This is a genomic window from Pullulanibacillus camelliae (assembly GCF_014642655.1).
Lineage (GTDB): Bacteria > Bacillota > Bacilli > Bacillales > Sporolactobacillaceae > Pullulanibacillus > Pullulanibacillus camelliae.
In genome coordinates this window covers 346,030-403,700 of sequence record NZ_BMIR01000001.1, presented here as the reverse complement: position 1 = coordinate 403,700, position 57,671 = coordinate 346,030, and the positions used below count along the sequence as shown (strand labels likewise).

Genomic DNA, 57,671 nt, shown 5'->3' with positions numbered 1-57,671 from the left:
TTGAGGATGTTTAAAGGGAAAGCAGGTAAAAGTTTTATCCAAGTCCTTGTTATGATGATTGGATTTTGGTTAACACAAAACATTGTCACATTGGTTCTGCCTACAACAGTACTAAGGGATATCCTTGGATTAGGAAGCTTTCAAGTCACATTGACCTTATTGATTAGTTATGTTGTGCTTTTCGGAAGTTATATCGTTTCTGGTGTTATTTCGCAAAAGATTGGTCGCCGCACATTTTTCTTAATTTTAGGTCCATCCATTGCCATTGTTGGTGCTGGGTTGTTGTATATCCTAATTAACGGAAAGTCATTACCCTTAGCTTTGATCATATTAATTGTGTGTGTATTTTCTGCGATTGTAACGGCACCTTGGGGGGCCATTGTTACCTATATTAATGAACGCTTTGCCACCGAGGTACGCGCTTCAGGATTTGGTTTAGGGTTTAGTGCCTCTGTCATTATTCCATCGTTCTATGCCTTCTACATGAACTGGTTGGGTGTATTCATGCCTTATGAAACAACGATTATTGCACTATTAATCATTGGGGGAATCATTGGTGCCATCGGAGCCTACTTTGGGCCTGAAACTAAGGATGTGGACTTTACCCATGTTGAATAAGGTTAGTTTGATGAGTAAATATCAGTTAGATTATCAAACCCATTAAACAAGAAGAATAAATGGACAGAATTGTGAAGAAGAGAATCATCTTTTAATCCTTTATTTTGCAGGATTTCTAGAAAAGGAGGAATCAACTATGATTTCACAAACCGAACAGTTTTATTTTGGATCATTTATCGATGGGAAAGAAGTAAAATCAGAGGACCGGGTTCTTGAAGTACTCAATCCTTACAACAATCAATTGGTTGGAAGGATATCATGTGCTACAAAGGAGAACGCAGAGCAAGCGATCACCGCTGCTCATCGAGTTTTTCATGAATCAATGAAAAGGATGGCTGCTCATCGTCGGTCAGATATCTTGCGAAGGACAGCAGATCTATTAGAGAAACGAAATGAGGAGTTTGCCAATCTATTAGTCCAGGAGACGGGAAAACCTATCAGAGAGGCAAGGGTTGAAGTAGATCGCTCGATACAAATTCTTCGATTCGCTTCAGAAGGAGCTAAGCAAATTCATGGTGAGGAAATTCAGTTGGATAGTGCACACGGTGGAGAAAATCATATAGCTATTACAAGAAGGTATCCGATTGGTGTTGTGGTGGCAATCACACCCTTTAATTTACCTCTAAGTTTGGTCTTACACAAATTGGCACCGGCAATTGCTGCTGGAAATACAATTGTATTAAAACCTGCTGAAAAAACACCACTTTGTTCTGTTTTACTTTATAAATTATTTGAAGAGGCGGGACTTCCTAAAGGAGCATTAAACATTGTAATGGGACCAGGGCAGGACCTGGTTGAGCCCTTGATTAAAGATTCGCGGATAAAGAGAGTCACATTCACTGGAAGCGGCCCTGTTGGATGGAAGCTTAAGGAGTTGGCGGGACGCAAAAATGTAACGTTAGAATTAGGTTCAAATGCCCCTAATATCGTGTTTAATGATGCTGATTTAGACACAGCTGCAGCATCTTTGGTCCAAGGTGGAGTTGTAACTTCCGGCCAGGCCTGTATTTCCGTGCAAAGAATATATGTACAAAAGCATGTCTATCCGGCACTGCTTGAAAAACTAGTTCAAGGTGTTAAGGAGTTGCGGGTCGGCAATCCAATGGATGAGGCAACTGATGTTGGACCTATGATTACGGAGGCTGCAGCAGTCCGTGCTGAAGAATGGATTAATGAAGCAGTTCAAAATGGAGCAATGATTGTAGCGGGTGGTCAGCGCCATGGCAATTTATTAGAGCCTACTGTGCTTACAAATGTTACTCGTGAAATGAAGGTCGTTTGCAAGGAGATTTTCGCCCCCGTATTTAGTGTCATTCCTTTCGATACAGAAGAAGAAGTGATTAAGCAGGCAAATGATTCTGATTTGGGGATACATGCTGGGATATTTACAAAGGATATTAATCGCGCCTTCCGTGTTGCAGAGGCTTTGGAAATGGGCGGTGTTTGGATTAATGAAGCCTCCATCCGTCGCTATGATCATATTCCTTATGGAGGAGTCAAACAAAGTGGTATTGGAAAAGAGGGCGTATCCTATGCCATTGAAGAAATGACTGAAACTAAATTTATCGGAGTTAAACTGTTATAGGGTTTTGGTTCTTTCATTAACTTTGGCACCGGCACATGTTTCGAACTTTGCTGGTGCCTTAAATCCTTGAACAAAAGGAATGCAGGGGAGTTTTAAGATTTTTACATTAGAAATAGTATGGTTTTATATTGGTTTAATCTATTAAATTATAAAATAAAGGGTGGATACGATGAAGGAAACACCACAATATGAGGTTTATGCCATAAAGTATTCAACGCGTGAGGCGGTAGCCAGTGAACATTTTTATGGACATGCAGATCCTCATGAAAATTATTCAATGCCCATGGATTATTATATTTGGCTCATCAAGGCAGGAACACAGGCAATTGTGGTCGATACCGGATTCTCTGAAAACGTGGCAAAAGAAAGAAAGCGAACATTTTTACGCTGCCCGACCAGTGTTTTGAAGAAACTCGAGGTGGATCCCGCTTCTGTTCCACTAGTTATTATTACACACATGCACTATGACCATTTAGGTAATTTAGATAAATTTCCAAATTCGACTTTTGTGGTACAGGAGTCAGAAATGGCTTTTTGGACTGGAAAATATGCGTCCAAACCTCATTTTCTTCATCACATTACCCCTGAAGATGTCGTTTACCTTGTTCAGGAAAATTTTAAAGGAAAGGTGCAGTTCGTAAACGGCAGTGAAGAGATCATGCCGGGAATAACTGTGCATAGAACAGGCGGCCACTCAGCAGGTTTGCAAATTGTGGAAGTTAAAACTGAAAAGGGGAATGTTGTCCTGGCTTCTGATGTTACCCATTATTATAAAAACATAAACGAAGATCGACCTTTTTGGCTCGTTACAAACCTCCCAGAGATGTACGAGGGCTTTGATTTGGTTAAATCGTTGGCAGATACATCTGAACTTATTATTCCGGGACATGATCCAGCAGTGATGAACTTATTCCCTGCAGCTGGGGAGGGGCTAGAAGGGATCGCTGTTCGTATTGCCTGAAGCTGAGAACTTCTTGAAGCTATGTCCTTCCATCATCGGATTACTTTAAGAATACGTAATTACGTAATATAGTACAGTGTTTAAAATGGCCGTGTCTTAGTATTTTAACCAAAGTCCTCAAAGCCTATATCATAAGCAAGCTTTAATAGAGTTATGATTTAAAAGGTTTTCTTAGATATAAAAGAGCTCCCCCAGTTAAACAGATTTATTTTACTGTCTATCCTTAGGGGAGCCTATCACTTTCTAATCGTTTGAAGCTAATATTTATCCTTCATTTATGGCAAATGCCCTGCGCAGAGCGTCTACAGTGCTTTGTTTTCCAGTGAGTACTAAAGTGTCCCCGAGAGCGAGTTTTGTATCACCATGTGGAATTAAAGGATTGTTGTCTCTGATGATGCGGATGATGATCGCGTCACTTATGATATCGATGTCGCGTAATTGCTTGTGGTGATAAGCCTTATTTGTGAGTTCAATTTGATACAACCCTTCCTCCTTTGTAGTAAAAAGGTTGGCAATGCTTGGGGACTCAATCATGGCCTTCATCATGGCTCGAGTAGAGAAAAATGACGATACGACGTTGATCCCATGGTATTTTAATTCCTCAGTTTGCTTGGGTGACTCGACCCGGGCAATGATATGTTCCACTTCACGCTGTTTGGCGCATTCAGCAATAGTGACATTTTGATTTTCATCTCCCGTTGATGCCACAAGAATATCGGCATCAAAAACACCCTCACGATCCAAGGTATCCACTGAAAAGTCCTTGACATGTTGGATTCGATTGGTTTTCTCTTGCTTTGATTGAATATTGTCATCCTGAGTGTGGTAAACCGTCACGGCATAGTCTTGCTGATCTAATTCCGCTACTAAGGGTAATGTGAGTTGATTGGCGCCTAATATCGTTAGCGTTTTTCTTTTTCTGTCCAAAGTATTAAACGGGAATACCTTTCTAAATAAAATCGGCGAAATGATACAGGTAATGACAGCGAGCAGGATAAGTGATGACGCTGTTTTACTGGAAACGACATGAATTCTTTCTCCAACTTTTGCGGCGGCGACCACAAGGGAGAGAGTCGAAGTGACCAAAAATCCAGATCCAAGTACCGTACGCCAGTCATACCATCTTTTTAACACTAAAATGGGAACCAGTTTTGATACCAGTAAAGCGAAAAAGAGTAAAGGGATTAGGATTAACACTTTTGGCTCTTGAAACAGCTCACGAATATTCAAATCAACGCCAACCATGACGAAGAAAATCGGGATCAGAAAGCCATAACCAAACGAGTCTAATTGTTTGACCATTTCCTTGTTGGGTGAGAGCAGGGACACCAATACGCCTGCCAAAAAGGCTCCGAGAATGTTTTCTGCTCCAACGGTCTCTGATAAACCAACAAGTAGTATGATAAGAGCAAAAACAGCGCGCATCCCAATCTGCACCGTTCCGGTCGATAAAGATGCAAACAAGGACAAATCCCGAAAGAACTTGCCAATAAAATAAAGGATAATACCTGCTCCGAAAAGAATCAGGAGGAGCCATAAATTTCCACCTTCCTCATGGAGTGAAGCAAAGAGGGCCAAGAGAATCATGGTAACTAAATCGGCAATAACAGTAATGATGAGAATGGTTTGACCAATGCCGCTTTTCATAACGTTGGATTCCTTTAAGGTAGGAACGACAACACCTAGTGAAATAGTTGAAATGACCAGCGTCATGAAAAAAGCATTCATAGCTAAATGACCCCATACAAGGAAGAGAGAAATAATATAAGAAACGCCTAAAATTAAAGCGAAAATAATTAATGAAATGAGAAAGCGGTTCGGCTCCCGTTTGCCATTTGGAAGCATCTCTTTTTTAGAATTTGAAAACACACTGAAGTCAATTTCTACACCGCTTAAAAACATTAAGAAAATGAAGCCTAGGGTTGATAGAATATTAATCCAGTCACCAGAATGAATGAGATTAAAGCCACTATGACCGATAATTAAGCCGACGATAATTTCTGCGACGACAACAGGAATGATGGTCAAGCGTAATTTTTTTAGTATGATCGGAGTCAAAAACGCAGCAATAATAACGATCACTAACGAGCTAAATGAAGTATGTCCTGACATGGAAGTCTCCTTTACAATAATTTTAGAAAAAAGCTTTCACTTAGGATTCCCTTGGAAAGCAGATAGCATCCGTTTATAGAGGAAGCAATCAATTTAAGTAAGTATATAAGAAATGAAGTAGTTTGCCAATTAAAATACATTTAAAAATATATGACATTCCATCACTCAAAAGATTTTAATTTGGTGACAAAAAGAGATCTTTTATGCGTTTTGACTGACGGAGATAGGATTGGGCATTTGACCGTTTCAGGCGATAGTGCAGACACATAGTCTGTAGTGAAATAAAAATAAGGGGGGAATATGATGAGCTACGGATATGGCGGAGGGTACGGTTTTGCGTTGATTGTCGTCTTGTTCATCCTCTTGATAATTGTTGGTACAGCTTACGTCTATTAATATTAAGTGTAAAACTTCATAAAATGACTCGCCTCCTAATATTTAGGTGCCCTCGTGGCACCTTTTTATACTATCAGAATGTATACCTTCGCTGCCGCGCATAAAGGAAGAGAGTATAAGGTGGGCTTTGACTTTCGCCACCTGAGGCTTGCGGGCACCCTAAGTGTGTGATGTGCAAAAATCACATCAGGAGTACCAGCGAAGGGATGCAAGCCAAGTTTTCTAAAGGGATCAGAAAGTATAAAATTTCTGGTCATGAGGACGGTGCGGATTTCCACTTCAGGCCGCTCACTTTCGCGGGGAGTGGTAAGCCTCCTCACGCCTTCGCGCTGTTAAGGTTTTACCGATCTCCCACTTCCCGCAGGAGTCTAGTCTCTGCATCATGAGTCAGCGGCGGCCGAGGAACACACGATTTTAGAGTGTTCCGAATCTTGCGCTCCCATCCACTTAATCAGGCAATGAAGCCTCCTTCATATTGAATGATGCTCTATACTAAAGACAAGGACCGGGCACACGCTTTTCACCGGGTTGTTCTTATGCGTAAGCTTACAAATCAAGGCGTGAACGCAACACAAATGTGCAAGTCCTTTTCTTTACTTAATTTTACTAAAGTCTTCTCAAAAACAAGGCTAGCTTGTTTAATACCTCTTTCATATAAAAAGAACCGGACGTGGTTTACCGCCCGGTTACAAAAAGCTTCTCTAGACATAGTATCAGATTGCTTTTAACCATTATTTACTGTGCTTTCATGGAAACTGCAACATTTAAAGCGGTAAAGGGGTCACTCGCTGTGACTTCATAATTGACCTTGTGATTTTGCCACTGAATGGTGGTCTTAGGTGCATTGTTCCATGTAGAGATGCTAATGACACCAATATCCTTCGGAGGATTGAGCATATGGTCCTCTAAATAGGAGACGACATCCTTTGCCAACCCTTTGGCATCGCTATACTGCTTCATTTGATAATTGGGGTCATTCGGGCTGTCAATCCGTAGACACCAACGCCCCTCATTCCACATAACATAGAAATGTCCAGCGCCTGCATCTGACTCCCCTTTTATACCATGCCCAAGATCCACGTTTGTTTCTTTTACCTTGGTGTAATTTTCAATATGGCTTTGTGCATTAGCCGCACTGTCATACTCTGTTCCCGTCACAGTAGCTATCGTGTTATCTCCTGTTGGTTTCAGTGTGTTAATCGCTGACGGCTGATCGGCTTTCAAAAAGTTGACCCGGTAATACCACGTCTCAGAGTGTGCTGCTGCTGTTAAACTGTTTCCCTTGGATATAGGCACATGAGTTGGCAAAAAGACAGGAGTTTGCGTAGATAAGGCGGCATTGACTTGGTTAATAACCTCCTTAGTGGTTGTCGGTGCTTGATTATTCGATGATTGTGTAGCTGAAGGCGTATGATTCGGGCTAGTCTTATCACTTTGTTCTGAAGATGAGCTCTTAGAATGGTCTCCATGGCTGTCTGTATTATTTTTAGAGGTACTGGATTGATCGTCATCAGACTGAACCCCTGAAGGGGTGTTATTGTGAGGTGCTTCACTATGTCCACAGCCGGCTAACGGGATTAGGGTGAGCAATAAAGAAATGCCCAGAATGAAATATGTCTTCATGTTTTCCCTCCTCTTCATAGGCTTATTAAAGTAATGTTCCACTATGATAAATAAATAAACATCGCTCCACTCTTTATATGCAGCGCCACTTCATCGCGTGTGTCCATTTATTACATCATTTTTTTTATAGAAAAATTCAATAAAAACCTTGTCCTTCCGCAGTTTTAGGCATATAAACTTTGCCCCATTAATAAAATGTTACAAAACTCAAAAAGAAATGAGTTTAGACAGACAATCAGGTTGGGAGCATTAAGACCTTGTGTTGTCACCTTGTAAATAAGAATGTCTTAAATTTTTGGGAGGCGAGTGGTGTGCACGATTACATCAAAGAGCGAACTATCAAGATAGGCAGGCATATCGTGGAGACGAAAAAGACGGTCCGTGTGATTGCGAAGGAATTTGGAGTGTCGAAGAGTACCGTCCATAAAGATCTTACTGAACGACTCCCCATCATTAATCCGGAATTGGCAAATGAAGTAAAAGATGTCCTTGACTTTCATAAGTCAATCAGGCATTTGAGGGGTGGAGAGGCGACACGAATAAAATATAGAAAGGACACAGAGGAGACGGTAGAGAAGGTCGGTCAATAATCAATCACACCCACTCTTTTTCTGATCCCGCTTTCCCTTGATTCATCATCAAATGAGTACAAAATATGCCAAAAAATGATATTTTACGATTTTCCTATAAAAAACATCTCCCTAATCGCCATATTTATGGTAGAATGTTAAGATGATTAATAGTCGAAAATGGACGAATTATGAGTACAGGATATAGGGAGGATATGGAATGTTTTCAAGGGACATTGGGATAGATCTTGGTACGGCCAATGTTTTAATATACGTTAAAGGTCGTGGGATTGTTTTAAACGAACCATCTGTTGTAGCAGTTGATACCAAAACTGGGAAGGCTTTGGCTGTTGGGGAAGAAGCACGACGAATGGTTGGACGGACACCGGGAAACATCGTAGCGATTCGCCCATTGCGTGATGGGGTCATTGCTGATTTTGAAATTACCGAAGTCATGCTGAAGCATTTTATAAACAAAATCAAGGTAAAAGGGTTTATGAGTAAGCCCCGTATCTTGATATGTACGCCAACCAATATTACCTCTGTGGAACAAAAGGCTATTCGTGAAGCAGCAGAAAAGAGCGGTGGGAAGCAGGTTTATCTTGAAGAAGAACCAAAAGTCGCTGCCATTGGTGCAGGGATGGATATTTTCCAACCGAGTGGAAATATGGTAATCGATATTGGCGGTGGCACAACCGATATTGCTGTGCTTTCAATGGGGGATATCGTCACCGCCACATCATCGAGAATTGCTGGGGACACCTTTGACTACGAGATTTTAAATTACATTAAACGTCAATATAAAATGCTTATCGGTGAGCGCACAGCAGAGGATATTAAAATCGGAGTGGCAACAGCATTCCCAGATTCAAGGGATGAAGAAATTTCAATTCGTGGACGGGATATGGTTTCGAGTCTTCCCAAGACACTGACGATTACTTCCAATGAGATTCAGAAAGCTCTACAAGAACCTGTTGAAACGATTATACAGGCAGCTAAGAATGTTCTAGAACGGACGCCACCAGAGCTTTCAGCGGATATTATTGACCGTGGCATCATCTTAACAGGTGGCGGCGCATTGCTGCACGGTATTGATCAGTTATTGGCGGAACAACTTAAGGTTCCTGTAGTCATTGCTGAGGATCCAATGACATGTGTAGCTGAAGGCACTGGACGCATGCTTGAACATTTGGACAAGCTCCCCAGAAAAAAATTAGGCTAATCTTAATTTTTCATAGTAAGAAGGAGAGAGTACGATGCTAAGAGGATATTATACAGCTGCCAGTGGCATGTTAGCACAAATGCAGCGACAACAGGTGATAACCAATAATCTGGCCAATGTGAATACGCCGGGCTATAAAGCTGATCAGTCAAGTCTGCATTCTTTCAAGAACATGTTAATCCAGCGATTAGATCCTTCTGATCCATCGAATACTTCTCTTGGTGAGCTTTCAACGGGTGTTTATTTACAAGAAGACATTCCAGATTTCTCCTTAGGTTCTGTTTCACAAACAAAGAAGTCGACGGATTTTGCTCTTGTCCCAACACAAGTACCAACCAACCCAAATACTGGGCAGGCCGGTACGCTATTCTTTACTGTACAACAGGCCGATGGCTCCGTCGCTTATACTCGGAATGGGCAATTTGCTGTTGATCCACGGGGACGCTTGGAAACGGCGAACGGCGATCTAGTTATGGGTGCAAATGGACAACCTATTACAGTGGCGTCAGAGGATTTCAAAGTGGCAGCTGATGGCAGAATTTATGAGAATAATAGGGTCACTGGACGGATAGATGTTGCTTATGCCGCTGATCCGAACCAAATGGTAAAGCTAGGCAATGACCTTTACAAAGCAGGGACAAATGGCGATAGGCTTCCTTCCGCACTGGGAAATCAGCAAATCGGTTTTAATATCAAGCAAGGTTTTATTGAAGGCTCGAATGTTTCTCCTGAACAGTCTATGACAGATTTAATGGGGGCTTATCGAACATTTCAAGCCAATCAGCAAGTGTTAAAGGCCTATGACCAAAGCATGCAATTAGTTGCCAATAAAGTAGGTCAAGTCGAATAAAATTGGCGTTAAAAGGAGGGTGATGAGTATGGAAAGAGCAACGATTACTGCAGCTGTAACGATGTCTCAAATTCAAAAGGGTCTTGATGTGATTGCTAACAATATCTCTAATATATCAACGACAGGCTTTAAAGGGAGCAATCCTTCCTTCTCTAGCTTGCTTGTACAGTCTATGGACAGGCAACCAGACAAAGATCAAAATCTTGGTCGGCTATCACCACTTGGAATACGAGAAGGGACAGGATCACGACTAGCGCAAACGCAGTTGGATACTTCAGAGGGTTCCATTGAAGCGACCGATCGTATGTTGGATCTTGCTTTAGAAGAGCCTAACCAATATTTTACGATCACAACCTTTGACGATAATGGTAATGCACATCAAGCACTAACTCGAAATGGAACTTTTTACTTGCAAGAGGACGCTAATAATAAGAATCTATTAAACCTTGTGACAGCGAATGGCTCTTTTGTTCAAAACAGTAATGGAGAGCATATTCAAGTCCCAGCGAATATAAAAAATGTAAATTTTGAAACGAATGGCCAGATTGTTGGTGAAACGGATCAAGGGCAACAGGTGAATCTTGGGCGCATTAATGTCGTTACCATTACTCATCCTCAGCTCCTGCAATCCAGTGGTGACAGTACCTACACCTTGCCTAATCTGAATGCACTCGGAATCAACCGCAATGATGTGATCCAGCAAACACCGGCAAATGCGGTCAGCGTTAAGCAAGGGGCGCTTGAAGGCTCAAATGTGGATTTGGCTGATCAAATGACACAATTAACAAACTTACAACGTTCTTATCAATTCAATGCACGAGCGATAACCATTTCCGATGAAATGTCAGGACTTATTAATTCAATTCGGTCATAGTGTTAAGGATGAACGAGTCATTTCTCATAGCGTTATGATTTTCTTAATGATGAATAATAGGTGGGTATAAGCAAGAGAGACAGGGGATGGGTGCTGTGCTCTCTCGCTTTATAATGACCGTCCAATCCTGCATGGATTGGATATAAGTGATGATGGGGTGAGCTGCTATTCAGCTTGTTTTTACTTCTCCAAGGATAGGGCGGATAAGCTTCTACAATCACTTTAAACATGGAAAAAGGTACACCATTTTTCTAAAAGGCTCTTTAATAAAAGATAATGGAGTAGGTCTATGAGTAAAGCAAGGGAATCAGAAGAAATGAATAAAAAGCGCTCTGAGGATCAGGCTATGAAGGAGGAAGTCACTAGCTTACACCAAGAAAGTGACTTGGACGGAAAGTCGGCAGCTGCCTCATCGGAAAAACCGTTTGATCCAAAAGAGCAGGTACATAACAGTCAAGAACAGACCGCTTCTCCAACCGCTGCTTCAGAGACTTCGCATGATCCTGCGGAAAGTGAGTCTCCCGCTGAACAAGAACAGCTTGAAGGCGGGCAACAGTCTGAGAATATGGATGCCATGGTATTGGCTTCACCAGTAGATAGTGGAGGAAATGCAGAGGAAGAATCTTCTCAGATCCAAACGGCAGATGAAGCTTCCTCAGAGTTGAAGCCATCCGATGAAGAAGCTGCTGAAGTGAAAGAGGCTTCGGAAGCGACAAGAGAGGCCTATCGAAAAGCGGCCAAAGAAGAAAGACAACAATTGAAAGTGCGTCTCATTCCAATTTGGCTACGTCTTGTCTTATTGGTCGTTCTCTCTGTTATCGCACTCTGCGTAGGTGCGATGATCGGTTATGGCGTCATTGGTAAAGGAAATCCTTTAGATGTCTTCCATTTTGAAACCTGGAAGCATATTAGGGATATCGTCACTAAGGGAACCTAGTCATTTAAGTGTTAAACATGAGTATTATCCATTAGAAAGGCGGAGAACAATGCTTTCCATTAATGAAATTAAAGAAATCCTCCCTCATCGTTATCCTTTTCTACTCGTTGATCGTATACTAGAACTAGAAACAGGAAAGCGTGCAGTGGGTATAAAAAATGTTACAGCTAACGAAGAGTTTTTCAATGGACACTTTCCAGACTACCCTGTTATGCCGGGGGTTCTTATCGTTGAAGCTCTCGCACAGGTCGGTGGGATTACCGTGCTAACAAAGGAAGAAAACAAAGGCAGGTTAGCCTTTTTTACTGGTATTGATAACTGTCGTATGCGCCGTCAAGTTAAGCCTGGCGATCAGCTCCGACTTGAAGTGGAGCTTACCCGTTATCGCAGCAGCATGGGCAAAGGTCATGGCATTGCAACAGTGGATGGAGAAATTGCTTGTGAAGCGGATTTTATGTTCGCTCTGTCCGCTAAAGAAGAATAATTAAAAATGTAAAGTCAAGAGTGTGAAGCTGAGCTTCATGCTCTTTTTATTTTGGTCAACCCAGCCCTTATAGAAAAGTCTTCTGATCACGAGGGGAAGACAACAAAATGGGGACAGATTAAGGTGTGATCGCTGCAAAGGAAAGATTGAGGGAACAAAAGAGGCATTTATTTTATAAATAGCGCCTTCAAAATAGCTGATAAGCCCGTAATTTAACCGAACGCCTGGGCTTCTACTTTTTTTATCCCTAAACCATTTCGATCAAAGGATGAATAGGCCTTTGTAGCGACTGGAGCTCCAAATGGATAACAGGCTAGGAGATTAAAAGAGTAAGAATGAACAGGAAAGTAAGTGCATAACATCGAATCGTGCAGTGGTTTTTCTTATACTCTGAGGATTTATAACCTTTCACTAATTTTCTAAGAGAGTGGGTAGATATTCAAGTTACCTCGTATGGGATGGATTATACGTGCATCGGGCATGCTCGCGAAGCTATAGAGGCAAGTTTCCTTCTTATTACCTAGAATTTGTCCACAGGTCATAGGAATAACTTAGGGACTTATCCATAACCTATCCACGAAACTATGCACTATATCCACAGGTTCTGTGGGTAATTTGTAGTTTATTAACAAAAGAGTGGAGGATAAACGATATTCCCAGTTATTTTTTTACTATAGGAAGGATTAAGCCTTCGCTAGTCCGAGTTAAGAGGATGGGATCGCATAATTAAAACCTTGCCTTTCATCGCCTGAAACTAGTGTGCGGTACGCCCTTAATGTGTGTTTAAAAATCACATCAGGAGTATAAAGCGAAGGCGAATAAGAGCAAACCAGGTTTTTCTATGCTTTACCAGTTAATTTATTTTTTTAGAATGATTTATGCACAGGCTTTAGGAAATCAGTGACGTCTCCTTCGTCACATTTTAAGCTGGGCGGAATATGTTACATTAGTGGGCTGTTCGCCTATAAGAATTACAGCACATTAGAGAGAGGTGTAGCGAATGTGTGGCATAACTGGTTGGATAGATTGGCGTCGGGACCTTCGACAAGAAGCCTCCACAATTACGGCAATGGCACAAACCCTTAATAAACGTGGACCTGATGATCATAATATATTTACATCGCCGAACGTAGCTTTCGGCCATGCTCGACTCGTCGTTGTTGACCCTGAGGGTGGAAAACAGCCCATGTCAAAAACGCATGAAGAACGGACATATACAATGGTTTATAATGGGGAATTGTATAATACAGATGACATTCGCCGTGAACTTTTCAAATATGGTCATTGTTTTAATGGACATTCAGATACTGAGGTTCTACTCACTGCCTATATTCAGTGGGGGCCAGAGTGCCTTAGCCGTTTAAACGGAATATTTGCCTTTGCGATTTGGGATGAACAGCAACAACAGATATTTGCAGCCCGTGATCGGCTTGGCGTGAAGCCTTTCTTTTACAGCCATAAGGAAGGCGAATTGCTGTTTGGTTCTGAACAGAAGGCACTCTTAGCACATCCTGATATTCGTCCACTTGTTGATCGTGAAGGCTTGGCTGAGGTCTTTGGACTGGGACCTTCTAGAACGCCCGGACACGGCGTATATAAAGATATTAGTGAGCTTAAGCCTGCTCACGCGATGTTATTCACACGATCCGGCTTGAAAATTTGGCGGTATTGGAATGTAAAAAGTCAAGAACACACTGATTCTGAAGAAGAAACGATTGAAAAGCTTCGTGGTTTATTCGAAGACACCGTCCGCCGGCAGCTTGTATCAGATGTTCCAGTGGCGACCTTCTTGTCAGGAGGATTAGACTCTAGTGCAATCACAGCCGTGGCCGCAAGAGAATACGCAAAAAATAATAAGGGACCGCTGCAAACTTATTCCATTGATTATGAGGATAATGATCAATACTTCGAATCGAGTAAATTCACTCCTGATGCTGATGGACCCTGGATTAAAAAGGTGGCTGATGTTCTAAAAACCAACCATCAGAATTTAATTATTGACCAACATTCACTTGTGAAATATTTAACAGACTCTGTTCATGCGCGTGATCTTCCGGGATATTCCGATATTGATTCGTCCATGTTATGGTTCTGTGAAGGGATTAAAAAAGGAGCAACCGTGGCTTTATCTGGAGAATGTGCAGATGAGATTTTCGGAGGGTATCCATGGTTCCATAGCCCAGAAACCTCAGCGAAGGAGGGCTTCCCTTGGATGCGTTCTACCGACGCTAGACAGCAGCTTCTTTCGGAAGAATGGAGAAAGAAGCTCAAGCTTAGGGAGTATACACTTAGTCGCTTTCAAGAAACCGTTGATGAAACACCTGCGCTTCCTAGAGAATCAGATGTCGATGCGAAACGTCGTCAGTTATTTTATCTGAATATGCATTGGTTTATGGCGGCATTGCTGGAGCGCAAAGACAGAATGAGCATGGCTGCAAGCTTAGAGGTACGGGTGCCTTATGCAGACCACCGCATTGTGGAATATGTGTGGAACATTCCGTGGGATATGAAGATGATGGATGGTAGAGAGAAGGGTATATTTCGTCGAGCATTAAAAGGCTTGCTTCCAGAAGATGTCCTTTACCGCAAAAAGAGCCCTTATCCAAAGACCTTTCATCCTGAATATACTCGAGCCGTGGTCGCTGAATTTTCCAATATTCTCAATGACCGCCAATCACCAATTAAAGAGCTGTTAGATATAAAACAACTAAAAAGTATTCTTGAGACAGAAGGCCAATCTTTTGATGTTCCCTGGTATGGTCAATTGATGCAAGGCCCACAACTCATCGCGCATCTCATTGAAATCAATACATGGCTAAAGGACTATAAAGTGGAGATCATTGATTATTAATAGAAAACAACACGCTCAGTACGTAAGAGCGTGTTGTTTTTTGCATAGTTAAACAAACGTTTAAACTAAGAAGAAAAAGGGAAAAGGAGTAAAGAGGTGCACACTGGGGAATAGCATCTTTACATAGGAATTGTGACTGCTCCCTTATGCGCTTAGTTCTTGATAATGTCTTTTGCATATTACAGCATGAATGCATGCGAGCCTGCATAAATCCAGTAGCAAGGCATAAAAAGCACATTAGTTTAGTCCAAAAGGATGTAAGCTCTTCTTTATGCTCCATCGCAACCAGCTTTCATCCTTAGGATTGGCAAAAGGGCTTCGGTGCCCAGCCGTATTGACGAAAAGCAGATTTATCTAAAATTTCTAACCTTATTTACAATCTATCCACCATAACTGTGGATAGGTGATTTTTAATTTGATAAATGTAAAAGAAGAGGTTCACGATAGGCAATGACAAAAGCAGCAAAAATGGTACGTTAACGTTGAGCGCGTCACGTACCACAAAACAGAGGACGATAGGAAGAAAGGCGAATTTAATTTGCCTGATTCGAAAATGATACAAAAACATCATATGAGGAAGATATGGATAAGGCATCTTATACACAAGATAATAACAGGTTATCAACATTACCCACAGAATATTGCGCAAAAATGATGACACGCATTATTGTCTATTTATTATAGGCGCTATTCACAATTTGTCATATCATTTTGCGCTGTAGTTACTGCTTTTTGATTCTCCACAATCCATTGAATAAAATCCAATTCTTTAGGAGTGAGCTGACGATTAATTTTATCAATTACGTCTTGTTTCAACTCTTGTTCGGTAACCACTATCATTTATCCCTTCCTCGATTTGAGCTTATATACATTTATTGTATCACAAAATTTATAATTTTGGCAAAAAATATTTAAAAAATTTAAAAAATAATAGGAAGACTGCCACCTTGCAGAAATTGATTTTAAAGCATAAAATGAGATTTTGAAATGATGATTGCTTAGGAGGTTCAAGCGATGGCACCAAAGATAACGGTGATTGGCAGCATGAATATGGATTTAGTCACTGAGGTAGAACGCCCACCTAAGCCAGGAGAAACGATACGCGGACAGCGCTTTTATTTTCACCCAGGAGGCAAGGGAGCTAATCAAGCCGTTGCAGCGGCAAGATTAGGGGCAGACGTCACGATGATTGGTTGTGTAGGTGATGATATCTTTGGTGATCAACTCATTGATAACCTACGTCAGAAAAACGTTAATACGGAGCATATTCAAGTTATAAAAGGAAAAAGCTCTGGAACAGCCCAAATTACAGTTAAACATGAAAGCAACAGCATTATTGTCGTTCCCGGGGCAAATAATGAAGTCAGTGCAGCTTATGTAGCGTCTTTAGAAGCCGTCATTACACAAAGTGATGTGGTGCTTTTACAATTAGAAATTCCTTTGTCTACAGTTATGGCAGCAGCTAAGATCGCTCATGACCACGGTATTTTAGTCATTTTAAATCCTGCGCCATTTCAACGTTTATCGCCTGAATTGATTGACCTGATTGATTACTTAACACCCAACGAATTAGAGTATGATGATCTCATGAAAAATGCACGCAGCCGTGAGTTGGCTAAGAAATTAATTGTCACTAAAGGTAAAAGAGGGGCACAATACTTCGATGGGGAACGCTTGGCCACGGTGCCTACCTATAATGTGGAGGTTGTTGATACAACTGGAGCAGGGGATGCTTTTAATGGTGCGCTCGCCTACTGTTTAGCCAAGAATAAGCCCTTAGATACAGCCATTCATTTTGCTAACGCGGTTGGCGCGCTTTCGGTTAAACGCCATGGAGCTCAAGAAGGCATGCCGACCCTTGAAGAAGTTCAACTCTTCTTACGCCGAGAGGAATAACGTGTTGAGCTCGTGCCATAATTCAGGGAGTGTTTACAAGTCAGTGAAGGCGTTGTTTTTCATAGCCTTTACTCATGAATAATAATGCCGCATCTCTAGAAAGGATGCGGCTTAATACTAATTTATACAAAAAGGTTGACGATCAAGACACAGATAAATGCGGTGATCGATAGCAATGTTTCAAGAACTGTCCATGTTTTAAATGTTTCTTTTACAGTGAGGCCAAGATATTCTTTGATTAACCAGAAGCCTGCGTCGTTCACGTGTGAAAAGATTAAGGAGCCAGCCCCAGTAGCGATAACCAAGAGCTCCTTGTTCACACCTGTGGTACTCTCAACAATTGGTGCAACGATACCAGCAGCTGTAATAAGGGCAACGGTTGCAGAACCGGTCGCAATACGGACGAGTGCCGCGATGATAAAGGCTAGGATGATCGGTGATAACGAGAAATGTCCTGCAATGTGCGCAATAGCATCACCGACACCGCTATCAATAAGAATCTGCTTGAAGCCTCCACCTGAACCGATGATTAACAAGATCGCGGCAATAGGCTTAAGACAATCATCAAACAGTGGTTGAATATACTTTCTATTAATGGGTTTGATATACCCGAGTGTGAAGAAAGCAACGAGAACAGAAAGCAATAGCGCCATCATTGGATCGCCAAGGAAAGTAATAAAGTGCTCAAGGCCTTTATTGATGTGCAAGTAAGGCACAATGGTGGCAATAAGGATCAAAATAATGGGTAATAAGACGGTGAAAAAAGCAGCAAAAACAGATGGAACATCCTTTGGATCTGTCTCTGAATCTTTATCATTTGAGAAGAACGCTCCTGCAAGTCTAGGCTCACCTGATGGTTGAACACGTTTAGCAATCCATTTACCAAAAAGAGGGCCCGCAATAATAACCGATGGAATAGCAACGATCAGCGCATAAATTAAAACTTTACCGATATTCGCATGATAGATATCAATGGCAGTCATTGCACCCGGATGAGGGGGGACGATACCATGAACGATCGACAGACCAGCAATGAGTGGCAAGCCAACGAATAAGATCGATTTCTTTGTATTTCTTGATATAGAGATGACGAGTGGAATGAGCAGCACCACACCAACTTCGAAAAAGACGGGAAGACCAATGATGAAACCTGAAATCATCATCGCCCAATGCAAGCGATTTACACCTAATTTATTCGTTAAGGAGCTGGCAATCTGCAAGCCCCCACCAGACTGAGTAATCATCCCTCCAAGAATGGTCCCGAGTCCAATAATGATTGCGAGACTCGACAATGTATTGCCGACACCGGTTTCATAAGAGCTTACAATTTTAGTGAAGTTGAGGCCTGAGACAATAGCTAAGAATAAACTGCCAATTAACAAGCTAATAAAAGGATGAAGCTTTAATAGAGTGACGCCTATAATAACGATTACAATTGCGAGTAGCGTCATTAAAATTAGATACCAGTCAGACATGGTGTTTGCCTCCTTAAGTTCTTCTAGTTGCTAAAGTCACCACCGGAGCCAATGGAACATTAGCCCACAGTGGAGGAATCATATGCTGCTTAATTTTTGACTGTTGCGTGGCCGCCAAATTCATTACGAAGCGCTGCAACGACTTTTCCTGTGAATGTATCATTTTCTTGTGAACGGTAGCGCATCATTAGAGACAAAGCAATGATAGGTGCTGCAGTTTCTAATTCCAAAGCCGTTTCGACCGTCCATTTTCCTTCACCAGAGGAATTCATGACACCACGGATTTCATCAAGATGAGGATCTTTACTAAAGGCGTCCTCCATAAGCTCCATTAACCAGCTGCGGATAACCGAGCCATTATTCCAGACGCGAGCGACCTTTTCATAGTCATAATCAAACGGACTTTTTTCTAAAAGGTCAAAGCCTTCACCCATGGCTGCCATCATTCCATATTCAATACCGTTATGTATCATTTTAAGGAAATGGCCACTGCCGGCTTTTCCAGTATAGAGATAACCATTTTCGACAGCAATATCTTTAAAAATGGGTTCGATATGGTGGAAAGCAGAGGCGTCGCCACCGATCATAAAGCAAGCTCCTTCACGAGAACCACTGGTACCTCCGCTCGTACCAACATCGAAAAAGTGAATGCCTGATTTTGCAAAGTTATCATAATGCTTCAATGAATCTTTGTAATTGGAGTTACCCCCATCGATAACCATATCTCCTTTAGACAGAAGTGGCTGAAGCTCATGGATAACGAGATCGGTAATTTTTCCGGCGGGGACCATCAGCCAAATGATACGTGGTGTTGAGAGCTGTTGCACGAGTTCTTCTAATGAAGCAACGCCTTGAATACCATTCTTTTTACTTTTTTCTACGGTTTCTTGGTTCGCATCGAATGCTGTGACATGATGTCCATGATCGATCATGTTGAGGGCAAGATTATATCCCATTTTTCCAAGACCTATTAATCCAATGTTCATGTTGTGATACCTCCATCAAAATCATGTTGTTATATTTTTTTGTATCAATGAAAGTGCTTTGAAATCAGGGGTTAACTTTTCTGCCAGATTGAGAAAAATGGGCTTAAGCTCCTGATAGATATTCACTGCCTCTTCTTTCGGGTGATGGATATCACCAATTTCTACCTTCTTTTCAACGGTAGAAAAGTCGTTAATCATCCCGAGGGCCTTCATAGCCAATAAAGCTGCACCTAAGCACGATCCCTGGGGGCTGGCAGGGACAAGAATGTCCTTTTCAAAAATATCAGCCATGATTTGTCGCCACAACGGTGATTTTGTAAAACCGCCCGTGACACGAAACTCATGCGGATCCACGCCGATTTCTTGAAGCGCTGAGACCACCGCATGCATCTGGAACATGACGCCTTCCATAACGGCGCGAATCATGTGGCGCCGATCATGATTAAGGGTTAAACCAAAGAAAACACCTTTTGTATCAGCATTCCACAACGGCGCCCGTTCGCCAGTCAAATAAGGTAAGAATAATAGCCCGTCAGCTCCTGGGTGAATTTCCTTAGCCATGGCGGTTAACGCATCATAAGGGTCGCCAGATTGCTCCTGCAGGTCGGGAAAAATTTGATCACGTACCCAACGGAAAGCAACACCGCCATTATTGATCGGACCACCGACAACCCATTGCTTTTCTGTTAATGCGTAACAAAACAGTCGCCCCTTAGGATCGGTTGTCGGTTCATTCACGACCGTTCGTACAGCACCACTCGTTCCAATCGAACAAGCAACTGAACCTGGCGCTAGGGCACCTACACCTAGATTAGCTAAAACGCCATCACTTGCGCCAACACAGAAAGGGAGGTCTTCTGGAATACCAATTTGCTTGGCAATGTCCTTATTTAAGCCCTTGATAATATGTGTCGTTGCCACGGGTTCTGAAAGCTGTGAGGTTTCAATGCCAGCAAGGGAGAGGGCTTTGTTATCCCAGCTTAATGTTTCGAGATTAAATAATCCTGTAGCAGAAGCAATGGAATAATCGACGATAAATTCTCCAAAAAAGCGATAAAAAATATATTCTTTAATACCAATCCACTTGGTGGCCTTTTGATAGGTATTGGTATCATTTTCCTTAAACCACATTAACTTGACTAGTGGTGACATCGGATGAATAGGTGTGCCTGTTCGCCGATAAATGCCTTGACCTGTCACGGTATGCTTGAGCTCATCGGCTTCGGATGAGGCGCGTTGATCAGCCCACGTGATTGAACGCGTAATAGGGCTTCCATTTTTATCGAGAGCAATTAAACTATGCATGGCACTGCTGAATGAAATCGCCACCACATGTCCACTGTTAGTAGTGACTGTTTTGACAACTTCTGATAATGTTTGGACTACAGCTTGGTAGATCTCTTCTGTATTTTGCTCAGCTCTTGTCGGAATATCCGAATAAAGGGGATATTCACAAGAGGATTGGGCGAAAATGTTACCATTTTCATCAAAGGCCGCCGTTTTCGTACTCGTTGTCCCAATATCCACTCCGACAACGATTTCATTTTGGCTCATTTCTTTAACCCCTTACATTAGAGAAAATTATTTTCTTTTATAAACAAATATTATCGAAATTATTTTCCTGTGTCTATAGAAACCGTTTTAATTAATGTTTTTTAAACTTTCAAATAGTATCAAGACTTAGCAAAAAAATGTACTCATCGTATGGGGAAGCGGAAAACCATTACGACAGAGGTGTTATAAGCCAGCTAAGAAGGCACCGACTGCAAGGGGTACGAAGGGTTACCACCTCTAGTAATGTAACGAAAAGCTGTTCCTCAAAGCCAAGCGGTCCGCTTCTAAACATGCACTGCAATTGGACGATATAACGAACAAGGGAGTCCGTGTTTAATCCTTGTGTTGAAAGCTACTCCTGAGGCTATTTTTAGACTTGCGTTCAACTGTATTTAAACACTTTACCGCCTCCAACTGATTCGTGCCATATTCGTTGCTTAAATTCCATTGGGATAGAGAATGAGAATGTCATGTCCTTTGCAAGATTAAAATAAAAAATACCCTGCAAACGTGGGCAATTAAACACGTTTTAGGGCGATAGCTTCCCGAATTTTTTCGAGTCCTTCGAGCGTCTTTTCTTTTCGTTTCATTGCAATACCGACATACAAGACGTCAATGACAGCGAGTTGAATCAGACGGGAGGTGAGTGCTTCAGAACGGTAAAGCGTTTCGGTTGAATTTGTTTGTAGCACGAGATCAGCAATTTTAGTAATGGGTGATCGAGCGTGCTGCGTTAATGCTATGATGTATGCCCCCTGGGACTTTGCCGTTTCTAGAGCTTGAAGAATATCTTTATTACTGCCACTATGAGAGATACCGAAAGCCACGCTGTCAGGACCAAGCATAGTTGCTGCCATCACTTGCATATGGGAATCTTCAAAGGCCTGACACTGGAGACCTGTACGAATTAATTTATGCACGGCATCATGGGCGATGACTGCAGAGCCTCCTGTGCCATAAAATTGGATACGATCTGCGGCAGCCATGCGTGTCATTGCTGTTTCTAGTAGGTAATCATCATAGAGATGAAGCGTATCCTGTAAGCCTTGGACATGGGCATGGAAGACCTTTGTCATCAATGTTGCTGCGGGATCTTCTTCATTGATCTCTTGATAGATGTTTTCAATAGGTTTGACAACATCGCGCGCCAAAGCAATTTTAAAGCCTTGATAACCCTTGAATCCGATGCGTTTGCACAAACGAAAAATAGTAGATTCAGCAACACCGATGGCATCGGCAAGCTCTGTAATCGATTGACGAACCACGTCGTCAGGCTGGGTTAAAATGTAGGTAGCAGCTAGCTGTTCTTTTTTAGAAAGCTGAGAAACGATGGCCTTGAGTCTGATGATCGCACCTTCATGTTGTTCCAATGCCATTCCTCCTATAGCGTTAATGCCATCATATTTTCCTTATAAATAAGTTTTAGAGACATTTAGTGGTTCTACTAAACTTAAGAAAGATCTCCTCATAACTATAGTGAAATCTGTATGAAAGCGCAACATTTATCACCCGTGGTAATGAGAATAAAGGGCTATATAAATGGGGCTTTAGAATGGGATAACAAATGCTTACGCCTTAGAAATACATGAGAGGGTGGGGCGCTATTATTGGATAGAAGGGACTGCTACCTAAAGGTTGTCATTGCAGATAGCCTGCGTTACCATTGAGTTCGAAAGTTTGTCCCTGAAGCAATACCACTTATTCATATCATCATAGTTGTTTTCACCGACGCTTATTGGTATAAAAAAATCCCAGATGTATAGAACATCTGGGCCATGATGAGATCATTGTTTACAAATTAGAGGATGAACAATGATTCATTAAACTTGTCGGTCCTTGATCAATGACAGATAGGCGATACACCCTATGAAAGATGACCTAAAAAAGAATCAAATTTCAAGATGCTGTCGTCCTGTCGCTGCCATTGACGAGGAGAAGTTGAATAAAAAACACTTGCATTGTGAGATACCATCACTATAACATGGCCATCGTTACGCAAACGTTACAGAAATGATAAAAATTCGTAAACTAAAACTGTGAAATACGCATTCTACCGATAAGCTAAGCGCTTTTTTATATATATAATTTTTTTTGTAATGTTTTTCATATAAGTTTAATAGGAATTAAGAACTAAATTTTTTAGAGCTATTTTATTATTAAAAGGTGTTTGGAATTCTTAAGTCATTAGACGCCTCTAAAACGTCCTGAAAAAATGGATGAAATTACCATTCATAAGGAAGGCTCCGAAAAAAATTAGAAAGTGGTTTATCATGATTATAAAAAGTGTTCGGAAACTTCCTAGCTCAAATCAGAAGAAACTTCTATTTATTAATAGAGGGTACAGGCTGTGCGGAGCCAGTGAATGAGCGTTATCTCCTATCATCTGAACTTATGAAGTTATCGTTTTTTCAGCTTAATGCTTAACCAATCGGTGGAGAAACCATGCTTGTTGGATGCGCCGTCGCTTTAATCTGATTAATGCGCTCCTTACAATAACCGTTATAGGGTTCAACGACTTCCCCTTCAAGGAGCAATAATATCGCCTCATCATTCATGCCTGCATGATGATATGTTTCAACGACTTCCAGCATATAGTGCCCCAGCCGCTCCTCAATCCGCATTTTGAGCTGACTGATCCACGGTGCGTCAAACCCGGGTAAAAATGTGTAACGATATTGGCGGATCAACGTCATCAGTGTATCGAATTGACGCTGATAGGGAAGTCCCTCAAAGTGGTTAAGCGATTCGAGAAAATGATTAAGATCGCTATTGACCGAAGCGGCAAGCTTGATAGAATGACGGTCGGTGACCAACGCTTCAACAAGACTTTGATCAGGGTGTTGTGATAAGAGCTTCCGCAAATGATTGATCATAACTCGCAAATAGTTTTTGGCCTTCGTTGTATTCCATTCTGGCAAAAAAGCCTCGATAATATCCTCACGTGAGACCTGCTTATTGAGCGTTAAGTAAAGCAAGAGTTCCTTGGCAAAACGCTGATTCCACTTCCCGACCAGCTCAACATTACGCCATTGAATGGAAAATTTGTTAAGGACCTCTACATGTAAGGTGTTGACTTCACGCTCAACTTTACGTCCACGCTCAAAGATTGCATTCATTTTTTCGGTTAAATAGTTGTGGCTTTTGGAAAAATAGAGGCGGTCTCTTTCCTCTAAAAAGCTATGAATGTTTTCTCCTACGGTCTTAGGTGCGTCTAAAAAAGCAGCCCCCGAAGCATTTGGAATGATGCGCAAACGGCTACTTTTAATATAGCTTGCGTAGACTGCTGTATAGTTGACAGGGAAAATGGGATCAATTTCACCCCCCATAATAAGGGTGGGAACTTTAATATTCCTGAGGTCGGTTGTGAACGTTTCTGAGTCTTGAAAGGCGAGATGGATGGATTGCTTATAGAGCCATTCGTCTACTAAACGGAAGCTGCGTTCCAGAATGGCTTGATTTTCCGGTGTAAGCTTATTGACACTATTTAGAGCCATCAGCCGTGCGAACTCATGGCGTTTCTTTTCCATAAGCTGCAAGCGAAGGTCATATTCATACTTAAATAAGTCTTGCGGAAAATATAAGGCTGTGGAAATCAACGTTAAAGAGGTAAACCGATTTTCATCGGCATTGGCAGCTTTCATGGCCACCGTACCGCCAAAACCGTGCCCCACAATATTTGCGTGATCAATCTCTAGGTGATCCATGAGGTCAAACAGTTCGTTAACAAAAAAATCCCATGAGAGTTCATCTACATTCAAGCACACCCCGCTTTTATCATGACCGCATACATCATAAATGATCATGCGATAGTGATAGCGAAGCTCTTCGACTAAAGCATGCCAAATCCCACTAGAGAATCCCAAACCGTGAACGAAGATAAGCGTTTCTGGTTCCGAGATAGGTGGCTCAATGACATCATAATAGAGTTCGTAGTGCTGAGAAGGTCTTTTTAAGATAGGCATACTATCCCCCCTAGTAATAAGCTGGGCTGTGGCAATAAGATATATAATGCTAATAAGAATGAACTCAAAAAATTATAGACCCTTAGACCTATTCTTGCAACACGATTCGTGGTATACTTAAAGCGCTTGTTTGTCATCTAAAAATAAACGAAAATATTGTCGAAACCTAATTTTCCTAATGAAATCAGCTACTGATAGCATGGAAGTGCCCTTGCTTTTATTATGTAATGATTGTGTAATGACGTCTATGGTACTATAGTACTATTAAGGGTAATTGCTGTTTATGAAGCCAACTGGAGAGCAATTACGTCTAATTGCAGTCTTGTATTGAGACTGGTAAAATCAAACCCTATCATTGATAGAGTTTTTCTTTTTGAAGATGCGCAAAGCGATGGAATATGTGGAATCAGGCAGGGCTAAAGGGAAAATAATATTAAAAATTAGATAGGTGTTTAACGAAGCGAAAGTATATCCTCATGTTTGATTTTGAGGATTATATAAAAATGACTCCCTGTCGACCACTCTTTATTCGAAGGCTAAGGGTGATCTTCGACGAGGGTGTTCATGTTGAATATGCAAGACGAAAAAACAGGATCTATTACTGTATAGTACAAGGATACTGGTATCTAAATACAAATTCTAAAAGACGATCACTTTTTTAAGGTGATCGTTTTGTCGTGTTTGGCAAATACTGTTCAATAGAAAAAAACTTGATTGGGAGCTTTTCTTATAAAAAGGAGCGGCTCTTTGTAACGACTACTCGATTTAATCAAAAGGAGGATTGATTAACAGAGACTTTGCCTTTTGTGGGTCATTTATCAATGCTAATTTGTATTCTAACATCCAGTTAAGCTTTTCGATGATCTGATCGTATTCATCCTTCTTCCGTTCGACTTCACCTATCTTTTGACGGATCCACTCTATGGCTTCCTGATTGGTCGGTGAATGTGTATCACGTTCTTGAAATAATTCCTTCAGTTCAGCCAATGAACACCCTACGCTTTGAAACTTCTTTATAAGTTTTAGACGTTCGATTGCCTTTTCATTGTAGTTACGATAGTTATTTTCATCTCTTTGGAAATGCCGACTATCCAATAAACCTTCCTTTTCATAATAACGAATGGTGTAGGTTGTTAATCTTGTTTTTTCAGCTAATTCTTTTATTTTCATGTATACTCTCCTCGAAAAAAGACTTGCCTTATAGTTAACTCTATAGTTTATACTCCAATTGTTCAAGTGAATTTACAAATCAGTAACATTAGGAGGAAATGATTATGCGTGTTTTTGTAACAGGAGCAACAGGTTACATTGGTTCTGCTGTCGTCAATGAGCTTATTAACGGGGGGCATACAGTCATAGGTCTCGCACGTTCAGACCGAGGGGCTGCAGAATTAAAAAATGCAGGTGCTGAGGTGCATCATGGCAGTCTTGATGACCTAGATAGCCTTCGTAGCGGTGCAGCTCATGCGGAAGGCGTAATTCACTTAGCGTTTATCCACGATTTTTCGAACTTTGCTCACTCGCTTGCAACGGATTTAAGTGCCATCAAGGCTTTCGGAGAAGTGCTCGAGGGCACAGGCAAGCCATTTATAACGACGGCTCATGCAAATGGGACAGCATCAGATAATGAGGTGTTAGCTCTAGCAAAGCGGGGGGTTCAGGCATCGGTCGTTTCGCTTGCGCCATCTGTCCACGGTAATGGAGATAAGGGCTTCGTACCAGAATTGATTAAAATAGCTCGCGAAAAGGGTGTCTCTGCTTATATTGGTGATGGATCAAACCGCTGGCCGGCGATTCACCGTCTTGATGCCGCCCGCCTTTACCGCCTCGCATTGGAAAAGGCACCTGCTGGATCCCAGTTAGATGGGGTAGGAGATGAGGGGGTGCCATTTCGCAACATTGCGAGTATTATTGGTCAGCATTTAAATGTTCCATTAGAGAGCATTTCTCAAGAAAAGGCCGATGTGCATTTCGGATTTTTGGGCACAATTGCGTCTTTGGATTTTCCGAGGTCGAGCGAAACAACGCAGAAACTTTTAGGATGGCAACCGGTCCATCCAGGGCTCATCGATGATCTCGAGCAAGGTCACTACTTTAACAGTTGAACCATACCTTTGGGATAAATAGATCATTTAAGGAGTATTTGTCTCCTAACACATTTTTTGTTAAAAAAATATATCGGACAGCACAACGCTATTATGAAATAGAAGATGATAGTCCACAATCTGGCACAATTGTGGAAAGTCATTAGCTTAATTCCTCGGTAATAATAAAAAGTACAAATCATTGCCTTATGGATATACTTCGCAGCATCAATTGCCACCATCAACATTGTGCCCATCGACTTCAGTTTTTTCCTTGAATGTTGTTCAATAGTCAATAAGCCATCATTTTCATCTCCTTGTGATGAGGGGTTGGTAATTGGAAGTTCTGTGATAGGTACTTCTATTTTACTATGAAAATGGTGGTCTTTTTTATGGTGTTTTTATCTATTTACTACACTAGGTACCTATACTGATCGACCTTATGCTTCTTTAATCCCGTAGAGAGGCCGAAACGTTTTAGTATCTTTCTTTATGATTTCCAATTTTCATTATAAAATCCCATTTCCGGTAACTCGATAGATTTAAGCTGTTTAAGTGCGCTTATGACAAGCGGGACGTAGACAATAATAAAGATAATGTTAATGAGCATTGATGAACTAGCCTGTGTTGAATCAGAACTAATGAACGTAACAGAATTAGATCCAGAAAACAATAATGCTCCTAACATCATTAAAAAATCAGATAAACCATGGACCAAGGCAATTCCCCATAAATTTTTGGTTTTCAAATAGATAGCTCCAAAAAAGAATCCGGCCATTCCGGCACTTAAAGTTTTAAGGAAAGCTTGCATCAGTCCCGTTACACTTAGATCTATTCCTGTTAAAAGCCACGACAATACTATGTGAACAAATCCGAATATAAATCCACTAATAGCAACAGCGCTAATTAATCCTTTCCTAGTTGAACCTAGTTTATCAAGAAAGGCGTGCAAAATTATTCCTCTAAAAAGCCCTTCTTCAAATAGTCCTAACAACAGATAGAAAATCATCGCTTCAATAACAAGAATAAGCCAGTTGTCTTGGACATTTTCTTTTGAAGAAATTGCACTAATTATTGTTGCTCCGGAAAGTAGAAATCCAGGTAATAAATACAAAATACTTTTCCTGAAGGTAAATGTAATTCCAGATTTTTTATACTTAATTAGCTGTATTCCGTCAATGCCTGTCATTAGTGCCAGTGTCAATAAAGTTAGCAGTATTTCTTGCCGAAGATTTTGTAATACTGAACCGTCGGTAGGAATAGTTAACAGAATAATGAAGGCAATTATCAAGGTAACAGTTGCAGTAACTAAAGGGGTTCTTTTCAATAGGTATCTTAGTTTATTCATCTTTTTCTCCTTATTAGCAAATATTTTTTTTAAAATAATATTACTGTATTATGATAAACTGTGATGTAACATTACAGTCAATCCAATAGGAGAAAATCTATGGAAAATAAAATGACTATAAATACATTTGCCGAGTTGTGTAACACTACAAAAGCAACTCTTCGTTGGTATCGCTCAAAGGGGTTACTTCAACCTGCAGAGATAGGGACTAACGGATATTCGTACTACACGATAGAACAAATTGTTGATTTTAACCTAATCCAATCTTTGAAAGGTATCGGTTACTCACTTGAACAGATAAAAAAATATATGAACACTGAAGACGTAGATGAGAGTTATATGTCTCTTGATCAACAAGTGGCCAAAATTTCACAACAAATTGATGAATTACAGCAACGAAAAGATTTTTTAACCACTTTGATCAGCAACCAAAATTCTTTATTTATTCAGTGGGGAGAAAAACCGCAGGACGGAGATTATCATATTCGTTATTGTAAAGAAGAGTCTTATATAATTATGCCTGCACCAACAACGAGTAGTATTGATTATCTGGATTCTCTTAAAAGTTTTCAACAGCTTTGTCAACAATTGGGATTAGGAAACAACATTCCTATTATTGCTTTTTTTAGTAAAGAAAGTTTGATAAAAAAAGATTTTAGAGACGGGTATAACATAGGAACGAGAGTTTATAACCCTGAAACAACAAGTGATATTTTAACTACATTAAAGCCTAATTCAGACTTAAATATCAAAATAATAACTCGAAAACCTGGTAAATACTTCACCTATTTAACTACACTTTTATTAGAAAAAAGTGATGTTAAATATAAGGGAAACCCGATGATCGCTGCCCAGAAATCTGGCCTTGAAAAAGCAATTCAAAATGGTGCAAATTTGGAAATGGGTATGATGGAAACCGTAATTTTCTCCACTAGACAGAGTAGTGGGAAAACTAAATTATATCTAGAAATTTCATTGTTTTGCTCATAATTAGCTAATACTAAAAGCAGTCAATAATTGCTATTCTAAGCCCTTTTATTTCTGTCTTTTAAAAGGGAAACTAACAACAGTTCCTTTAACATTTACAGAATTAAATTAGGCTGCCTGTTGATTTAAAGTTGCATTGATACGATCACAGGCCAGTTTTGAAGCATTATAAACCAGCGTCACAAGATTAAAATGAACTCTCACACGTTTACCTGTCCGATAACGAACATTGTTAAGCTGAAAATATTCTTTGAGATAAGCATTGACTCGTTCAACGGCGGTTCGTTGCTTGAATAAGGTCTTCCAAGCTTTTGAACCACGGGCAGGTGCCGTATACCGCCTCAAGTCTGTTGTGATTTTCACTTTATAGACCTTTTGACAAAGACCGTCCTGCGCTAAAGGACACTCCACACATTCCCTTGGCCGTGTATATTTCAATGTTGCGTATTTGGCATCATAGCTGTCGTAACGATAGGAATGTTCTCTTACACAAGTTGGAGCGAAATGCTTGTCAAATCCTATAGGCTCAGGCTCATTTCGCTTATTATAGGCAATGACGGATTGGAGTCCTATTCGATGATTTTGTGCATAGATAGGCTCAAAATCGTAACCTGCATCCATCATGGCATAGTTTAGAGACGGGAGTGATAAACGCTCAGCTATCCCTTTTAATAAAGGAATGGCCGCTTTCCCATCATTCAAGTTCCCTGAAGAAAATAGGGATTGGAGAATGTATTGGGATTGGGTGCCGACAGCTAAATGAGCTTTATACCCGTACCAGAAGACATTTTTACCTTCACTATTTTTCTTGACACCCCATTGCGGGTTCTGTGGGAGAGTGGCCCGAAGTTCGTCGAGCGACACATCCAGTTGAGCTTCAATTTTTTTCTCGAAAATGGGCAGATGAGCTTCCTGCACTGTTGCTCCCTATGGGTTGGTGCTTGTTGAAGGATCGTGGATGCTTGTCGCCTATTGTGATCTGCGTCAGGACATCCGCCATTTCCGTTTGTCCCAAATGACAGAATTGAGGGAGCGCTTCGGATTCCCCATGCATTTTAAACTGAGTCAGTATACCCCACCGGACGATCGATCCCTACTCGTCCGCATTCGATTTGACCATGACATCACTGATAAGGTGAAGGAATCAAACTATCATTACATTGTGGATATGGAAGAGCATCAAGATGGATTTCACGTGATCTTGCGTGTTCGTCATTTGGATGAAGTTTTGCAATGGGTCCTTGGTTGGGGAGCAGATGCAGTTGTTTTGGAGCCTAAAGCACTCCAGAATCGGATTCGTGAGGAAGCTCAAAAAATTTTAAGACGCTACTGACATACTGGTGTCAGTAGCGTCGTTTTATAATGGAGGAAGTCAACATAAAGGAGTGAGAGGAAAAACGCAAAGGAAGTCTTGCATTAGTAGGAGGACACCGGCAATTGACATTTAGAAAGATTTATGAGGATGAATTGAGAAACAGTCAGCAGCAAGTGTGGAGGGTCCAAATGGCTTAGTTTCTCATTCAATCGGCCCCTTTAGAAAGCTCCGCTGGTTTTGACCCAAAGGGTTAGGATGAAATAGTGTATCATTGATTATAGGAAGGATGGTAGTTGTGAATTTTGCTTCTGTTCGTATCATTACTGAAGACGTCGATCGTCTTGTCAAATTCTATGAAAAGGTTACGGGGGTTTCGGCTGAACGTCCTGCACCTGTCTTTGCTGAACTTGTTTTGCCATCGTGTACTCTTGCGATTGGCCACTTACAGACGGTACCACTGTTTGGTCCTGGTTCTGCTGTGGCTGCTGACAATCGCTCTGTCATTATTGAGTTTCGCGTCAATAATATTGATGCTGAATACGAGCGCTTGAAATCATTTGTAGACGAGTGGGTAAAAGAACCGACCACGATGCCATGGGGGAACCGTGCGATGTTGTTCCGTGATCCCGACGGCAACCTCGTTAACCTCTTCGAGCCGGTCACCGAGGAGGCTATCAAACGGTTCAGTCGAAAGGATTGAAAGGGAAGTTTGAATGAGGTCTCCATTCGGGAGTGGGGCTTTCTTTCCATCATACCCTCTGGATGACGACTCGGCTTATGTGACCGATCCTGATGACAATTGGATTGCGATTGTTTCTCGGAAGAAATGAGCCCGTTGTGGGTTAAAAAAGAGTGACTTATTATGGATCAGGCCAGATTTCTTGGGTTGGCCATTTAGGGAAGTATAAATGAATCTTGTTAAACTTATTTTATGGTCGGGTGCTTTCTACTTAGGGAAGTGCGCCCGTTTTGAATGGACAAATCGATACCGAACGGCGACCTAAGGAGGAAATCAATCTCTCTAATTATGATTGCGGAGAGTAAAACGACTCATTTTTTGAGAGCTTCCTTATTAAACAGTCGCAACCCTGAGGAAATAGGTTTCTCAAGAAAAGATTGAAAACCATAAATGATTAAGGAAAAGCTCATTGATGCAATGATATGATGAATTCGATTAAACTTTACATATTTTATGAAGTTGATCTTATCAAAAAAGGTTATTATCGGAAATGCATAAATTAGATTTTGAAACAGATTGGTCAACACATATAACCAAAACCTTCCAAAGGTTAAATGAAAGATCCATAAGGTGCCCACTGAAAAAGGACCTAATATGACACTTAATATGTTATAGATCCTCGTTTTTGGACCGCCTTTTACTTTCCAAAAGTTAAAGGGAGTTCCAATAAAGACAAGTGTTGTGACTAATAATGCTGCCATTGTAGAAGCAGGCAGATACCTTTTTACTGTTTTATTTGGAATAAAATAAACAGTAAGCCATGATAAAATGAATCCTATTCGAACCAAGGGAACAATCATGAGTTTATTTCTCCTTTCCCTTTTTCTGTTATCGTTCGCAATTCCAAAAGTTTTATGCGAAAAGAACGTTCCAAGGTTCTAATTCCTTTAAGGTAGCATTTTATTGCCCTTTAATGTAGAAGTGTCGTTTCTTGAACGTTTACTTTAAGGGACATAAATTAATTAAATGCATATCGGCATTTATGTGTAGAGATATAAGATAATGGACAGTGGGATTATGATATCTGCCCTTAGGCCAGAGTGACCGAACTTATAGGCATTAAGTTGTTAAACTTTCTTTTCTAAGTTGATATTGTTTGGGTGTTGTTCCTGTCACTTTTTTAAATACCCTTGTTAGATGGCTTTGGTCGGTAAAATTCAACACGCTACTAATTTCAGATAAGGTATAATCTGAGAACGAAATGAGGGTCATCGCTTCGTCAATTTTAGCTTTATGAATATAATCGCGAATGGTCATTCCAACTTCCTTCTTAAACCTATCTGAAAGGTAGCTTGGGTGTAGGTTCACCTGATTAACAAGGTCTTTAAGTGTTATTGGTTGATACACATGTTTATGAATAAAGTTAAGGCATTTTTTTACGGGTTCAGTGTAAAACTGTTCTCGTGTTTTGTTGACTTGATCTATAAAGGTTAACATGGCCTCGTTAAGTAGCTCATCAACATTCTCTGGCTGATACGTGTCCTCGATTCTTTGAATATAAAGATCGCTAAGCGTAAAAGCGACTTCAGAATGTAAGCCTCCCTTAATAGCAAACCGTGTTGCAACAGCGATGGCTGATATGCCTAGATTTTTTTTACTCCTCAAAAAGCTTGTTTTCGATAGCATCCCCAATTCTTCTTCAGGGATATTAGCTTGCCAATATAGAAAGGCCTCTTTGTCACCTTTTTCAATAGAATTGAAGAGATGATAATCAAAAGATGGATCGTGATGAAAATGTTCTGACAGTAGATGTTGTGATAATATGGCATCTGGTTTTTCAACTTCCTTCTTTTTAGGAGACTGAACTTTTTTAAGGTGAATAGCTTCTCGATGGATACGTTTTTCATAAATCATGTAGTACAGAAGAAGACTTATCCCCGTTAACTGATCTTGATTAAGCACTGACATCCTTTGCAAGTCTTGTATAGTCCCTTGCTGATCGCGTAAATCTGAGGAATCATTCATTAAACCCTTTAATTGTTCCTCTCTAAGTTTAAATGGCAGAGTCGGACCTAGAATGAGTAACCCATTCTGTGAATCTTGGCCATTAATGGGTTGAAACAATAAAAGTCTAGAGTGGCTTGCTATGACCAGAGTAGGTTCTCTTTCCTCTTTAGATAATAGAGTTTTGAATGGTGCCATTCCTTTTTGATAATTGAACAAAGGAAGTTCAAAAATAAGGTCAAGATGGGCGTCTAAATAAGCAATGGGGATATTATGAGACTCAAAAATCACTTGACAGATGTCCCATATTTTCTGGATAGATTGAGTCATGACTATCGGGTTCCTTTCCAAAAAGAGGAGTTTTTCTAATAACTAAGAAATGTCCTAAATATACAAAAATCATAACATAAATGTTTTGGAGAAGGAGGTAAAATGATAAAAGGTTAGTCACCGCTTCCTTAGAATTTCCTGAGGAAGGGGAAGTATAGTTTTTAAGGAGGGCTCATAATGGAACGTCATCTAAAAGAACTCGTTCAGCAAATGACACTAGAGGAAAAAGCTAGTTTTTGTTCAGGATTAGATTTTTGGCATTTACAAGGTCTTGAGCGCCTTGGCATTCCGTCTGTAATGGTAACGGATGGTCCGCACGGCTTGCGCAAACAAGCGGAAGGCACTGATCATCTTGGCCTATTTAACAGTGTTCCCGCCACCTGTTTTCCGTCTGCGGCAGGACTTGCCTGTTCTTGGGATCGCGACCTCATTCAACAAGTGGGAGAAGCGCTTGGTGAAGAATGCCAGGCGGAGAATGTAGCCGTTCTGCTTGGACCTGGTGCCAATATTAAACGCTCACCTCTTTGTGGGCGAAACTTTGAATACTTTTCCGAAGATCCTTACCTTTCCTCCCAAATGGCAGCCAATCATATAAAAGGTGTTCAAAGTAAAGGTGTAGGAACTTCCTTGAAGCATTTTGCAGTGAATAACCAAGAGCATCGTCGGATGACGACAAATGCTGAGCTCTCTGAGCGGGCCCTGAGAGAAATTTATTTGGCAAGCTTTGAAGGTGCTGTAAAGGAAGCGCAACCATGGACGGTCATGAGTTCTTATAACAAAGTCAATGGCACTTTTGCTTCCGAAAATCCAAGATTGCTAAATGAAATCTTGAGAGACGAATGGGGCTTCGAAGGGTTTGTCGTTTCTGATTGGGGAGCTGTTAATGAGCGTGACGACGCACTTAAGGCAGGTCTTGATCTTGAGATGCCCGCAAGCTATGGTGGAGGAAAATCCAAGATTCTTCAAGCCATTCAAAATGGCTCACTTTCTGAAGAGACACTTGACCAAGCCGTTAGGCGAATACTCACAATTGTTTTCAGGTTTGTTGATTCAAGGGATGAGAACGTGACATTTGACAAGGAAGCTCACCATGATTTGGCACGTCAGGTTGCCAGTGAATGTATGGTTCTTTTAAAAAATGAAGACAGTATTCTTCCACTCGATAAAAAAGGGTCTGTTTCTGTAATTGGTGCATTTGCGACGCAGCCACGCTATCAAGGCGGCGGAAGTTCTCATGTGAATCCGACTAAATTGGAAAACAGCTTAGAAGAAATTGAGAAAAAATGTGCTGGAAAAGCAAATGTGCTTTATGCAAAAGGTTATGATGTGGATAGTGACCAAACCAATGAAGTTCTCCTCACTGAGGCAAAGGAAGCGGCTATTCAAACTGATGTTGCAATACTATTTCTTGGCCTTCCGGATCGTTATGAGTCAGAGGGCTATGATCGCGCGCATTTGAATATCCCAGCCAACCAGGTCGAATTGATTGAAGCCGTCTACGAAGTCCAAAAGAATATCATTGTGGTCTTAAGCAATGGAGCACCCATTGAAATGCCTTGGCTTTGTAAGGTAAAAGGCTTGCTGGAAGGATATCTAGGCGGTCAAGCACTAGGAGGAGCAGTTGCCGATCTTTTATTTGGTGATGTCAACCCAAGTGGGAAGCTCGCGGAGACCTTTCCGCAAAAACTGAGTGATAATCCATCGTATCTGTTTTTCCCAGGCGAAGGCGATCGCGTAGAGTACAAAGAAGATATTTTTGTCGGCTATCGTTATTATGACACCAAGCAAGTGGAACCACTTTTTCCATTTGGTTATGGATTAAGCTATACGAATTTTAACTATAGCAATTTAACCGTTGATAAAAGCGAAGCTCAAGAGACGGATCTTGTGACCGTTACGGTTGATGTCACTAATACTGGAACACTCGCGGGTAAAGAAGTTGTTCAACTCTATGTGAAGGATGTGCAAAGCTCTGTAGTCCGCCCGGAGAAAGAGTTGAAGGGCTTCGTAAAAGTAAGACTTGAAGCTGGTGAAACCAAAACCGTGACATTCACTCTAGATAAAAGAGCCTTTGCGTTTTATAATACAGAGCTACAAGACTGGAACGTGGAAACCGGTGAATTTAAGATATTAGTCGGAAAATCTTCACGAGATATCCTATTAAGCGAATCAATCAAGGTTGTTTCATTAAGAACACCAAAATTGAGCGTACACCGTAACACAACCGTGGGTGATATTCTAAGTGACCCAATTTTAGCCTCAGTGGCGCCTCAGGTATTGGCTAAATTAAATGAAAATACCCCTTTCGTGAGTGCAGCCGAAGACGAAGAAGGGTCCGAGATGATGGCAGCAATGATGAAGTATATGCCCCTCCGTGCTCTTGTCGGATTCAGCCAAGGTACTATTACAGAGGAACAACTGCAGGAAGCCATTGATCAGTTGAATGCTGTTTATGAAGGCGAAGGCACTACTTCCGAATAATAAAATAAATAATTTTGGGTTTATAAAGAAGAAAGCTGATTCAGTTGTTTACTTGAGTCAGCTTTTTGTATGAACAAACGATATAATAGGTTTTTAGATCACCATGATACAACGTTTATATGAAGAAGATGAGCTCTATGATTTGAAAGCAGACCCTAATGAAGTAACCATTCAAAATGATCTTTTTTGATTTAGATGATACTTTGCATGACCACTTAAGGCCGTTTGCTCAGGCGATTGAGTGTGTATTTCCTGATCTCTCTGAAACTTTTTCTTCCATAGAAGAAGTATATAAAGGCTTCCGAGCAGCAAGTGATCTTCTTTGGAAACAATACGACGCGAACGAGCTATCCTTGGGTGAACTCCGAATACAGAGAATTATCATTGCTTTAAAAGCCTTTAAATCTAACATTAACCGTGAGCAAGCTGTACAATTTCAAAACCGGTATGAAGTTCAATCAACAAATTTAAAGTTGTTCCCTGAGGTTCCCAAACTTTTAACAGATCTTAAACAAAAGGGGTATCTACTTGGGATTCTTTCAAATGGACCGACAACACATCAACTCAATAAAATAAAGGCGCTTGAATTGGACCGATTTGTACCAAGAAATTTTATCTTTATTTCGAATGCAGTTGGGATCGCCAAACCGGATCCTCACATTTTTAATCTAGTATCTAGAAAAGTGAACTGTCTACCGGAAGAAATCCTTTATATTGGTGATACTTGGGAAAACGATGTCGTCGCCTCCATTGAAGGAGGCTGGCAGGCTATTTGGTTTAACCACCGCAGGCGAGAGCCGGGCTCCGAGCATCAGCCCTTTGCTGTTGTTGAAAGTTTGTCGGAAATCGTTGACTTACTCTATTAAACGAACTTCCATAAATGTGGAAAATATTGTGTGGAGTTGTTATTCCAAGTACGCCTGTGCCTGCGCTACCCGATCTCTGTCAAAGTATCGAATAAAAAATCAAGAACATATATTCTTCTGACTGTGTATCTATGATAAAATAAAACGAGCAACTACATAGCAGGGTGGCGGCTGACACTCCCTTTAGGAAGGGGGTGTAGCTTATGACGACATCTGAAACTTTAACAATTGTAATAGCAGCTCTAACCTTAGAAGCTGTCTATACAGCAACTATTGTTGGTATTGTCGTCGCGATAATAAAAAAGAAATAGCCACCCTGCTCTCCCAAGTTAGGTGACTATTTCTTAGTACTTAAATTTGGTTAGCCGCTAACTCTGCGGCATGTAGTTGCACCAGACTGAGCGTTTGCCGCGCTCAGTCTCTTTTATTATACGATCATTATAAATGAAATATACTTAGGGTTCAATAGTGATGATTGCGACTCCTAAATTCATACATTTTTGAACGTCAAGTATCTGTCAACACTAAAGAAATCTATTAAAGGGATTATAGTTCTAATTTTGATGTCTATCCAGTAGATAAGGAAGGTCCAGAGTACGAAATGGTGCCATTTTTTCTTGATGAATCATAAAAAGGAGAACCCTCCTTTTTAATCTTTGCTATCCTAAGCTTTCAAAGACAAAAACTTTCATAAATAGAAAGTGATAACCTTCTAGACTCTTGACCATATATTATAGGGAAAGTCATTTTACCTAAAGGAGGAGTGCTCATGTTAAATGAAAGGAGTTCCTATCAAAACATTAGTGACAATTGGGAAAGAAACGGCACAGACTCATTACGTACTTCACATAATAAACGTCCAAATATCTTAGTTCTCATGGTTGATGAAGAACGCTATCCCCTGTTTATGAAAGTGAGGAAGTTAAAGAATGGAGAAAGGAAAACTTAATATTCCACGAATTAATGCGAGAAAGGGGAGTAGAGTTCAAGCGCCACTATATTGGTTCAGCGGCGTGCAGTCAAGCCGGACAACATTGTTCACGGGACAATACCCATCCTTACATGGTGTCACGCAAACAACCGGAGCAGCCAAAGGTGCCTTTGATCCCGATGTGTATTGGCTATCGGAGCACCGTTCCGACGATGGGAGATTATTTTCGAGATGCCGGGTACCAAACATTTTATAAAGGGAAATGGCATCTTCCAGACGGGGATATTCTTATTCCTGCCACTCATAATGCTTATCCAAATTATAATACGCAAAACGGCTACCCCTTACCTAAAAAGGAAAGAATTTACCGGGATGCCAATCGACTCGATGATTATGGTTTTACGGGTTGGATAGGGCCGGAACCTCATGGAACAGACCCTCGTAACAGGTTCATCGGCACGTATTGGGTTCAGCGGTCGTGATGTTATCTACAGTGAGGAAGCGGTGAAGCTCATAGAGACACTCGATAAAAGCGAATCCGGGAAAGACAACCCTTGGCTCATGGTCGCCTCTTTTGTAAATCCACACGATATTACTTTATTCGGCGAGCTCACTGAGAAAAGTCCTTGATGTCGATGAAGATGTACCAGCGATTGCGCCACCATCCACTTTGGATGAGTCACTTGTGACAAAGCCAGATTGTCAAGCGGACTATCGTAAACTCTACCCACAGGTTTTTCAACCCACACCAAACAATGACTTTTACCGACGCTTATATTACCAACTTCATAAAAATGCCGATCAACAAATGTTGAAAGTTTTCCGTGCCTTGCAACACTCGTCCTTTTATGAGAATACCATCATTCTTTTACATCAGATCATGGGGACTTAATGGGGGCACATGGGGGTTACATCAAAAATGGTATTGTGCTTATGAAGAGGTCGTACATGTCCCACTTATTTATTCATAGTCCTCAACTTTTTAATACAAAAACAAAAAAAGAGGTTAACCACTTAACGAGCCATGTCGATTTGATACCCACACTGCTTGGGCTGGCGGGCATAGATGTCAAGAGTGTGCAAAGAAATTTAGCAAAAGACCATAATGAAGTCCATCCTTTTGTGGGTGTGGAAAAGGAAGGTTCTTAAACTAAACACGTTTGGCCTCTTAGCTTTCTAATCAAAAGCAACTATGAAATGGATTCATCTAAGTAAAAAAATAGAATATCAATAAATGTTTTTTTGATGATAGATTGGCTTATAGGGTGCTGGAATATCTCCTGAAATCATGCATTTCAAATTATAAATCTGATATAATTTATTTAACTTCTTCACTTTTAAATAAATTGAAATTTGGTGAATGTGATGAATGAAAAAAACAGAATGTTTAGCGATAAATGGGATTTAAAGGAAATTTTACTATCTTATAAAGAAGAAGTAGAGGAAAGTCGTTTGCCGCAGCGGGCCTATATAATTATTCGGAAGGCCATTCGAAATTTACAGTTACAGCCAAGTGAGGCTTTTTTAGAACGTGAAATAGCGGAAATGCTAGAAATGAGTCGTACTCCTGTTCGTGAAGCATTAATCAGATTAGAGATGGATGGTTGGATTAAGCTAATTCCCAGAAAAGGGTTCAGTGTTGAACCCATCATAAGAGAAACCATTGAACAAATTTGCCAAATAGCTGAAGCGCTAGACGGAGTGGCTGCTGAGCTTGCCACGTTACATATGGACGAGGGACATCTAGAACAGCTTGAGTCATTCATTGAGAGACAAGAGAACTACATTCATGAACATAATCTTAAGGCATATGCGGATGTAGATGATCAATTTCATAATTTAATCATTAATTGTTCTCAAAATCAACGACTGAAAAGTGTAATGGATAGTCATTCTGACCAGCTATATCGTGCAAGGTTGTTTACGATTAATGATAGAAAGCTTCCTGTTCGCTCCATTAAGGAGCATCGGGCAATCGTTGCGGCGATGAGGGCGCAAGATAGTAAGGCGGCCCAAATCCTAATGCATTCACACAGACATCGTGGGGGACAGGAAATTTTAGACATTATTGAAAGTAAGTCTAAAAGGAATAAAAAAGGGTAATAAAAAAACTTGTAAGACGTTTCTTAAGGAGAAGCGTCTTTTTTATACTTTCAGAATGTATAACCTTGCTGGCGCTCTTAAAGGAAGAGTGTAAGTCGGGCTTTGACTTTCGCCATCTAAAGGCATGGCGACAACCTAAGTGTGTGATTGGTAACATCACATCAGGAGTACCCCCATAGGGTGCAACCTAAGTGTGTGAGTGGTAACATCACATCAGGCTGTGCTTAGTGAGGCTGTGATGCATAAGCCAAGTCTTCTAAGGAATGATTATAATAACGTATGCATTAATAAGGTTTTTATAAAAAAATATATAATTTAAAACAAAAATATTGATTTAATGTATGCGTTAATGTATGATTTAAATAGATTTTAAATAACAAATTGTTGGAGGGCTTAGGATGAAGATATTAGATATAAAAGAGAAGGCAGTCCCTATTAAGTCAAGCATCAGTAATGCCTACATTGATTTTTCAAAAATGACAGCCTCTGTTGTTGCTATTGTTACGGATGTATTTAAAAACGGCAAACGAGTTGTAGGATATGGTTTTAATTCAAATGGGCGTTATGCTCCGAGTGGATTACTGCGTGACCGTTTTATTCCGCGCTTATTGGAAGCGGAAACAAATGATATTTTGAATGACGAGGGTACAAATTTTGATCCTCATAAAATTTGGGATATTTTAATGACTGGTGAAAAACCCGGTGGTCATGGGGAGAGGTCAGTTGCAGTTGGAACCTTGGATATGGCGGTTTGGGATGCTGTTGCAAAAATAGAAGAAAAACCATTATATCAAGTGCTTGCAGAACGGTATCGAGATGGAAAGCCAGATGATAAAGTATTTGTTTATGCTGCGGGTGGCTATTATCAACCAGGCAAGGATCTTAAGAAGCTTCAAGAAGAAATGAAGGGTTACCTTAATTTAGGATACTCTGTTGTGAAAATGAAAATCGGCAACTCTTTAGAAGAAGACCTTAGAAGAATTGAAGCTGTACTAGAAGTAGTCCCATCAGGACAGTGCCTTGCAGTGGATGCAAACGGACGATTTGACCTGCAAACAGCTATTGCATATGCGGAAAAATTAGAACCATATAATTTATTTTGGTATGAAGAAGCTGGAGATCCATTAGATTTTGAGATTCAATCTGAGCTTTCAAAGCATTATAAAAATCCAATGGCAACAGGGGAAAATCTTTTTTCTATGCAAGATGCTCGAAATCTCATACGCTACGGGGGCATGAGAGCGGATCGCGATTATCTACAATTTGATTGTGCATTGAGTTATGGGCTTGTAGAGTATATGAGAATACTTGATATGTTAAAGGAATATGGATGGTCCTCCCGTCGTTGTATCCCACATGGTGGTCATCAAATGTCTCTTAATATTGCAGCAGGATTAGGCCTAGGTGGAAATGAATCTTATCCAGGAGTTTTTGAACCCTTTGGAGGATTTGCGGACGATATTCCTGTTGAAGATGGGTATGTTGGTTTACCTAGTGTTCCTGGAATAGGCTTTGAAACAAAAGCTCCTTTAATTAAGCTACTGCGTTCAGTTGCTGAATAAAGAATGAATGGATCGCAACATACGATTACTTTCCTTATTTATTTTATTATCCCTTTGAGTAAATGACATGAAGAATAATCATACAGACACTCATAGGGATATTTTTTATACTATTAAAATTGATAGCGTTTCGCTGACGGATAAGAGTGTAAAAGCACAGGCTTTCACTTTCTTTGCTTGAGGCCTGTGGGCCGCTAGTGTGTGATTGTTTTATAATCATATCAATACTAAGACATTTTTATGTCCAGCGGTTCCTACAAAATTTGCTCCATTGCCAATTACTCTCTTCACCTAAAGCTAGAGGCTGGAGAAAGATAAGCATGCTTTAGCATTACTGTGAGATTTGGTTACGGTGTCATATGGGGCTTTGAGAGCAGTATTCTCACCTAACGATTCTTGTTTAACTAAAGGTAAGCGATGCTTGAAGAAGGTATCGCTATTTTTTATTAACTGTGGTTAAGATCCTATTTCGTTGAGCGTTAAGGGTTTCAATGCTTATGAGAAAAGTAAACGTTCCATGTTGCCAAAGAGTGTTAAGGAGGAGGATGAGATGAAACAGTTACATATTGCATCCATACCTGGAGATGGGATTGGGAATGAAGTCGTCCCTGCTGCTATTGAGGTGTTAGAAGCGGTATCTGAGATTCATGGTGGATTAAGTTTTCATTTTACCCACTTTCCATATAGCTGTGATTATTATTTAGAACATGGTGTAATGATGCCTGAAGATGGACTTGATCAATTGAAAAATTTTGATGCTATTTTTCTTGGAGCGGTAGGTAACGCAAAGCTGGTACCCGATCATATTTCGTTATGGGGGCTTTTAATAAAATTACGTCGTGAATTTGAGCAGGTCATTAACATACGTCCTGCAAAGCTACTGAGTGGTGTTCCGTCTCCCTTGGTCAATCCTAAAGATTTTGATCTTATTGTCGTGAGAGAAAACAGTGAAGGGGAGTACAGTTCAGTAGGTGGAAGAATGTATAAAAATGAAGAGGAAATCGCCATACAAAACAGTATTTTCTCAAGACGTGGAACAGAAAGAGTGATGCGCTACGCCTTTGACCTTGCAAAGAAACGCAATAAACGGGTGACAAGTGCCACCAAATCGAATGGGATTTATTATTCAATGCCATTTTGGGATGAAGTGTTGAAAGATGTTGCAAAGGATTATCCTGAAGTGGAAACCGACTCCCAGCACATTGATGCGCTTGCAGCATGCTTTGTGACGCATCCTAACAAATTTGACGTCGTGGTGGCTAGTAATTTATTTGGCGACGTCCTAACCGATTTGGGAGCAGCTATCATGGGCAGTGTAGGGATAGCCCCTGCCGCTAACATCAACGTGAATGGGAAATATCCATCTATGTTTGAACCTGTTCATGGTTCTGCACCTGATATTACTGGAAAGGGCATCGCCAACCCAATCGGTCAAATCTGGACAGCGAAAATGATGTTAGACCATTTTGATGAAGAGGAAGTTGGTCATGTCTTATTGTCTGTTATTGAAAGCACAACCCAAGATGGGATACTGACGGCAGATATGGGTGGGAAATACACAACAAAAGAAGTAACGGCAGAAATTATTACCCGTCTAAAAGCTAGAGCATAAAAATGCTTTTAAACTAAAATATGAATGAATCTATGATATTGGCCATTTCTAAGGATTTCAGCAATGGTTAAAAAAGATCGTACGCAACGCATCATAAAGCTCTTTTGGATGTCATGTTATATCTGGGGATAACTAGAAGGGCACGATTTGATTGGCTCTCTTCTTGAAGCTTATTTAGTATCCGATTCACTTCAATCATTAAAGGAGTTTGATTATAGTGCAGGTACTACAGCAGAAACAAAAAATAGTTCGCTATCAGAACAAAAATGGTCAAGTATATTACGGAATTGCTGAAGAGGATATGATAGTGCAGATTTCAAGCAATTTTGAGGAACTTGCTAATAAGGACGCAAAATATCAAGGGACACGTGTTAGATATAGTGATGTGAAAATTTTAGAGCCTGTAGCGCCATCAAAAGTTATTAATTTTGGCTGGACATATGCCGAACATGCAAGGGAGACTGGAGGGAAGGCAAATCTTAAAGAGCCATTTTTGTTTTTAAAACCGGCGACGTGTTTGATTCCAAATGGGGCAAATATTATTCTTCCGTCCAGTGATTTAACCAAGCAGGTTGAAATGGAGGGGGAAGTAGCGCTCGTTATCGGGAAACGTGGCAAAAATATAAAGCAGGAAGAGGCCTTGGATTATGTTTTCGGCTGTACGATCTTTAATGATGTAACAGCAAGAGATCTAACAAAAAAGGACCCTCAATTCACACGTGGCAAAGGCTTTGACACATTTGGTCCATTGGGGCCTTGGATTGTAACAGGCATCGATCCAACCAATTTACGCATCATAACAACCCTCAATGATAAAGTGGTTCAGGAAGGGAACACGAATGAAATGTCTCTTTCTATTCCTTACCTTATCAGTTGGGTTTCGCAAGTTATGACGCTGGAACCGGGTGATATTTTAGCCACGGGCTCTCCTTCAGGAAGCTGCCCAATGCAGTCAGGCGACGTAGTGTCTGTCGAAGTAGAGAATATCGGAAAACTCATTAACTATGTAGCATAATATATTTTTTTATAGATAAAGTCACTTTAATCGGCGGACGGCTTGGCATTCTACAGCTGGGACAAGATAAGCGTGGTGTGAGCATTGCAAGGAGCTAAAGGCTTCTCTATGTAGGCCCTCTCCTGCAAAAATGCTTATCCTACCTTTTTTTCAGAATTTAAGTAAATAAAAATGACGTGGTGTCATGATGGGGATAACGAGTGTTTTTTATTAATTTCGTAAATTGCATTGACATTAATGTATGCATTAATGTACAATTTAGCTAACGATCATCAAGTGATTAACATTTAAAAGAAAGCGTTTTAAATAGTTTTTAAAAGAATATTGTTTGTTTAACAAGAGGGTTCACGAGGGATAAGAGTCAGCTTATTTTATATTAACGTATTCATTATTTCTCTTAAAGGGGATTTATATGAAAAGGCTAGTTGAATAGTGCAGCTGGGCTAGTGGTCATTAGCCTAATCCTGGTATATTTAATCATTTGAGGCATTGCGAGATAGGCTAGGGCATGGGTTTGGAAGCAAAGGCAAAGTTACATGAAGTATTGCTGTCGGTCTATGTTGCATTTGTATCAACCGGAAACGTACCATAGCTATGATTTAGAGGGTATTGTAGAGATACCCCTAAATTAAACGAAAATATGAAATCGCTTACTAGAATGCCTGCAGTAATATGTCAAGCATTAAACTGATCAGGGATGAAAGATTCACTTGCTCTGATTCGGAAGTCTACTAGAGCACTATCCTCTAGCACTGAGATTCAGTGAGAACATCTTGCAAGAGGAAGTACCACGCATGCACTGAAAAACAGTCTTTAAATGTGGATAAGCTCACAGGGGAAAGGATTGTCCTAAATGTTCCTTTCATTATTATCTAGAAATCTCGGGACGCCCGAGAAGTTCGCTTTGTTATCTCCGGGCCATCAAGAAAGGGTCTAAGCATAATAGACGAGGAGGATATTGTATGAACATACTTGAAAGTATTAGAAAGATTCCTGGTGGTATGATGATTGTCCCTTTAATCCTGGCAGCTTTAATTCATACCTTTGTTCCAAAGGTATTAGAAATTGGCTCATTCACCTCTGCGATTTTTTCAAAAGAAGGTCTGGACGCTATGATTGGTCTTCAATTATTCTTCATTGGGACTAAGCTAAAGGTTCGACAAGCTCCAGAGGCGTTAAAACGCGGAGGGGTTTTATTGATTGCCAAATATGCCACTGGTGCAATAGTAGGCTTGATCATTGCTAAACTATTTGGTTTGTCCGGGATAATGGGTATATCCGTGCTGGCAATTATTTCAACAATGACAGGGGCTAATGGTGGCTTGTACTTGTCACTTATGAGTGAGTATGGCGATACAGCGGATTCAGCTGCAATGAGTCTTCTAAATATACACGATGGACCATTTCTAGCAATGTTAACACTTGGTGTGACAGGTCTGGCTCATATTCCTTTCCTGAATTTATTGGCGGCAATCCTTCCGTTACTTATTGGTGCTATATTGGGGAATTTAGATGGCAATTTTGAAAAACTATTTAGCCCCGGTCTTGCGGTGGTCATTCCTTTTATTGGCTTTACCATTGGTGCGGGTATTGATCTTGGAAATATTGTCAAAGCAGGGGTTAATGGAATTATTCTTGGTTTGTCTGTTATTATCATTGGCGGTGGGTTAACCTTCTTAGCTGACCGATATATTTTGCGAAGACCAGGCTATGCTGGCGCTGGGCTTTCCAGTTCTTCTGGTAATTCAATTGCAACGCCTGCAGCCATTGCTGCTGTTGATCACACTTACCAGCCATTTGTCCAATCAGCAACAGTGGAGATAGCCTCAGCGGTTGTATTAACTGCTATCTTAGTTCCGTTTATCACATCATTTGTTGCAAAAAGATATGGCACAGGTAAACCATCAGATGATTTTAGTCAAGAGAAAAATATAAATGAAGCGCTCCATTGAGTGTTACTTTTGCGTTATTCGCTGTGCTTTTGCTGCGATGTTAGGATTGTATAAACATTTCAATGAGCGTTCATCTTAAGTCACTTGATCGTTTCATATATTGGAGGGAGTCCTTTTGATTCAAAAAGTGGAACATGTAGCGTTGATCGTGACAGATATGGAAAAATCGATTGCTTATTATTCAAGCATGTTTGGTTTTTCTCTTCGAACACGCAGGCAGAATAAACATAGAGAGTTAGCATTTTTGAAACATGATCAACAGCCAGGTTTTGAGATCGAATTAATTCGCGACCTTGTTCCGCAAGCTGGATATTCTGACAAGGGGATTGTTAATCATCTTGCTTTTACTGTTGAAAACATTGAAGAAGCTATTCGATTTTATAAAAAAAGAGGGTTAACCTTTAATTCAGAAACATATGATACTGCCAATGACGGAACAAAGACGATCTTTTTTTATGGTCCCAATCAGGAATTATTACAATTTGTAGAACGTGGGGAAGAGGGGGAATAAAAAGATATTAGAATAGCAATAACAACATTCAGCTTTGGAAGAGAAAGCTTTAATGAGGAGGCCACTTCATATAGTTGTGGCACTCCTTTTTTTGTGGATATTTTCAAAAAGTGCCTTAATTATGATTGCTTCTTATTCCCTTCAATAAGGTGGAAAATACAAGATCAGATGTTGCCGCATCTGATCTTGTTCTATCGTGGCCATGACTCGGATTAAATGGGCTGACTCAATCTACTCAGCCTTTCCATATGTATAACAGTTTCACTCGGAGATGTTACTTAAGATCCAACGTCCTTGGACGTTTGCTTCACCAGCTATGAATCAGCCTCCATAAGAAGCCAATTTCTTAATTCTTGTTTCTGTTCAGATCATCCAAGCTGTTCGTGACGTGTAGACAAACAAGAGGATACACACGTGAAAAATCTTAGGAGGGCTTATTTGCCGGCGTCAGTATGAGGTGTTTAATTGGCTTATTTTGAAATTATATTTCATTTTTTGATCTAAAAATAATTTTTTATTGAAATTTAATTTCATTTTTAATATAATAAGGGCAACGAAAGGGGTGATAATCGTTGTTTGGATTTTCTGTTTATCTTAATGAAGATTGGTCGCAAGAGAAAGCGCACTATATCAATAAAATGGCTGATATTGGATTTGAAGGTATTTTTACTTCTCTCCATATTCCAGAAGATGATGCCTCTAAATATCGTGAACGCTTAATGCCGTTGTTAAACATTGTAAGGAGTAAGCATCTTAAATTGATGATCGATATCTCGGGGGATGCATTGAAACATATTGGACTTTCAATCGATCATCCTGAAGAAATTGTGGCTAGTGGAATTTATGGCTTGAGAATGGATGCTGGCATTGAGCTGAAAGCCATTGCTCATCTTTCGAACTATCTTACAGTGGGGTTGAATGCCAGTACAATAACGGAAGAGGACTATCTTCAACTCGAAAAGTATCAGGCTAATTTTGATCGAATGGAGGCTTGGCATAATTATTACCCAAGGCCTGAAACAGGATTGGACGAAACATGGTTTCATAATAAGAATGAATGGCTAAAATTAAAGCGCTTTAATAGCGTTGCTTTTGCGCCAGGAGATCAGATATTGCGTGCGCCACTGTATGAGACATTGCCAACTTTAGAGATTCATAGATATCAGCGGCCTTTGTCCGCAGCCTTATCGCTTCAAAGCGATTATAGTGTTGATCATGTGTATATTGGTGATCCTGGTTTGTCAGATGAAGCATGCAGCCAGTTTACTCATTATCTTCAACATAACGTTTTGCTTTTGCATGCGGCCAATATAAAAAAGAAATGGCGACCATACATTTGCAGGGGGCATCGCAATCGTCTGGATGTTGCAAAGGCTGTTATTCGCAGTGAACAGTCCAGAGTGTTGAATAAGGATGAGGATATTCCCCCTGAAAATACTGTGCATAGAAGGGGAGGGAGCATTACAATCGATAATAATCTATATAAGAGATATAAAGGAGAACTGCAGCTTGTTAAACAAGAATTACCGGCAGATGAGAAGGTAAATGTGCTTGGGCAAATTGTGGATAAAGACCTGCCATTACTCGATTTTGTGCATGCGGGTACAGCGTTTAAGATCGCCGCTATTCAAGGAGGAGCATAATGGATTTAGAAAAACTAACTACAGAACAGCGTAATAAAAGCACCATGGATTTAGACACATTGTCAACCATTGATATTTTACGGTTAATGAATGAAGAAGATCGAAGCATTCCTGTGAGTGTAAGAAAAGAATTACCACAAATTGAGAAAGTCGTTGAAGCGGTGAAACGGTCCTTTAATCAAGGAGGCCACTTGATTTATATTGGCGCTGGGACGAGTGGGCGTTTAGGAGTCCTTGATGCTGCTGAATGTGTACCGACATTCAGTGCAGATCCATCGATGGTGCAGGGATTAATAGCAGGTGGGATTTCGGCAATGACAGTCGCTGTTGAGGGAGCAGAGGATTCTTTCACGTTAGGAGCGGAGGATTTAAAGGGCATCCATTTAACGGAGAAAGATACTGTACTTGGTATTGCTGCTAGCGGGAGAACGCCTTATGTCATTGGAGCCTTAGATTATGCAAAAAAGGTAGGGGCGGCAACAGCGAGCCTTGCTTGTAATAAGAATGCTGAGATTAGTAAACATGCAGAGATTAATATAGAGGTTCAGGTCGGCCCTGAAGTGTTGACAGGATCAACGAGGCTGAAATCAGGTACAGCCCAAAAATTAGTTTTAAATATGATTTCTACAGCAGCAATGATCGGCATTGGGAAAGTGTATAAAAATTTAATGGTAGATGTTAAGCCGACAAATAGTAAATTAGTCGAGCGTTCAAAATCCATTATAATGCAGGCCACGGAATGCAGCTATGAAGAGGCGGAGCAAGCCTTACGTGCTGCAGATGACAATGTAAAATTAGCTATTGTTATGGTTTTAACCCACCTCTCGAAAGAGGAAGCCAAACAAAAACTAGATGAGGCGAAGGGGTTCATAAGAAAAATCATTTAATGAAGGGGGAAGGATTAAGATGACTGAATCAAAAGAACAAAGATTGGCTAGAGAGATTTATGAGCATGTTGGCGGTATGGGTAATGTAGCAAGGGTCATCCACTGTATGACGCGTGTTCGCATGACAATTAAGGATGATCGCAAGGTTGACATGAACGGTCTTAAAGCCGTTGATGGTGTTTTAGGAATTGTTGAGGATGAAACCTTGCAAGTGGTTGTCGGACCAGGCATTGTTAACAAAGTTGCAAACATTATGGTTGCTGAAGCGGGTGTTAAGCTGGGAGAAGCATTTCCAGAAGATTTGATGGAACAGTCAGTGTCAGAAGCAGAGCCTGTATTAACAGACCGTCAAAGAGTAGAAGCAAGAGCGGCTGAAGTAAAGGCAAGAGAGAAGGCGAAGCACAATAACAATTCAGCATTTAAGCGCGTGCTAAAATCAATCTCGAATATTTTTGTACCGTTGATTCCTGTATTTGTCGGAGCCGGTATAATTGGTGGGATTGCGGCTATTTTTTCCAACTTGCTTACAGCAGGTACAATTGGTCACGAGTGGGTACCTATTGTCACGACACTAAACGTAATTAAAAATGGTCTGTTTTCCTTTTTGGCTATTTATGTTGGGATTAATAGTGCGAATGAATTTGGTGCGACACCAGGCTTAGGTGGTGTTATCGGTGCTGCTACCCTGTTAACCGGTATGGATCCAAAAGAGCCATTGATAAATATATTTAATGGAGATGCATTGACAGCTGGTCAAGGTGGGATCATCGGAGTTATTTTCGCGGTTTGGGTATTGGCGCTTGTTGAGAAAAGGCTACACAAAATTATTCCAAACTCAATTGATATTATTGTGACACCTACCATTGCCTTAGTAGTTATTGGACTTTTTACAATATTTATTGTTATGCCTGTTGCAGGAGTGGTATCGAGTGCACTTGTAGGATCAATTACTTGGGTATTAAATGTTGGTGGCGCTTTCTCAGGATTTATATTAGGCCTCTTCTTCCTGCCGATGGTTATGTTTGGTTTACATCAAATTTTAACACCTATCCATATTGAAATGATCAACAAAACAGGGTATACGTTGCTTTTGCCAATCTTAGCAATGGCTGGTGCCGGTCAGGTTGGTGCAGCCTTCGCCTTATGGATAAGATGTAGAAAAAATAAAAAATTAGTGCAGTTAATAAAAGGCGCATTACCAGTTGGAATTCTCGGAATTGGGGAACCTTTAATCTATGGCGTAACATTGCCTTTAGGACGTCCGTTCATTACAGCTTGTATCGGCGGTGGTATTGGCGGTGCGGTGATTGGTGGCATTGGAAATATTGGTGCGATTGCTATTGGGCCAAGTGGTATTCCTTTAATTCCGCTGATTGCAAATGGACATTGGCTGGGATATGTTTTAGGATTATTAGTAGGATATGTTGGCGGATTTGTAGTAACATTCTTCTTCGGTATTCCTAAGGATGCTCGGGAGGAAACGACAGCAAACTAGTTGGTGATGATTTTGGAAGAAAATATTATTCTGCAAATAAAGTCTAAATTAAATGAGCTTTCCAAAACAGAAAAGAAACTTGGAGAGTATATTCTTCAACATTCTGTAGAAACAGTAAACGATAATACGAGTGAATTAGCAAAAAAAGCAGGTGTGAGTCCAGCAACCATCGTTCGATTTTGCCGTTCTATCGGTTTATCTGGGTTCTCGCAATTAAAAATTCGTTTATATGCAGATTCCTCTTCAGTAGATGAGGGCTTGTATTCAGATATTACCTCTAATGAAGATGTAGCACTTATTGCTGATAAACTCGTGCTAAGATTTAACTCTTCGATTGCACAAACAGCGAAGCATTTGGATACAAGCCATATTGAAAAAATTTCCGAAATCATTGATGCTTGTACGACGATTTATGTATATGGTTTAGGAGCTTCACATGTTGTAGCCGACGATTTCACACAAAAATTTTCTAGAATTGGCAAGCCTGTTGTCAATACATTAGATCATCATTTGTTAAGCTCTGCGCTCATAAGTGCGGATGATCATAGTCTGTTTGTCGTGATTTCGAATTCAGGGGAAACCAATGAAGTGATCAAATTAGCAGAGATTGCCAAGCAAAAAAAACTCTATACAATCGGTATTTCGCAAAATGCAAATAGCACATTGGCGCAATTAGTTGATTTTCCCGTCATTCATCATGGTGGTGAAGCCGTCATGCTACGGAGTGCTGCTACAACATCTTTAGTTTCACAGTTATTTACGATCGATGTCTTATATTATGCTTATGTCAATAAGCATTCTCAGAAAATATTAAAGCTGTTAAAAGACTCAAAGATCAACATTCAAACTTTTTTTAAAGAAAACAGCTAGTACAGTACAGTACAGAAAAAAACGCGTATCCTTTTATGCCTATATTTTTTTTAAATCCTTAGAGGTGCTTGACTCCTTTCGTATGAAAAGGAGCCAGGCATCTTTTTTTAAAAGAAAAGAAAGTATAAAATTTCTGGTCATGGTCATGAGGACGATGCACGATTCCGCTTCATGTAGCTTATTTTCCTCATGCCCACACGATGTGGGTAGGGTCAACCTGCATCATTATACTATTGATTTAGTGTTAATAAAGTCGTAGGAAGGTTTCCTAAATCAAACCTAAATGAAACAAAAGAAAGGAGCAAATGAACAAGAACTCTGCTCAAAAGAATAACGAGAGACAAGCCTATTCAAAATAACAAAAGACCGTTACCAAGAAGGTAAGGAACGACGGTTAGATGCTATAAAAACAAGTGAATTTATAATTTTTGATATTGACAGATAAAACAATATCATCTAACATATAAATGAATCAAAAATGTGATTTAAAATCATATATATGATTTTAAAATAATGAAGTTTACTGAGTGGGTATTAGAATGATTCAAGTGATTATTCTGGCAACAGCACTCGTTGTCTTTTGAGTAAAGCAAACGAGCCAAGAAGGGATTGAAGACATTGAGAGGTTAAGTGTCCCATCGGCGATATGGAAAATGGGAGGGGATTTATTTAGCAGTCCCGATTTTTGGTACGAATAAAACCATTCAAGCAGCGATTAATGTAGCTGGACTTATGGAAAGAGGGATTATTGGGAGGGTACTATTGTTAAAGTCTTCTTTAGATATCGAAGGGAATATTCGAGAGTATGGGGGATACGACTGCTATGTAGAGGAGTTGGAAAATACCGTGGATGTAGTCAGTATAGGAGAGACAATGGTTTTGTTTACTCCTAAAATACAGGGAAGAATGAGATATGCGAGAAGCTTCTTATCAAGGATTGGCGGAGCAGAAACCAATACATTAATAGGATTAGCAAAGCTTGGTTATCAAACAGGATGGATTAGCCGTGTAGGAATGGATGAATTTGGGTCTTTTATCCTTTCAACTGTTCGTGGAGAGGGCGTTGATACAAGGCATGTAACAAGGGATCAAGAAGCGCCCACAGGAATCTTTTTTAAGGAGAAAATTAATGAAAAGAATGTTTGTATTTATTATTATCGCAAACATTCTGCTACCAGTTGTTTGACTCCATATCATATTGATGAGGATTACATTGGAAGCGCTAAATATTTGTATATCACAGGGATCACTCCTGCCTTAAGTGATTCTTGTCGGGAGAGTATTTTCTATGCCATTGAATTAGCAAAGAAACATGACGTAAAAGTGGCCTTTGATCCTAACGTCCGTCGTAAACTATGGAGTAATGAGAAGGAAGCAAGACGTACCCTCTTAGAAATCGCTAAGCTAGCAGATATTGTGATGCCAGGCATTAGCGAAGGGACCTTTTTATTTGGAACAGAAGATTGTGAGGCGATGGCGGAAGGCTTTCATGAGCATGGGGCAAAAACGGTGGTTATCAAATGTGGTGAAAAAGGGGCATATTATTCAACGCCCTGTGAAAAAGGATTTGTAGAAAGCTATAAGGTTGAACAGGTCATAGATCCTGTAGGGGCCGGTGATGGTTTTGCAGCTGGAGTTCTTTCCGGTTTACTTGATGGGTTAACGCTTAAAGAGTCTGTACAGAGAGGCTGTGCTATTGGGGCAATAGTGACAACTGTAGATGGCGATATTGAAGGGTTGCCAGATCGAGAAATGTTGGAGGCATTTATCTCTCCAACAGAGATAGAAGATGTTTCTCGCTGAATAAAGGAGGAGATTTTGAATGAGTATATTGTCCAACATTCTGAATAACAAGATCGTGGCGATAATCCGAGGGGCGGAAGCAGAAGACGTTTTAAGGATTGCTAAGGCACTGCATGAAGGTGGTGTGAACACATTAGAGATTACTATGAATTCCCCTAATGCATTAGAAGCCATTAAGGAAGTATCTGAAGTGATGGGGGAACAAGTGCTAGTAGGAGCTGGGACCGTTTTAGATCCTGAAACTGCTCGGGCTGCTATCTTAGCAGGAGCAAGATTTATTTTATCTCCTACGGTTAATTTGGAGACGATTAAAATGACCAAAAGATACGGGGCAGTAAGTATTCCAGGAGCTATGACTGCAACGGAAATTCTCACAGCCTATGAAAATGGTGGTGATATCATCAAAGTTTTCCCTACTCCTATGGGACCAGAATTTATAAAAAGTATACGAGGACCTCTCCCACATATTCCTTTACTCCCAACAGGAGGTGTGGACTTAAGCAATATTCAGGCATTTATGAAGGCAGGTGCTGTTGGTTGTGGGCTGGGAGGCTCGCTTGTAGATACAAAGCAGGACATCACAAGTGACTATTTAAGCCAATTAAAGAGGAAGGCAGAGCAATTTGTTTTAGCGGTAAATTAGTTTTCTTATTTTATTAGTGGTTCTTGGAAAAGTTTAAAAGTAAATTAAAGAAGCGTGTAGAACATTTAAAGAAAGGTGTTTTTTAAATGAAGCAAAAGGTCATTCTGTTTGGAGTGGATGGACTTATACCGGAATTGATTTATAAATTTGCGAAAGAGGGACATTTGCCGAATATGAGCAAAGTGCTGAAGGAGGGCGCAGCAACGGAATTATTGCCTTATATCAATTTATGGGGGGATGTTAATTTCACTTCTTTACTCAGTGGACAAGCTCCTGGTACAAGCTGGAATAGGCAAGGGCATCCAGAAGTTGAATCTAAGAGCCTGTTAAGGTTGATGCAAACGGAGGGAAGAAAATGTGCACTTGTCCACTTTCCATCGACGCTCCCAGAAGAGGAAACAAAGCATTTCGTTTTCGCCCCTTTTGGTGGCAAGGTGCAAGGCAATCCCATCGAATTGATCTCTGCTGGGATTTTTAGCACTACCCCTGAAAAATGGTCCAAGCAAACACAATTTGATCAGCACTTGGGGTGGCCACCACAAGACACTTTGGCCCATCATTTAAAGCCTGATGAACATAACAAAATTAAAAATGTGGGCGATGGCTTTGTCATGGAGTTGCTATCGAATAATGGTACTGCACTTGAAGTGAAGATAAGCATACGAAATGAGGATTCACTACAGTTAACAATAAATCAAGAAGTTCAACTTGTACTAAGTCGTCATCAATGGAGCGATTGGGTAACCATTAATATAGGGGCACAGAGAGGAACTCTACGCTTCAAATTGCTCGCGTTCAATAGTGATAAGAGGGAAATTGATATTCTTCAATCGCAGGTTATTGCTGCAAACACTATTTCAATCAATGATGAGGAGATAGAACGAAAATTATTGACTGATCTAGGACCGTTTATTCAAAAGTGGACAGTCACTTGCTCACCCGATGAACCTTATTACGAAACAAGTTATGAAGAAGCGGAATATCAAGTGGAATGGCTGACAAAGGCGGCGTTAATGTTATTAAAGGATTGTCATTATGATGTGTTTGCCACTGTATTCCGTTTAAATGATGAAACGCATCATACGTGTATAGGAGAATATGACCCTATCTCTCCTTTTTATTCACCGGAACGAGCCCACATTTGTAAAGAAGTTATACTTAAGAGCTATAAAATCTTGGATAAGGCCATTGGGAAAATTTTGGATGAGAAAGATGATCATACAACGCTTCTAATTGCATCTGATCATGGGAACTACCCAAATTTCTATGTATGTGATATATATCGTCGTCTAGCGGAATGTGGACTCGCAGTCATTGATGAGAATGGGTTTCCCATCTTTTCGCAGTCTAAAGCCTACTTAAAAGATAGCCGTGGGGGTCTTGAGGTTTATGTGAATTTGCAGGGAAGGGAAGAACAAGGTATTGTTGCCCCTGCGGACTATGAACAGGTGCAAACGGATATTTTTAGAGCGCTAACAACATGGTACCACGATACACCTAAAGGTTTGATGAACGTGATAGGACTTACTATCAAGAAACAAGATGCTTCATTGCTTGGGTATTGGGGAGATCGAACAGGGGACGTTCTTTTTGCATATAATCGTGGTTTTGTTTGGGGAACGAATGCGGGTGGAGAAGCTGTTGCTGCTGTGAAACACCCCAGTGCGAATCATGGACCGCAGATTCCAACCGCGCGTTCAGAGCACTCGTCTAACTATGGTATAGCATTATTTCACGGTCCAACAACAATGAAGGGTTATGTACGTGAGTGCAGTCGATATGGGTACTATCGCATGAATGACGTAGGGCAAACCATCGCCCGTTTAATAGGTTTAAAGGAAAACGGGGATTTGGATGGACGATTTATGGCAGATTGTTTTAAACCATTGTAATACATTTAATTCGAGGAGGTATTGACATATGTCTAATAATTCAATTCCACAGCATATCCCTAGAGGGCGTTGGTTTTTTGTTGTTCCTGTTGCCTTTATCATGTATATGATTTCTTATATGGATCGTAACAATATCAGTTTTGGGTTTGCAGGCCTTGAAAAGGATTTGGGAATCAGTGCAACGTATGTGGGCTTAGCTGCCGGAATATTCTTTTGGGGATTCATGATTTTGCAAGTACCTGGAGGATTTTGGGCACAAAAATTTGGAACAAAGAAATTAATTTCCGTTTGCCTTTTTATTTGGGGAATCCTATCGATTTCCACTGGATATGTGAATAATCTAACAGAGCTATTGATTGTCCGTTTTCTATTGGGAACAATTGAAGGGGTTATTTGGCCATCAGCTATGGTGCTTCTTGGCAATTGGTTTCCACAAAAGGAAAGAACACGTGCAAATGCATTCTTTATGATGGGGGCACCTATCTCTTCTATTATTATGGCACCCCTTTCCGGGATCATTCTAGATTGGGTCGGTTGGCGTGAGATGTTTTTATTCGAAGGTATTCCCGCCATAATTTGGGCGGTGGTTTGGTGGTTTGTTATTGCCGATAAGCCTAGTACTGCCAAATGGATTACAAAAGAGGAAAGGGAATATATTGAAAATACATTAGAAGAAGAGCGGAAGAAGATTGTTAATCAGCCAAAAAATTTCCGAGAAGCAGCTAAAAACCGTAACGTTTTGTTGTTAGCAGCAACTTATTTCTTGGGGATAATGGGGCTTTATGGATTTTCCCTTTGGTTACCTGAAATCGTAAAAACAGTGAGTGATGGCAGTAGCAACACGGTTGTTGGGCTAATCACTGCTTTACCTTGGATTTCAGCATGTTTGGGACTTATTATCTGTTCTAGTATTTGTGACAAAACAGGAAAGAACAAACTTATGTATACGTTAACATGTGTGAGTGCTGCTGTTTTTCTTTTGATATTAACGTTTACAGGAAAAAATTATCCAGTTATTTCCATTATTTGTTTGACATTAATCAATTTTTCTTATGCAAAGAATGCTGCATTTTGGGCGATCCCTTCGAAAATTTTAAAAGGTGGTGTGCTTGGGGGAGCAACCGGTTTTATTAATGCCATTGGTAATTTAGGAGGCTTTTTTGGCCCATATCTATTTGGATTAATGTTAACCCTTACAAATAGTACAAAGGCAGGAATGATTATTTTTAGTATAATCCTATTGGCGGCCGCATTTTTGGTTCAATTAGTTCGTACTTCAAAGGAGACTGATCCTAAATTAAAATCCGGTACAGAAGAATTTAAGGTTTCTTAAAGGATTAAGAGAGGAGAATGAAAATGAAAATTACCGATGTTATTGCTCACGTTATGTCTTCACCTCTTGAAGAGCCGTTTGCCTTTTCTCAGGGATGGGTGAAAAAAAGAAGTACTGTGATTATCGAAATTGTTACGGATGAGGGGGTTACTGGTTGGGGAGAGTCCTTATGTCATGGCCAACATCCCCCTGAAATTGCGGCTTCATTTGTAAACTTTTGTTTTAAGCCACTCTTACTGGGAAGGGACCCCTTTGATGTGGAAGTGCTTTGGGAAGAGATGTACAACAGGACGCGTCCGTTTGGCCAGGGTGGAGCGGCAGTCAATGCGATCAGTGGTGTAGATATCGCTCTTTGGGATATTATAGGGCG

The 57,671-nt window shown here is 40.5% G+C and carries 49 protein-coding genes and 2 pseudogenes (2 of these 51 only partly in view); 38 read left to right on the top strand and 13 right to left on the bottom strand.

Going from position 1 to position 57,671, the window contains the following annotated elements; translation table 11 throughout:
• The 3 genes from IEW82_RS01700 to IEW82_RS01690 form a co-directional block, all read left to right on the top strand.
• A protein-coding gene (locus IEW82_RS01700) for an MFS transporter (protein ID WP_188688211.1) crosses the window boundary here: on the top strand, positions 1–618 show its 3' portion. 711 nt of this gene lie to the left of the window's left edge; only the last 618 of its 1,329 coding nucleotides appear in the window; its start codon lies off the left edge, out of view; the stop codon is at positions 616–618.
• 136 nt (positions 619–754) lie between these two features.
• Positions 755–2,203 carry an aldehyde dehydrogenase family protein gene (locus IEW82_RS01695; RefSeq protein ID WP_188688210.1) on the top strand — a complete coding sequence of 483 codons (1,449 nt, stop codon included), beginning with the start codon at positions 755–757 and terminating at the stop codon, positions 2,201–2,203.
• A 169-nt stretch (positions 2,204–2,372) separates the two neighbouring features.
• Positions 2,373–3,164 carry an N-acyl homoserine lactonase family protein gene (locus tag IEW82_RS01690; RefSeq protein WP_188688208.1) on the top strand — a complete coding sequence of 264 codons (792 nt, stop codon included), beginning with the start codon at positions 2,373–2,375 and terminating at the stop codon, positions 3,162–3,164.
• Between the two features lie 264 nt (positions 3,165–3,428).
• Here the strand turns inward: IEW82_RS01690 and IEW82_RS01685 are convergent, their stop codons facing one another.
• On the bottom strand, positions 3,429–5,276 hold the full coding sequence (locus IEW82_RS01685; protein WP_188688205.1) for a monovalent cation:proton antiporter family protein: 1,848 nt from the start codon (positions 5,274–5,276) through the stop codon (positions 3,429–3,431).
• 303 nt (positions 5,277–5,579) lie between these two features.
• Here IEW82_RS01685 and IEW82_RS01680 point away from each other — a divergent pair, with 303 nt between their 5' ends.
• A complete protein-coding gene (locus IEW82_RS01680; protein WP_188688909.1) occupies positions 5,580–5,672 on the top strand; it encodes a YjcZ family sporulation protein in 93 nt (30 codons plus the stop codon).
• 735 nt (positions 5,673–6,407) lie between these two features.
• Here the strand turns inward: IEW82_RS01680 and IEW82_RS01675 are convergent.
• Positions 6,408–7,295, bottom strand: coding sequence for a hypothetical protein (locus IEW82_RS01675; protein WP_188688202.1), 888 nt, complete (start codon positions 7,293–7,295; stop codon positions 6,408–6,410).
• A gap of 311 nt (positions 7,296–7,606) precedes the next feature.
• On the opposite strand from IEW82_RS01675, the gene spoIIID reads away from it, so the two are divergent.
• From spoIIID to asnB, 7 genes are all read left to right on the top strand, one after another.
• A complete protein-coding gene (gene spoIIID / locus IEW82_RS01670) occupies positions 7,607–7,885 on the top strand; it encodes a sporulation transcriptional regulator SpoIIID (RefSeq protein ID WP_188688201.1) in 279 nt (92 codons plus the stop codon).
• A gap of 199 nt (positions 7,886–8,084) precedes the next feature.
• Positions 8,085–9,086: a rod shape-determining protein gene (locus IEW82_RS01665; RefSeq protein ID WP_188688199.1), complete on the top strand. Its 1,002-nt coding sequence runs from the start codon at positions 8,085–8,087 to the stop codon at positions 9,084–9,086.
• Positions 9,087–9,120: 34 nt separating this feature from the next.
• Positions 9,121–9,936, top strand: a complete 816-nt coding sequence (locus IEW82_RS01660; RefSeq protein ID WP_188688197.1) for a flagellar hook-basal body protein — start codon at positions 9,121–9,123, stop codon at positions 9,934–9,936.
• 28 nt (positions 9,937–9,964) lie between these two features.
• The gene (locus IEW82_RS01655) at positions 9,965–10,810 is read left to right on the top strand and encodes a flagellar hook-basal body protein (protein ID WP_188688196.1); all 846 of its coding nucleotides are present in this window, start codon (positions 9,965–9,967) and stop codon (positions 10,808–10,810) included.
• Between the two features lie 289 nt (positions 10,811–11,099).
• Positions 11,100–11,747 carry a DNA-directed RNA polymerase subunit beta gene (locus IEW82_RS19925; RefSeq protein ID WP_229672186.1) on the top strand — a complete coding sequence of 216 codons (648 nt, stop codon included), beginning with the start codon at positions 11,100–11,102 and terminating at the stop codon, positions 11,745–11,747.
• 49 nt (positions 11,748–11,796) lie between these two features.
• Positions 11,797–12,231: a 3-hydroxyacyl-ACP dehydratase FabZ gene (gene fabZ, locus IEW82_RS01645; RefSeq protein WP_188688194.1), complete on the top strand. Its 435-nt coding sequence runs from the start codon at positions 11,797–11,799 to the stop codon at positions 12,229–12,231.
• Between the two features lie 1,000 nt (positions 12,232–13,231).
• A complete protein-coding gene (gene asnB / locus IEW82_RS01640; RefSeq protein WP_188688192.1) occupies positions 13,232–15,082 on the top strand; it encodes an asparagine synthase (glutamine-hydrolyzing) in 1,851 nt (616 codons plus the stop codon).
• Between the two features lie 687 nt (positions 15,083–15,769).
• Here asnB and IEW82_RS01635 read toward each other — a convergent pair.
• The gene (locus tag IEW82_RS01635; protein ID WP_188688191.1) at positions 15,770–15,922 is read right to left on the bottom strand and encodes a hypothetical protein; all 153 of its coding nucleotides are present in this window, start codon (positions 15,920–15,922) and stop codon (positions 15,770–15,772) included.
• 174 nt (positions 15,923–16,096) lie between these two features.
• Between IEW82_RS01635 and rbsK the strand changes: the two genes are divergently transcribed.
• Entirely contained in the window at positions 16,097–16,978 is an 882-nt protein-coding gene (gene rbsK / locus IEW82_RS01630; RefSeq protein WP_188688189.1) for a ribokinase, read from the top strand.
• Positions 16,979–17,100: 122 nt separating this feature from the next.
• Here the strand turns inward: rbsK and IEW82_RS01625 are convergent, their stop codons facing one another.
• From IEW82_RS01625 to IEW82_RS01605, 5 genes are all read right to left on the bottom strand, one after another.
• The gene (locus IEW82_RS01625) at positions 17,101–18,453 is read right to left on the bottom strand and encodes a GntT/GntP/DsdX family permease (RefSeq protein ID WP_188688187.1); all 1,353 of its coding nucleotides are present in this window, start codon (positions 18,451–18,453) and stop codon (positions 17,101–17,103) included.
• Between the two features lie 89 nt (positions 18,454–18,542).
• On the bottom strand, positions 18,543–19,439 hold the full coding sequence (gene gnd / locus IEW82_RS01620; RefSeq protein WP_188688185.1) for a phosphogluconate dehydrogenase (NAD(+)-dependent, decarboxylating): 897 nt from the start codon (positions 19,437–19,439) through the stop codon (positions 18,543–18,545).
• A 21-nt stretch (positions 19,440–19,460) separates the two neighbouring features.
• Positions 19,461–20,993 carry a gluconokinase gene (gene gntK / locus IEW82_RS01615; protein WP_188688183.1) on the bottom strand — a complete coding sequence of 511 codons (1,533 nt, stop codon included), beginning with the start codon at positions 20,991–20,993 and terminating at the stop codon, positions 19,461–19,463.
• A 518-nt stretch (positions 20,994–21,511) separates the two neighbouring features.
• Complete coding sequence (locus tag IEW82_RS01610) at positions 21,512–22,363, bottom strand: MurR/RpiR family transcriptional regulator (protein WP_229672185.1); 852 nt, start codon at positions 22,361–22,363, stop codon at positions 21,512–21,514.
• A 1,050-nt stretch (positions 22,364–23,413) separates the two neighbouring features.
• Positions 23,414–24,955 carry an alpha/beta hydrolase gene (locus IEW82_RS01605; protein WP_188688179.1) on the bottom strand — a complete coding sequence of 514 codons (1,542 nt, stop codon included), beginning with the start codon at positions 24,953–24,955 and terminating at the stop codon, positions 23,414–23,416.
• A gap of 277 nt (positions 24,956–25,232) precedes the next feature.
• Here IEW82_RS01605 and IEW82_RS01600 point away from each other — a divergent pair.
• Positions 25,233–25,403: pseudogene (locus IEW82_RS01600) on the top strand (zinc-binding dehydrogenase); the annotation flags it as partial.
• Positions 25,404–25,720: 317 nt separating this feature from the next.
• On the opposite strand, the gene IEW82_RS01595 reads toward IEW82_RS01600, so the two are convergent.
• The gene (locus tag IEW82_RS01595) at positions 25,721–26,125 is read right to left on the bottom strand and encodes a MerR family transcriptional regulator (protein ID WP_188688177.1); all 405 of its coding nucleotides are present in this window, start codon (positions 26,123–26,125) and stop codon (positions 25,721–25,723) included.
• A gap of 104 nt (positions 26,126–26,229) precedes the next feature.
• Here IEW82_RS01595 and IEW82_RS01590 point away from each other — a divergent pair, with 104 nt between their 5' ends.
• Positions 26,230–27,060 (top strand): SDR family oxidoreductase, encoded by an 831-nt coding sequence (locus IEW82_RS01590; RefSeq protein ID WP_188688175.1) that lies wholly within the window; start codon positions 26,230–26,232, stop codon positions 27,058–27,060.
• Positions 27,061–27,529: 469 nt separating this feature from the next.
• On the opposite strand, the gene IEW82_RS01585 is transcribed toward IEW82_RS01590, so the two are convergent.
• On the bottom strand, positions 27,530–28,387 hold the full coding sequence (locus IEW82_RS01585; RefSeq protein WP_188688174.1) for a CPBP family intramembrane glutamic endopeptidase: 858 nt from the start codon (positions 28,385–28,387) through the stop codon (positions 27,530–27,532).
• A 99-nt stretch (positions 28,388–28,486) separates the two neighbouring features.
• Here IEW82_RS01585 and IEW82_RS01580 point away from each other — a divergent pair, with 99 nt between their 5' ends.
• Entirely contained in the window at positions 28,487–29,377 is an 891-nt protein-coding gene (locus IEW82_RS01580) for a MerR family transcriptional regulator (protein ID WP_188688172.1), read from the top strand.
• A gap of 105 nt (positions 29,378–29,482) precedes the next feature.
• On the opposite strand, the pseudogene IEW82_RS01575 reads toward IEW82_RS01580, so the two are convergent.
• A pseudogene (locus IEW82_RS01575) lies at positions 29,483–30,289 on the bottom strand (transposase); the annotation flags it as partial.
• A gap of 43 nt (positions 30,290–30,332) precedes the next feature.
• On the opposite strand from IEW82_RS01575, the gene IEW82_RS01570 reads away from it, so the two are divergent.
• Together IEW82_RS01570 and IEW82_RS01565 are read left to right on the top strand one after the other, a co-directional pair.
• A complete protein-coding gene (locus IEW82_RS01570; protein WP_188688170.1) occupies positions 30,333–30,707 on the top strand; it encodes a helix-turn-helix transcriptional regulator in 375 nt (124 codons plus the stop codon).
• 277 nt (positions 30,708–30,984) lie between these two features.
• A complete protein-coding gene (locus IEW82_RS01565; RefSeq protein WP_188688168.1) occupies positions 30,985–31,389 on the top strand; it encodes a VOC family protein in 405 nt (134 codons plus the stop codon).
• Positions 31,390–31,739: 350 nt separating this feature from the next.
• On the opposite strand, the gene IEW82_RS01560 is transcribed toward IEW82_RS01565, so the two are convergent.
• Positions 31,740–32,228 (bottom strand): hypothetical protein, encoded by a 489-nt coding sequence (locus tag IEW82_RS01560; RefSeq protein WP_188688166.1) that lies wholly within the window; start codon positions 32,226–32,228, stop codon positions 31,740–31,742.
• A gap of 259 nt (positions 32,229–32,487) precedes the next feature.
• Entirely contained in the window at positions 32,488–33,702 is a 1,215-nt protein-coding gene (locus IEW82_RS01555) for an AraC family transcriptional regulator (RefSeq protein ID WP_188688164.1), read from the bottom strand.
• A 177-nt stretch (positions 33,703–33,879) separates the two neighbouring features.
• On the opposite strand from IEW82_RS01555, the gene IEW82_RS01550 reads away from it, so the two are divergent.
• From IEW82_RS01550 to IEW82_RS01450, 21 genes are all read left to right on the top strand, one after another.
• A complete protein-coding gene (locus tag IEW82_RS01550; RefSeq protein ID WP_188688162.1) occupies positions 33,880–36,183 on the top strand; it encodes a glycoside hydrolase family 3 C-terminal domain-containing protein in 2,304 nt (767 codons plus the stop codon).
• 176 nt (positions 36,184–36,359) lie between these two features.
• The gene (locus tag IEW82_RS01545) at positions 36,360–37,049 is read left to right on the top strand and encodes an HAD family hydrolase (RefSeq protein ID WP_188688160.1); all 690 of its coding nucleotides are present in this window, start codon (positions 36,360–36,362) and stop codon (positions 37,047–37,049) included.
• 769 nt (positions 37,050–37,818) lie between these two features.
• Positions 37,819–37,998 (top strand): hypothetical protein, encoded by a 180-nt coding sequence (locus tag IEW82_RS01540; RefSeq protein WP_188688158.1) that lies wholly within the window; start codon positions 37,819–37,821, stop codon positions 37,996–37,998.
• A gap of 14 nt (positions 37,999–38,012) precedes the next feature.
• The gene (locus IEW82_RS01535) at positions 38,013–38,462 is read left to right on the top strand and encodes a sulfatase-like hydrolase/transferase (protein WP_188688156.1); all 450 of its coding nucleotides are present in this window, start codon (positions 38,013–38,015) and stop codon (positions 38,460–38,462) included.
• A 203-nt stretch (positions 38,463–38,665) separates the two neighbouring features.
• Positions 38,666–38,872, top strand: a complete 207-nt coding sequence (locus tag IEW82_RS01530; protein WP_188688154.1) for a hypothetical protein — start codon at positions 38,666–38,668, stop codon at positions 38,870–38,872.
• Entirely contained in the window at positions 38,872–39,129 is a 258-nt protein-coding gene (locus IEW82_RS01525; RefSeq protein WP_188688152.1) for an alkaline phosphatase family protein, read from the top strand. Before IEW82_RS01530 ends, IEW82_RS01525 begins: the two co-directional genes overlap by 1 nt.
• 216 nt (positions 39,130–39,345) lie before the next feature.
• Entirely contained in the window at positions 39,346–40,083 is a 738-nt protein-coding gene (locus IEW82_RS01520; protein ID WP_188688150.1) for a GntR family transcriptional regulator, read from the top strand.
• 398 nt (positions 40,084–40,481) lie between these two features.
• Positions 40,482–41,645, top strand: coding sequence for a mandelate racemase/muconate lactonizing enzyme family protein (locus IEW82_RS01515; protein WP_188688148.1), 1,164 nt, complete (start codon positions 40,482–40,484; stop codon positions 41,643–41,645).
• A gap of 550 nt (positions 41,646–42,195) precedes the next feature.
• Entirely contained in the window at positions 42,196–43,257 is a 1,062-nt protein-coding gene (locus tag IEW82_RS01510; protein ID WP_188688146.1) for a tartrate dehydrogenase, read from the top strand.
• A 217-nt stretch (positions 43,258–43,474) separates the two neighbouring features.
• Positions 43,475–44,272 (top strand): fumarylacetoacetate hydrolase family protein, encoded by a 798-nt coding sequence (locus tag IEW82_RS01505; RefSeq protein WP_188688143.1) that lies wholly within the window; start codon positions 43,475–43,477, stop codon positions 44,270–44,272.
• 962 nt (positions 44,273–45,234) lie between these two features.
• Positions 45,235–46,224 (top strand): 2-keto-3-deoxygluconate permease, encoded by a 990-nt coding sequence (locus tag IEW82_RS01500; RefSeq protein WP_188688141.1) that lies wholly within the window; start codon positions 45,235–45,237, stop codon positions 46,222–46,224.
• Between the two features lie 115 nt (positions 46,225–46,339).
• Positions 46,340–46,735, top strand: a complete 396-nt coding sequence (locus IEW82_RS01495) for a VOC family protein (protein ID WP_188688139.1) — start codon at positions 46,340–46,342, stop codon at positions 46,733–46,735.
• Positions 46,736–47,307: 572 nt separating this feature from the next.
• Positions 47,308–48,378, top strand: coding sequence for a DUF871 domain-containing protein (locus IEW82_RS01490; RefSeq protein ID WP_188688137.1), 1,071 nt, complete (start codon positions 47,308–47,310; stop codon positions 48,376–48,378).
• Positions 48,378–49,265 (top strand): N-acetylmuramic acid 6-phosphate etherase, encoded by an 888-nt coding sequence (murQ, locus tag IEW82_RS01485; RefSeq protein WP_188688134.1) that lies wholly within the window; start codon positions 48,378–48,380, stop codon positions 49,263–49,265. Before IEW82_RS01490 ends, murQ begins: the two co-directional genes overlap by 1 nt.
• A gap of 19 nt (positions 49,266–49,284) precedes the next feature.
• Complete coding sequence (locus IEW82_RS01480) at positions 49,285–50,760, top strand: PTS transporter subunit EIIC (RefSeq protein WP_188688132.1); 1,476 nt, start codon at positions 49,285–49,287, stop codon at positions 50,758–50,760.
• Positions 50,761–50,766: 6 nt separating this feature from the next.
• Entirely contained in the window at positions 50,767–51,630 is an 864-nt protein-coding gene (locus IEW82_RS01475) for a MurR/RpiR family transcriptional regulator (protein ID WP_188688903.1), read from the top strand.
• 846 nt (positions 51,631–52,476) lie between these two features.
• Positions 52,477–53,433, top strand: coding sequence for a sugar kinase (locus IEW82_RS01470; RefSeq protein WP_188688900.1), 957 nt, complete (start codon positions 52,477–52,479; stop codon positions 53,431–53,433).
• A gap of 19 nt (positions 53,434–53,452) precedes the next feature.
• Positions 53,453–54,076 carry a bifunctional 4-hydroxy-2-oxoglutarate aldolase/2-dehydro-3-deoxy-phosphogluconate aldolase gene (locus IEW82_RS01465; protein ID WP_188688130.1) on the top strand — a complete coding sequence of 208 codons (624 nt, stop codon included), beginning with the start codon at positions 53,453–53,455 and terminating at the stop codon, positions 54,074–54,076.
• Between the two features lie 86 nt (positions 54,077–54,162).
• Positions 54,163–55,968 (top strand): alkaline phosphatase family protein, encoded by a 1,806-nt coding sequence (locus IEW82_RS01460; RefSeq protein WP_188688128.1) that lies wholly within the window; start codon positions 54,163–54,165, stop codon positions 55,966–55,968.
• Positions 55,969–55,996: 28 nt separating this feature from the next.
• Positions 55,997–57,301, top strand: a complete 1,305-nt coding sequence (locus IEW82_RS01455) for an MFS transporter (RefSeq protein ID WP_188688126.1) — start codon at positions 55,997–55,999, stop codon at positions 57,299–57,301.
• Positions 57,302–57,324: 23 nt separating this feature from the next.
• A protein-coding gene (locus IEW82_RS01450; RefSeq protein WP_188688124.1) for a mandelate racemase/muconate lactonizing enzyme family protein crosses the window boundary here: on the top strand, positions 57,325–57,671 show its start. It continues 808 nt past the right edge of the window; the window shows 347 of its 1,155 coding nt (coding positions 1–347); it begins with the start codon at positions 57,325–57,327; its stop codon lies off the right edge, out of view.

Excerpts from the sequence above, each read along its gene's own strand:
- IEW82_RS01695 (WP_188688210.1), top strand. The coding sequence starts at position 755 with ATGATTTCACAAACCGAACAGTTTTATTTTGGATCATTTATCGATGGG.
- IEW82_RS01690 (WP_188688208.1), top strand. The coding sequence starts at position 2,373 with ATGAAGGAAACACCACAATATGAGGTTTATGCCATAAAGTATTCAACG.
- IEW82_RS01685 (WP_188688205.1), bottom strand. The coding sequence starts at position 5,276 with ATGTCAGGACATACTTCATTTAGCTCGTTAGTGATCGTTATTATTGCT.
- IEW82_RS01680 (WP_188688909.1), top strand. The coding sequence starts at position 5,580 with ATGAGCTACGGATATGGCGGAGGGTACGGTTTTGCGTTGATTGTCGTC.
- IEW82_RS01675 (WP_188688202.1), bottom strand. The coding sequence starts at position 7,295 with ATGAAGACATATTTCATTCTGGGCATTTCTTTATTGCTCACCCTAATC.
- IEW82_RS01665 (WP_188688199.1), top strand. The coding sequence starts at position 8,085 with ATGTTTTCAAGGGACATTGGGATAGATCTTGGTACGGCCAATGTTTTA.
- IEW82_RS01660 (WP_188688197.1), top strand. The coding sequence starts at position 9,121 with ATGCTAAGAGGATATTATACAGCTGCCAGTGGCATGTTAGCACAAATG.
- IEW82_RS01655 (WP_188688196.1), top strand. The coding sequence starts at position 9,965 with ATGGAAAGAGCAACGATTACTGCAGCTGTAACGATGTCTCAAATTCAA.
- IEW82_RS19925 (WP_229672186.1), top strand. The coding sequence starts at position 11,100 with ATGAGTAAAGCAAGGGAATCAGAAGAAATGAATAAAAAGCGCTCTGAG.
- fabZ (WP_188688194.1), top strand. The coding sequence starts at position 11,797 with ATGCTTTCCATTAATGAAATTAAAGAAATCCTCCCTCATCGTTATCCT.
- asnB (WP_188688192.1), top strand. The coding sequence starts at position 13,232 with ATGTGTGGCATAACTGGTTGGATAGATTGGCGTCGGGACCTTCGACAA.
- IEW82_RS01635 (WP_188688191.1), bottom strand. The coding sequence starts at position 15,922 with ATGATAGTGGTTACCGAACAAGAGTTGAAACAAGACGTAATTGATAAA.
- rbsK (WP_188688189.1), top strand. The coding sequence starts at position 16,097 with ATGGCACCAAAGATAACGGTGATTGGCAGCATGAATATGGATTTAGTC.
- IEW82_RS01625 (WP_188688187.1), bottom strand. The coding sequence starts at position 18,453 with ATGTCTGACTGGTATCTAATTTTAATGACGCTACTCGCAATTGTAATC.
- gnd (WP_188688185.1), bottom strand. The coding sequence starts at position 19,439 with ATGAACATTGGATTAATAGGTCTTGGAAAAATGGGATATAATCTTGCC.
- gntK (WP_188688183.1), bottom strand. The coding sequence starts at position 20,993 with ATGAGCCAAAATGAAATCGTTGTCGGAGTGGATATTGGGACAACGAGT.
- IEW82_RS01605 (WP_188688179.1), bottom strand. The coding sequence starts at position 24,955 with ATGCCTATCTTAAAAAGACCTTCTCAGCACTACGAACTCTATTATGAT.
- IEW82_RS01595 (WP_188688177.1), bottom strand. The coding sequence starts at position 26,125 with ATGAAAATAAAAGAATTAGCTGAAAAAACAAGATTAACAACCTACACC.
- IEW82_RS01590 (WP_188688175.1), top strand. The coding sequence starts at position 26,230 with ATGCGTGTTTTTGTAACAGGAGCAACAGGTTACATTGGTTCTGCTGTC.
- IEW82_RS01585 (WP_188688174.1), bottom strand. The coding sequence starts at position 28,387 with ATGAATAAACTAAGATACCTATTGAAAAGAACCCCTTTAGTTACTGCA.
- IEW82_RS01580 (WP_188688172.1), top strand. The coding sequence starts at position 28,487 with ATGGAAAATAAAATGACTATAAATACATTTGCCGAGTTGTGTAACACT.
- IEW82_RS01570 (WP_188688170.1), top strand. The coding sequence starts at position 30,333 with ATGCTTGTCGCCTATTGTGATCTGCGTCAGGACATCCGCCATTTCCGT.
- IEW82_RS01560 (WP_188688166.1), bottom strand. The coding sequence starts at position 32,228 with ATGATTGTTCCCTTGGTTCGAATAGGATTCATTTTATCATGGCTTACT.
- IEW82_RS01555 (WP_188688164.1), bottom strand. The coding sequence starts at position 33,702 with ATGACTCAATCTATCCAGAAAATATGGGACATCTGTCAAGTGATTTTT.
- IEW82_RS01550 (WP_188688162.1), top strand. The coding sequence starts at position 33,880 with ATGGAACGTCATCTAAAAGAACTCGTTCAGCAAATGACACTAGAGGAA.
- IEW82_RS01545 (WP_188688160.1), top strand. The coding sequence starts at position 36,360 with ATGATCTTTTTTGATTTAGATGATACTTTGCATGACCACTTAAGGCCG.
- IEW82_RS01540 (WP_188688158.1), top strand. The coding sequence starts at position 37,819 with ATGTTAAATGAAAGGAGTTCCTATCAAAACATTAGTGACAATTGGGAA.
- IEW82_RS01535 (WP_188688156.1), top strand. The coding sequence starts at position 38,013 with ATGCGAGAAAGGGGAGTAGAGTTCAAGCGCCACTATATTGGTTCAGCG.
- IEW82_RS01525 (WP_188688152.1), top strand. The coding sequence starts at position 38,872 with ATGGGGGCACATGGGGGTTACATCAAAAATGGTATTGTGCTTATGAAG.
- IEW82_RS01520 (WP_188688150.1), top strand. The coding sequence starts at position 39,346 with ATGAATGAAAAAAACAGAATGTTTAGCGATAAATGGGATTTAAAGGAA.
- IEW82_RS01515 (WP_188688148.1), top strand. The coding sequence starts at position 40,482 with ATGAAGATATTAGATATAAAAGAGAAGGCAGTCCCTATTAAGTCAAGC.
- IEW82_RS01510 (WP_188688146.1), top strand. The coding sequence starts at position 42,196 with ATGAAACAGTTACATATTGCATCCATACCTGGAGATGGGATTGGGAAT.
- IEW82_RS01500 (WP_188688141.1), top strand. The coding sequence starts at position 45,235 with ATGAACATACTTGAAAGTATTAGAAAGATTCCTGGTGGTATGATGATT.
- murQ (WP_188688134.1), top strand. The coding sequence starts at position 48,378 with ATGGATTTAGAAAAACTAACTACAGAACAGCGTAATAAAAGCACCATG.
- IEW82_RS01480 (WP_188688132.1), top strand. The coding sequence starts at position 49,285 with ATGACTGAATCAAAAGAACAAAGATTGGCTAGAGAGATTTATGAGCAT.
- IEW82_RS01475 (WP_188688903.1), top strand. The coding sequence starts at position 50,767 with ATGATTTTGGAAGAAAATATTATTCTGCAAATAAAGTCTAAATTAAAT.
- IEW82_RS01465 (WP_188688130.1), top strand. The coding sequence starts at position 53,453 with ATGAGTATATTGTCCAACATTCTGAATAACAAGATCGTGGCGATAATC.
- IEW82_RS01460 (WP_188688128.1), top strand. The coding sequence starts at position 54,163 with ATGAAGCAAAAGGTCATTCTGTTTGGAGTGGATGGACTTATACCGGAA.
- IEW82_RS01455 (WP_188688126.1), top strand. The coding sequence starts at position 55,997 with ATGTCTAATAATTCAATTCCACAGCATATCCCTAGAGGGCGTTGGTTT.